At 46.6% G+C, this 57,671-nt stretch carries 44 protein-coding genes (1 of these 44 running past the window's edge); 31 read left to right on the top strand and 13 right to left on the bottom strand.

Annotated features, from left to right (window positions below):
- A protein-coding gene (locus QUB24_RS17180) for a HEAT repeat domain-containing protein (protein WP_333154428.1) crosses the window boundary here: on the bottom strand, positions 1–35 show its start. The gene continues 832 nt to the left of window position 1, outside the view; 35 of the gene's 867 nt are visible here — the first part of the coding sequence; it begins with the start codon at positions 33–35; its stop codon lies beyond the left edge, outside the window.
- A 212-nt stretch (positions 36–247) separates the two neighbouring features.
- Between QUB24_RS17180 and QUB24_RS17175 the strand changes: the two genes are divergently transcribed.
- The 13 genes from QUB24_RS17175 to QUB24_RS17115 all read left to right on the top strand — a co-directional run bounded on the left by QUB24_RS17175 (position 248) and on the right by QUB24_RS17115 (position 18,279).
- On the top strand, positions 248–1,060 hold the full coding sequence (locus QUB24_RS17175) for an ABC transporter ATP-binding protein (protein WP_333154427.1): 813 nt from the start codon (positions 248–250) through the stop codon (positions 1,058–1,060).
- A 264-nt stretch (positions 1,061–1,324) separates the two neighbouring features.
- On the top strand, positions 1,325–2,062 hold the full coding sequence (locus QUB24_RS17170; protein ID WP_333154426.1) for an ABC transporter ATP-binding protein: 738 nt from the start codon (positions 1,325–1,327) through the stop codon (positions 2,060–2,062).
- On the top strand, positions 2,059–2,919 hold the full coding sequence (locus QUB24_RS17165) for an EamA family transporter (RefSeq protein WP_333154425.1): 861 nt from the start codon (positions 2,059–2,061) through the stop codon (positions 2,917–2,919). Before QUB24_RS17170 ends, QUB24_RS17165 begins: the two co-directional genes overlap by 4 nt.
- A 342-nt stretch (positions 2,920–3,261) precedes the next feature.
- The gene (gene cobN, locus QUB24_RS17160) at positions 3,262–7,644 is read left to right on the top strand and encodes a cobaltochelatase subunit CobN (RefSeq protein WP_333154424.1); all 4,383 of its coding nucleotides are present in this window, start codon (positions 3,262–3,264) and stop codon (positions 7,642–7,644) included.
- Positions 7,645–7,728: 84 nt separating this feature from the next.
- The gene (locus QUB24_RS17155; RefSeq protein ID WP_333154423.1) at positions 7,729–9,474 is read left to right on the top strand and encodes a hypothetical protein; all 1,746 of its coding nucleotides are present in this window, start codon (positions 7,729–7,731) and stop codon (positions 9,472–9,474) included.
- A 292-nt stretch (positions 9,475–9,766) separates the two neighbouring features.
- Positions 9,767–10,687 carry an NAD(+) kinase gene (locus QUB24_RS17150; protein ID WP_333154422.1) on the top strand — a complete coding sequence of 307 codons (921 nt, stop codon included), beginning with the start codon at positions 9,767–9,769 and terminating at the stop codon, positions 10,685–10,687.
- Positions 10,688–11,060: 373 nt separating this feature from the next.
- A complete protein-coding gene (locus QUB24_RS17145) occupies positions 11,061–11,546 on the top strand; it encodes a hypothetical protein (protein ID WP_333154421.1) in 486 nt (161 codons plus the stop codon).
- A gap of 169 nt (positions 11,547–11,715) precedes the next feature.
- Positions 11,716–13,692: a carbamoyltransferase gene (locus QUB24_RS17140; RefSeq protein WP_333154420.1), complete on the top strand. Its 1,977-nt coding sequence runs from the start codon at positions 11,716–11,718 to the stop codon at positions 13,690–13,692.
- A gap of 100 nt (positions 13,693–13,792) precedes the next feature.
- Positions 13,793–14,200, top strand: a complete 408-nt coding sequence (locus QUB24_RS17135) for an SxtJ family membrane protein (RefSeq protein WP_333154419.1) — start codon at positions 13,793–13,795, stop codon at positions 14,198–14,200.
- Positions 14,201–14,365, top strand: a complete 165-nt coding sequence (locus QUB24_RS17130; protein ID WP_190657062.1) for a DUF5989 family protein — start codon at positions 14,201–14,203, stop codon at positions 14,363–14,365. It abuts the gene before it with no gap.
- 4 nt (positions 14,366–14,369) lie between these two features.
- Positions 14,370–15,602, top strand: coding sequence for an SGNH/GDSL hydrolase family protein (locus QUB24_RS17125; RefSeq protein WP_333154418.1), 1,233 nt, complete (start codon positions 14,370–14,372; stop codon positions 15,600–15,602).
- Between the two features lie 13 nt (positions 15,603–15,615).
- Positions 15,616–16,941 carry a hypothetical protein gene (locus QUB24_RS17120; RefSeq protein WP_333154417.1) on the top strand — a complete coding sequence of 442 codons (1,326 nt, stop codon included), beginning with the start codon at positions 15,616–15,618 and terminating at the stop codon, positions 16,939–16,941.
- A gap of 6 nt (positions 16,942–16,947) precedes the next feature.
- Positions 16,948–18,279, top strand: coding sequence for a hypothetical protein (locus QUB24_RS17115; RefSeq protein ID WP_333154416.1), 1,332 nt, complete (start codon positions 16,948–16,950; stop codon positions 18,277–18,279).
- Positions 18,280–18,553: 274 nt separating this feature from the next.
- On the opposite strand, the gene QUB24_RS17110 is transcribed toward QUB24_RS17115, so the two are convergent.
- Positions 18,554–19,891, bottom strand: coding sequence for a hemolysin family protein (locus tag QUB24_RS17110; protein WP_333154415.1), 1,338 nt, complete (start codon positions 19,889–19,891; stop codon positions 18,554–18,556).
- A gap of 423 nt (positions 19,892–20,314) precedes the next feature.
- On the opposite strand from QUB24_RS17110, the gene mfd reads away from it, so the two are divergent.
- Both mfd and QUB24_RS17100 read left to right on the top strand, forming a co-directional pair.
- Entirely contained in the window at positions 20,315–23,872 is a 3,558-nt protein-coding gene (gene mfd, locus QUB24_RS17105) for a transcription-repair coupling factor (protein WP_333154414.1), read from the top strand.
- Positions 23,873–23,992: 120 nt separating this feature from the next.
- Positions 23,993–24,658, top strand: a complete 666-nt coding sequence (locus tag QUB24_RS17100; protein ID WP_333154413.1) for an S-layer homology domain-containing protein — start codon at positions 23,993–23,995, stop codon at positions 24,656–24,658.
- Between the two features lie 261 nt (positions 24,659–24,919).
- On the opposite strand, the gene QUB24_RS17095 is transcribed toward QUB24_RS17100, so the two are convergent.
- Entirely contained in the window at positions 24,920–25,636 is a 717-nt protein-coding gene (locus QUB24_RS17095) for a heme oxygenase (biliverdin-producing) (protein ID WP_333154412.1), read from the bottom strand.
- A 730-nt stretch (positions 25,637–26,366) separates the two neighbouring features.
- The gene (gene gyrB / locus QUB24_RS17090; protein WP_333154411.1) at positions 26,367–29,612 is read right to left on the bottom strand and encodes a DNA topoisomerase (ATP-hydrolyzing) subunit B; all 3,246 of its coding nucleotides are present in this window, start codon (positions 29,610–29,612) and stop codon (positions 26,367–26,369) included.
- 258 nt (positions 29,613–29,870) lie between these two features.
- Between gyrB and miaA the strand changes: the two genes are divergently transcribed.
- Positions 29,871–30,776 (top strand): tRNA (adenosine(37)-N6)-dimethylallyltransferase MiaA, encoded by a 906-nt coding sequence (gene miaA / locus QUB24_RS17085; RefSeq protein ID WP_333154410.1) that lies wholly within the window; start codon positions 29,871–29,873, stop codon positions 30,774–30,776.
- Between the two features lie 69 nt (positions 30,777–30,845).
- Here miaA and QUB24_RS17080 read toward each other — a convergent pair whose 3' ends face one another.
- Both QUB24_RS17080 and msrP read right to left on the bottom strand, forming a co-directional pair.
- Complete coding sequence (locus QUB24_RS17080) at positions 30,846–31,499, bottom strand: Uma2 family endonuclease (protein ID WP_333154409.1); 654 nt, start codon at positions 31,497–31,499, stop codon at positions 30,846–30,848.
- Positions 31,500–31,761: 262 nt separating this feature from the next.
- A complete protein-coding gene (gene msrP, locus QUB24_RS17075) occupies positions 31,762–32,745 on the bottom strand; it encodes a protein-methionine-sulfoxide reductase catalytic subunit MsrP (RefSeq protein ID WP_333154408.1) in 984 nt (327 codons plus the stop codon).
- A gap of 502 nt (positions 32,746–33,247) precedes the next feature.
- Here msrP and QUB24_RS17070 point away from each other — a divergent pair.
- From QUB24_RS17070 to QUB24_RS17055, 4 genes are all read left to right on the top strand, one after another.
- Positions 33,248–35,302: a serine/threonine-protein kinase gene (locus QUB24_RS17070; RefSeq protein WP_333154406.1), complete on the top strand. Its 2,055-nt coding sequence runs from the start codon at positions 33,248–33,250 to the stop codon at positions 35,300–35,302.
- Positions 35,303–35,662: 360 nt separating this feature from the next.
- The gene (locus QUB24_RS17065) at positions 35,663–36,232 is read left to right on the top strand and encodes a tetratricopeptide repeat protein (protein WP_333154404.1); all 570 of its coding nucleotides are present in this window, start codon (positions 35,663–35,665) and stop codon (positions 36,230–36,232) included.
- Between the two features lie 55 nt (positions 36,233–36,287).
- Positions 36,288–37,196, top strand: coding sequence for a hypothetical protein (locus QUB24_RS17060; protein WP_333154402.1), 909 nt, complete (start codon positions 36,288–36,290; stop codon positions 37,194–37,196).
- 164 nt (positions 37,197–37,360) lie between these two features.
- Positions 37,361–37,654 (top strand): DUF3288 family protein, encoded by a 294-nt coding sequence (locus tag QUB24_RS17055; protein WP_333154400.1) that lies wholly within the window; start codon positions 37,361–37,363, stop codon positions 37,652–37,654.
- An 86-nt stretch (positions 37,655–37,740) separates the two neighbouring features.
- Here the strand turns inward: QUB24_RS17055 and secA are convergent, their stop codons facing one another.
- Positions 37,741–40,557: a preprotein translocase subunit SecA gene (secA, locus tag QUB24_RS17050; RefSeq protein ID WP_333154399.1), complete on the bottom strand. Its 2,817-nt coding sequence runs from the start codon at positions 40,555–40,557 to the stop codon at positions 37,741–37,743.
- Between the two features lie 428 nt (positions 40,558–40,985).
- Positions 40,986–41,918 carry a ribonuclease Z gene (locus tag QUB24_RS17045; protein ID WP_333154397.1) on the bottom strand — a complete coding sequence of 311 codons (933 nt, stop codon included), beginning with the start codon at positions 41,916–41,918 and terminating at the stop codon, positions 40,986–40,988.
- Between the two features lie 269 nt (positions 41,919–42,187).
- On the opposite strand from QUB24_RS17045, the gene QUB24_RS17040 reads away from it, so the two are divergent.
- Together QUB24_RS17040 and QUB24_RS17035 are read left to right on the top strand one after the other, a co-directional pair.
- Positions 42,188–43,363: a SpoIID/LytB domain-containing protein gene (locus tag QUB24_RS17040; RefSeq protein ID WP_333154395.1), complete on the top strand. Its 1,176-nt coding sequence runs from the start codon at positions 42,188–42,190 to the stop codon at positions 43,361–43,363.
- Between the two features lie 307 nt (positions 43,364–43,670).
- Complete coding sequence (locus QUB24_RS17035) at positions 43,671–43,913, top strand: hypothetical protein (protein WP_333154393.1); 243 nt, start codon at positions 43,671–43,673, stop codon at positions 43,911–43,913.
- Between the two features lie 193 nt (positions 43,914–44,106).
- Here QUB24_RS17035 and QUB24_RS17030 read toward each other — a convergent pair whose 3' ends face one another.
- A complete protein-coding gene (locus QUB24_RS17030) occupies positions 44,107–45,423 on the bottom strand; it encodes a hypothetical protein (RefSeq protein ID WP_333154391.1) in 1,317 nt (438 codons plus the stop codon).
- 184 nt (positions 45,424–45,607) lie between these two features.
- Between QUB24_RS17030 and QUB24_RS17025 the strand changes: the two genes are divergently transcribed.
- The 4 genes from QUB24_RS17025 to QUB24_RS17010 all read left to right on the top strand — a co-directional run bounded on the left by QUB24_RS17025 (position 45,608) and on the right by QUB24_RS17010 (position 47,951).
- On the top strand, positions 45,608–45,850 hold the full coding sequence (locus tag QUB24_RS17025) for a hypothetical protein (RefSeq protein WP_333154389.1): 243 nt from the start codon (positions 45,608–45,610) through the stop codon (positions 45,848–45,850).
- 209 nt (positions 45,851–46,059) lie between these two features.
- Positions 46,060–46,581 (top strand): photosystem I assembly protein Ycf3, encoded by a 522-nt coding sequence (locus QUB24_RS17020; RefSeq protein ID WP_333039118.1) that lies wholly within the window; start codon positions 46,060–46,062, stop codon positions 46,579–46,581.
- A gap of 162 nt (positions 46,582–46,743) precedes the next feature.
- Positions 46,744–47,025 (top strand): Asp-tRNA(Asn)/Glu-tRNA(Gln) amidotransferase subunit GatC, encoded by a 282-nt coding sequence (gatC, locus tag QUB24_RS17015; RefSeq protein ID WP_006635952.1) that lies wholly within the window; start codon positions 46,744–46,746, stop codon positions 47,023–47,025.
- Positions 47,026–47,234: 209 nt separating this feature from the next.
- Positions 47,235–47,951, top strand: a complete 717-nt coding sequence (locus QUB24_RS17010) for a TrkA family potassium uptake protein (protein WP_333154387.1) — start codon at positions 47,235–47,237, stop codon at positions 47,949–47,951.
- Here QUB24_RS17010 and QUB24_RS17005 read toward each other — a convergent pair.
- From QUB24_RS17005 to QUB24_RS16995, 3 genes are all read right to left on the bottom strand, one after another.
- Positions 47,908–49,539: a sodium:proton antiporter gene (locus QUB24_RS17005; RefSeq protein WP_333154385.1), complete on the bottom strand. Its 1,632-nt coding sequence runs from the start codon at positions 49,537–49,539 to the stop codon at positions 47,908–47,910. The genes QUB24_RS17010 and QUB24_RS17005 overlap by 44 nt on opposite strands.
- Before the next feature lie 117 nt (positions 49,540–49,656).
- Complete coding sequence (locus tag QUB24_RS17000; protein WP_333154383.1) at positions 49,657–50,184, bottom strand: hypothetical protein; 528 nt, start codon at positions 50,182–50,184, stop codon at positions 49,657–49,659.
- A gap of 81 nt (positions 50,185–50,265) precedes the next feature.
- On the bottom strand, positions 50,266–52,980 hold the full coding sequence (locus QUB24_RS16995) for a cation-transporting P-type ATPase (RefSeq protein ID WP_333154381.1): 2,715 nt from the start codon (positions 52,978–52,980) through the stop codon (positions 50,266–50,268).
- Positions 52,981–53,388: 408 nt separating this feature from the next.
- Here QUB24_RS16995 and QUB24_RS16990 point away from each other — a divergent pair, with 408 nt between their 5' ends.
- Together QUB24_RS16990 and QUB24_RS16985 are read left to right on the top strand one after the other, a co-directional pair.
- Positions 53,389–53,514, top strand: coding sequence for a hypothetical protein (locus QUB24_RS16990; RefSeq protein ID WP_333154379.1), 126 nt, complete (start codon positions 53,389–53,391; stop codon positions 53,512–53,514).
- Positions 53,507–54,019, top strand: a complete 513-nt coding sequence (locus QUB24_RS16985; protein WP_333154377.1) for a BON domain-containing protein — start codon at positions 53,507–53,509, stop codon at positions 54,017–54,019. Before QUB24_RS16990 ends, QUB24_RS16985 begins: the two co-directional genes overlap by 8 nt.
- 260 nt (positions 54,020–54,279) lie before the next feature.
- On the opposite strand, the gene QUB24_RS16980 is transcribed toward QUB24_RS16985, so the two are convergent.
- Positions 54,280–54,666, bottom strand: coding sequence for a hypothetical protein (locus QUB24_RS16980; RefSeq protein WP_333154375.1), 387 nt, complete (start codon positions 54,664–54,666; stop codon positions 54,280–54,282).
- Between the two features lie 172 nt (positions 54,667–54,838).
- Here QUB24_RS16980 and rppA point away from each other — a divergent pair, with 172 nt between their 5' ends.
- From rppA to QUB24_RS16965, 3 genes are all read left to right on the top strand, one after another.
- Positions 54,839–55,525, top strand: a complete 687-nt coding sequence (rppA, locus tag QUB24_RS16975) for a two-component system response regulator RppA (protein WP_333154374.1) — start codon at positions 54,839–54,841, stop codon at positions 55,523–55,525.
- A gap of 9 nt (positions 55,526–55,534) precedes the next feature.
- Positions 55,535–56,815: a HAMP domain-containing sensor histidine kinase gene (locus tag QUB24_RS16970; RefSeq protein ID WP_333154372.1), complete on the top strand. Its 1,281-nt coding sequence runs from the start codon at positions 55,535–55,537 to the stop codon at positions 56,813–56,815.
- 78 nt (positions 56,816–56,893) lie between these two features.
- Positions 56,894–57,445, top strand: a complete 552-nt coding sequence (locus tag QUB24_RS16965; protein WP_333154371.1) for a DUF3124 domain-containing protein — start codon at positions 56,894–56,896, stop codon at positions 57,443–57,445.
- Positions 57,446–57,671 lie beyond the last annotated feature (226 nt).

Genomic DNA, 57,671 nt, shown 5'->3' with positions numbered 1-57,671 from the left:
ACGGCAGCTAATCTTTGTCGGCAGTGCTTCGTCATGGGCTAGAATCCTTGTGTTTGATGAGCCGTCTCAGCCATTTGAATAATTGTGTATACATTCTCATCAAACTGTTTCAGGACTCCGGGCGATCTAAATTTGTGCTTGTCTGTGGTGAAATCGATCGCCCTAAATACTGCTTAAAAAGCGGATACTTTAAGAACATTCCGCAGTCTAAGGCATAATTAGAGATCTTATATTCTATGATTTGTTTATGATTTCCGAACCCCTTACCCTCTCAACAAGCAATCCTGTTTTAGCAGCCAAAGGATTAACTCGTCGTTTTGGTGGTTTAATTGCTGTAAACAACGTATCTTTTACAGTTGAAAAACACGAAATTTTTGGATTAATCGGCCCTAACGGCGCAGGCAAGACAACTCTATTTAATCTCATGACTGGACTGATACCTGCTTCTAGTGGCAATCTGATTTATCAAAATGAAAATATTTCCCAATTGAAGCCTTATCAAATTGCCAATAAAGGTATAGCCAGAACTTTTCAAAATATCCGGTTATTTGGGGAACTTTCTGCTGTGGAAAATGTGGCGATCGCCCGACACATCCACAGTCGATCGGGCAATCCAGTTTTATCGGTGCTGGCGGGGATTTTCGGCTTGCCAGCATCTAACGCAATGGAACGCAAAACCCAGCGAAAAGCCTTAGAATTGTTGGATTTAGTCGGATTGGGCGATCGCGCGGGCGAACAAGCCAAAAACTTGCCCTACGGCGACCAGAGGCGCTTAGAAATTGCTCGCGCTTTAGCCCTAGAACCGCAAATACTCTTGTTAGATGAACCAGCAGCGGGGATGAATCCCAATGAAAAGCACAAATTAAGCGAATTTATCCGAGAAGTGCGCCAACAATTCAATTTAACTGTAATATTGATCGAGCATCATGTACCGCTAGTTATGGGATTGTGCGATCGCATTGCTGTCTTGCATTTCGGTCAGCTTATTGCTTTGGGAGAACCTGCTGTTGTGAGGAATGACCCGGCGGTAATTGAGGCTTATTTGGGAGATGAAACTTAGAAATTCTAAATGTTCCCCGGCTGGGGCGGGGAAGCGATATCTACAGGGTCGGTCTCGTTTGGCAACAGGAAAAATCGAGGCAGAGCCTCTCGCTATGCGTTCCCAGGCTCTGCCTGGGAGCGATTAACGAGTAAAATTAATAGTTACCCTTAAATGAATCTGCCAGTCCTCTTAAGATGAATTTAACTATGAGTCCGGGGTTTCAACTCCTGGCGGACTGCTATAAAAGAGACAGTTTTGTTATCAACAATCAAGTCACAGAAAATGCACGACAGCCCATCCAAAAACACCCAAAACATCCTCTTAGAACTCAAAAATGTTTCTGTAAATTATGGCGGAATTCAAGCCATCCAAAATATTAATCTCACGATTAATGCAGGCGAGGTTGTCAGTCTCATCGGCGCCAACGGTGCGGGAAAAAGTACCACATTGAGAGCGATTTCTAAAATAGTTAATTTGCGACAAGGACAAATTATTTATAACGGGCGCGACATTAGTCGCCGCCAAGCTCACGAAGTTGTGAAATTGGGAATCGCCCACAGCCCAGAAGGGCGGCGGGTTTTGGCCAAGCAAACGGTGTTGACTAACTTGGAATTGGGTGCCTATATTCGATCGGACTCGGCGGCAGTAAAAGCCGATTTAGAGCGCCAATTTGAGATATTTCCCCGCCTAGCAGAAAGGCGCAGCCAGCTAGCAGGAACCCTCAGCGGCGGGGAACAGCAAATGCTGGCGATCGCCCGCGCGTTGATGTCGCGCCCTAAACTGCTATTATTAGACGAGCCTAGTTTAGGCTTAGCACCCGCGATCGTCAAAGAAATTTTTGCAATCATTCAAAACTTGCGCTCCACGGGGGTTACAATCCTTTTAGTGGAACAAAACGCCAGTTTAGCACTGCAAATTGCCGATCGGGGTTACGTGCTAGAAGCTGGTAATATTACCCTCACAGGTATTGGAACGGATTTGCTAAACGACGAGCGAGTCAGGAGCGCATATTTAGGTTGACTTGGTTAATTTTTGGAATTTTGACCGCTTTCTTTGAAGCCGTCAAAGACGTTTTTGGCAAACACAACCTCAAAAAAAGTGACGAATATGTTGTAGCTTGGTCTCTCTCATTTTTTTCAGTCATCTTTTTGATTCCCTGGGTATTTTATACAGGAATTCCGCCATTAAACTCTCAATTTTGGCTCGCCCTATTAATCGGAGGTAGCATCAACGCTGTCACATCCCTCCTCTACATCAAAGCCATCAAAGTATCAGATTTATCCCTGACACTACCCCTGCTAGCTTTGACACCATTATTTATGTTGGTAACTTCACCATTAATTGTCGGGGAATATCCAAAAATTTTTGATTATATTGGCATTTTACTAATCGTAGCAGGCTCTTATTTATTAAATATAAAAGAGAAATCAAAAGGATATTTAGCCCCATTCAAAGCACTGCTGGATGAACCGGGGCCAAAATTGATGTTAATCGTCGCATTGCTATGGAGTGTTGCCTCAAATTTTGACAAAATAGGAGTGACCAATTCATCTCCTATTTTTTGGTTATTCTCTTTGTTTGGTACAATCAGTGTCTTGCTACTGCCAGTTTTATTGCACAAAACCCCAAATCCAGGGCGAAAAATTCTCAAACAATTGCCAATGCTAGCTGCAATGGGGTCTTTAAATGCTATTGGAGTGCTTTTTCAAATGCAAGCTTTGACATTAACTTTCGTAGTGCAAGTGATCGCGGTTAAGCGTACTAGCGTGTTAATGGGTGTATTGTTCGGTCATTTCATTTTTAAGGAAAAAGATATTCAACAAAGATTATTAGGGGCAGGAATCATGATTTTGGGAGTTTTATTTATCAGTTTATAGTTTGAGATATCCGGGACTTTGACCACGAATTTCAAAGGTGGTACAAGCGCCAGGATTTATCCGTGGAATCAATCCAAAATCGAAAAGCGAAAATCCTCAAGCCCCCGCATTTATCCGTGGGGTAAATCTAAAATCTAAAATCTAAAATCTAAAATCGATTGACGCTCATTCTCCCCCCCGAATGTAGGGGCGGTGCGACCCCTACTCCCCGTGCCCGCCCTCTCTCGGTTGGGCGGGAATGTCCGGGTGGGAAACAAGCCCTAGCCTCTATTTATGTATAAGTCATGTTATAGTAAGGGCGATCGCACTTTCTCTCACTATTTATTAAAATAAAAGAAATTAATGCACAAAATAGCAGCCACACCCGGAGGTTGGAGCCCTCAATCAGAAGGAGTAATTTTTATTCAGCAAACCCCAGCACCAATAGTATTTATTAGTGCTGCTGACACCGACATTCAAACACTCGCAGCTGCCTCATCCAAAATGCCGGCAAAATTTCCCAAAGTGCGCGCAGTAAACCTGCTTCAGTTGCAGCAACAACTAACAATTGACACCTATGCCGAAGAAGTTTTAGAACGCGCAGAGGTAATAATCTTAAGACTGTTAGGAGGGCGTTCTTATTGGTCTTACGGGTTAGAAATTCTGCGGGAAACTGTGCATAAAACTAACGCATCACTGATTGTAATGCCGGGAGAAGACAGTCCAGATCCAGATTTAATCAGCCATTCCAATGTATCGCTATCAGCAGTAAATCAACTTTGGCGCTATTTCACAGAAGGCGGAGTCCAAAACTTTGTTAATGCACTAAAATTTGCCGCCGATACTTGCCTGAAAACTGCTTATAATCCGCCCCTCCCTCAAACAGTTTCCCGCGTCGGAATTTATGATTGGGACGGAGAAGCGGGGGCGTGTTTGGCAACTTTAAAACCAGATTCAGATCCCCCTAAATCCCCCTTAACAAGGGGGACTTTGACAACTTCTTCCTCCCCCCTTAATAATGGGGGCTGGGGGGGAACTCCGGGTTTACCAACCGACACAGATCCCCCTAAATCCCCCTTAAGAAGGGGGACTTTGACAACTTCTTGCCCCCCCCTTATTAAGGGAGGATGGGGGGGATCTCCGGGTTTACGAACCGAAGCTGATCCCCCTAAATCCCCCTTAAGAAGGGGGACTTTGAAAACTTCTTGCTCCCCCCTTACTAAGGGGGGCTGGGGGGAATCTCCGGGTTTACCAACCGACGCTGATCCCCCTAAATCCCCCTTAAGAAGGGGGACTTTGAAAACTTCTTGCCCCCCCCTTATTAAGGGGGGCTGGGGGGGATCTCCGGGTTTGGAAACACGCCCTAAAGGGCACGGGGAGGGCGGGCACGGGGGCACCGCCCCTACTGTCGGAATTTTATTTTATCGCGCTCATTATTTATCGGGAAACTTAGCACCAATTGATGCACTTTGTCAAGCTCTATCTGAGCGAAACTTAGTCCCCGTTCCCGTCTTTGTGTCTTCTCTGCGGGAACCAGATTTGCAAATAGAATTGCTAGAGTATTTTCAACCTAAAGAATCAGAACCAATTCAATTATTGCTCAATACCACAAGTTTTGCCGTCTCAGGTTTCAGCAGTCAAGAACCGGAACAAAACAGCTTAAAATCCTTAGATGTTCCTGTATTGCAAGCAATCTTCAGCGGTGGCGGTTTGGAACAGTGGGAAACGGAACTTCAGGGACTTTCGCCCCGCGATGTGGCGATGAATGTAGCATTGCCAGAAGTAGACGGAAAAATCATTACGAGGGCTGTTTCTTTTAAAGCCGTACAGACTTGGAACAGCGAATTAGAAACAGATGTAGTAGGCTATGTAGCAGCGGGCGATCGCATTTCATTTGTAGCAGATTTAACCGCGAATTGGGTGAAAATGAAACAAACCCCAGCCGCCAACAGACGCATCGCCATAATTCTAGCAAATTACCCCACTCGCAACGCCCGCTTAGCCAACGGCGTCGGCTTAGATACGCCCGCTAGCTGTGTCGAAATCCTCAAAGCTATGCAGCAAGCTGGCTATCAAATTGAAAACATCCCCGCTAGCGGCAACGAGTTAATTGAACTCCTGACTTCGGGCGTGACAAATGACCCGGAAGGACGCGAATTGCGCCCTGTTCATCAATCTTTGGATTTGACAGAATATGAAGAATATTTTGCTACTTTGCCGCAGGAAGTGCAAGATGGGATTTGTAAAAGATGGGGGCTTCCGGGAAGCTATGCACAAGATTTTATAAGTAACAATAGGTCTTTTCCGATTCCGGGAATTCAGTTTGGGAATGTGTTTGTAGGAATTCAACCATCGCGGGGATACGAACTTGACCCCGCGTTAAATTATCACGCCCCAGACTTAGAACCAACTCACAATTATCTAGCTTACTATTATTGGCTGCGAGAAAAGTTGGGAATTGACGCTATAATTCATGCCGGAAAACACGGCAATTTAGAATGGCTGCCCGGTAAAAGTATAGCCTTGTCTAACAAATGTTATCCAGAAGTAGCATTAGGCGCGATGCCGAACTTTTATCCCTTCATTGTCAACGATCCGGGGGAAGGTTCCCAAGCAAAAAGACGATCGCAAGCTGTGATTATCGACCACCTGACACCGCCGATGACTCGCGCCGAGCTCTACGGGCCTTTGCAGCAGTTGGAAACCTTAATTGATGAGTATTGCGAAGCCCAAAGTTTAGATCCATCCCGATTGCCCATGATTCGCGATCGCATTCTCGCCCTCACCAACAAAGAAAACTTAGATAAAGACTTAGGAATACAACTAAATAAATCGGAATTTACAGAATTTATCACCCGCACTGATGGCTATCTTTGCGAACTCAAAGAATCCCAAATCCGCGACGGATTGCACATTTTTGGGCAGTGTCCCGAAGGTAGACAGTTGAGAGATTTGATAATTGCGATCGCCCGCCATCCCACCAACGGGCGATCGGGCATAACCCGCGCCCTAGCAGAAGACTCAGGCTACGATTTCGACCCCTTAACCTGCGATCCAACGTCGATAATTCAGCACCGCACAGCAGGCGATTTAACAGCCGAACTAGAAGAAAAAGCCGCTGAATTAGTAGATAACTTAATCGAAAACATCCGCGTTCATCCGCGTTTATCTGCGGTCAAAAATATCAAAACAGGACAAGCAACTCAACAAGAATTAGATTGGATAAAGAACTATCTTTTACCATCACTCCTCCAAACAAACCAAGAAATTACCAACCTTTTGCGCGGACTAGATGGGCGGCACATACCCAGCGGCGCATCCGGCGCGCCCACTCGCGGCAGACCAGATGTATTGCCCACTGGTCGCAATTTTTACTCAGTAGATATCCGCGCCATTCCCACAGAAACCGCCTGGAGAGTTGGCAGAGTTGCTGCTGAAACTTTAATCGAAAGATACACCCAAGAAAACGGCGAATATCCGAAAACTTTGGGTTTGTCAGTGTGGGGAACATCTACGATGCGGACGGGGGGAGACGACATCGCCGAAGCCTTGGCGCTGATAGGAGTTCAACCAGTTTGGGATGGCCCTTCGCGCCGGGTTGTAGATTTTGAAATCTTGCCAGTTTCTGTTTTGGGGCGGCCGCGCGTTGATGTTACTTTGCGAATTTCTGGCTTTTTCCGCGATGCTTTTTTAAATTTAATTGATTTGTTTGACAGTGCGGTAAAAGCTGTGGCAGATTTAGACGAATCGGCTGAAAATAACCCTTTAGCCGCACAAGTTAAAGCCGAGATTATGTATTGGGAATCTACAGGTTTGAGTCAGGAAGAGGCGCAAGGGCGATCGCAATTTCGAGTGTTTGGCTCAAAACCAGGTGCTTATGGCGCAGGACTTCAAGGCATAATTGAATCTCAAAACTGGACAGACGACAGCGATTTAGCAAAAGCTTACATTAATTGGAGCAGTTACGCCTATACCAGTACCCCCCCAACCCCCCCTTATCAAGGGGGGGCTAAATCTAATTCTTCTCCTTTACAACCAGAGAATACCCCCCCAACCCCCCCTTATCAAGGGGGGGCTCAATCTAATTCCTCTCCTTTACAAGGAGGGGCTAATTCCAACTCTTGTCCCCCCCCTTTACAAGGGGGGGCTAGGGGGGGTGAATGGGGATGTTCTGCACCCGAAGCATTTGAACAACGCCTCGGCCAAATGCAAATAGTTCTGCAAAACCAAGACAACCGCGAACACGACATCTTAGACTCGGATGATTATTATCAATTTCAAGGGGGAATGACGGCCGCAATCCGCAATTTGCAAGGCAAAAATCCTGAAACTTATTTTGGAGATAATTCGATTCCCGAAAATCCAAAAGTGCGACAACTGCGGGAAGAAATTGCGCGGGTTTATCGCAGTAGGGCTGTGAATCCCAAATGGATAGAAGGTGCAATGCGACACGGTTATAAAGGTGCGTTTGAAATTGCAGCAACTGTTGATTTTTTGTTTGCTTACGATGCTACGGCAAATTGTGTAGAGGATTTTATGTATGAAGGAATCGCAGAGGCTTACATTTTTGATGAGAAAGTGCAGGCATTTATTCAAGAAAACAATCCTTGGGCACTGCGAGATATGGCGGAAAGATTGCTAGAAGCTCGTCAGCGGGGGTTGTGGCAGAGTGCGAACCAGGATACATTGGATAAATTGAGGTTGATCGCCCTGCAAGCCGAAGCAGTCATCGAATCCCATACATAAATACTCAAAAGTCACGATCGCGGCTGCCGAGGAATGGCCGCTTGCGGTAATATCTAGTAATGTTTCGCGATCGCTGAAAGCTTTATGATTCGCCGCTACATTGCTAGCATCAGCACCAGCATCCTCAAACGTACCTGCGCCGCAGCCGCTGTATTAGCCGTAACTTTGGGATGTTCGTCAACGAAGCCGCCCAACACCGCAGCGCCATCGGGTTCGATCGAATCCGCCGTCCTAGCGCAGTCCCCAACGTCTCTGTTAGCTCAAAACCGCAACAAAACCAGAAAATCCCTCAGCGTTCCCTCTTGCCCCCAAAACGATGCCTTTACGGAGTCAGTTAACTTTGCCACCCAAGCTTCTAATTTGGCTCAATCAGCCAATTCAAAACAAGACTGGGACGAAGTAGCCGCCCTGTGGGTGCAGGCCGTCGCTTGGATGCAAGCCGTTCCCCCCGGCAGTCCCAGACGGGCGTTTGCTGAGAAAAAAGTAATCGAGTACATGAGAAACCTGGTTTATTCCCAGCAGCAAGCGGGCGCAACCCGATCGCAAGCCAGTACAGTCAGCTTCAGCAGCGATTTACTCAACGAACAACTCGAACTTTACCTATCCTACGTTGCCACAGTCGGCCCACCAGATGTTTTGATTGTCGGCAGTTCCCGCGCATTGCAGGGCGTCGATCCCAAACAGCTAAAACAATCTTTGACCCAAAGGGGCCGTCCGGGCTTAAAAGTATTTAACTTTTCAGTCAACGGCGCAACTGCACAAGTAGTAGACTTTCAACTGCGGCAGCTTTTGAAGCCCGGTCATTTGCCTCAAATGATTATCTGGGCAGACGGCGTGCGGGCATTTAACAGCGGCCGGGACGATCGCACTTTTAATTCGATCGTCGATTCTGAAGGCAGCCAACTTTTAGCCGCAGGCATTCTGCCCCAACTGGAGTTGGATGAACCGAATGTGATTCCGGTGTGTTACAGATTCCCGCAGCCCTGCGCTAACAACACTTTCCGCAAAGCGTTGGCATCTGTCGATCGACCTTTCACGGGCGGGCAAGACGCGCACCCCACAATCAACTTCCTGTCTCGTGGAACGGGCATCTTGCCCGTTGCTGAGAATGCTGCAGGCGGGCAAGATGCCCAACCCCTACTCCCCAAAATCAAATTCCTGTCAAGTGGAACGGGCATCTTGCCCGTTGCTGACACCCAACCCCTACTCCCCCCAATCAAATCCCTCTCTAGTGGAACGGGCATCTTGCCCGTTGCTGAGAATGCTGCAAGATATGAGTTAAAACCGATCGCAGCGAATGCAGCCACCCAAAAAGCACAATTGATTCCAGTCTCGCGACGGACAACAGTAGCCATCAGACAACTCAACCAATTGGCAGATTCGATCGACTCCAACGGATTCATGGCTATGTCGGGCAAGTACAATCCCAACACTTATTATAGAGAACGCGCTTACGTTTCAGGCCAGTACGATCGCGACTACGAAAACTTCAACCTCGGAGGCAAACAAGCAGCAGCCTTTAATTCCGTTGTAGCATTTACCAAAGCTCGCAAAATTCCCCTGATTTTCGTCAATTTGCCCCTCACCGACGACTACTTAGACGGAACTCGCCTGCGGGCAGAACAGCAGTTTCGGCAGCGAATGCAGCAACTCTCGCGGCAAAAAGGCTTCGCTTTCCGCGACTTGTCCCAGCGGTGGCCTGGCCGCAATGACTATTTTGTTGACCCCAGCCACCTCAACCGCTTTGGGGCCAGCGCAGTTTCTAGCCTACTCGCGGCCGATTCCAGCATTATCTGGCCACGGCCCAAATCCAGCCGCAGCGACGGGTAATACGATTTTAGATTTTAGATTTTAGATTTTAGATTCAAGAATTGGGAATGACAAATTTTGATTTTCGATTAAAGTATTGGAAATGACAGATGAGATAAGGGTTTGGAGCTTTAAAAAAATTGGATTACTTTTTGAAATTGCTATAAACCAGAGGGAGAGTCTCCGACGGGAGATGCCCTGTGCCATCGGAATAATATTTTTCCGACTACAGTGCGATCGTCCCGGTCGCGGCAATTCAGTCTAAAATCTAATAATCTAAAATCTCAAATCTCAAATCTAAAATCGATAGGTTGTGCAACTAAAACAAGTAATTATCGCCCACAAAGCCAGAGATACCCTCAGCCAGCGGTGGGCAGAACAGTGTGCCCGCCAATTAGAAAGTCGCGGGTGTCAGGTTTTAATGGGGCCGAGTGGCCCCAAAGATAACCCGTATCCGGTGTTTTTAGCTTCTAGTAACAGCCCAATTGATTTAGCGGTAGTTCTGGGGGGCGACGGTACTGCCCTAGCAGCGGCGCGGAATTTGGCGGCTGACGGCATCCCGATTTTGGCAGCGAATGTGGGGGGACATCTGGGTTTTTTAACCGAGTCTTTTGATGATTTCCAAAATACTGAGGAGATTTGGGACAGACTTTCGGAAGACAGGTATGCTGTGCAGACGCGGATGATGTTGCAGGCAACAGTTTTTGAGGGAAACAGAAGCAATCTCGAACCCCAAAGCGATCGATTTTTGGCACTCAATGAAATGTGTGTCAAACCTGCTTCAGCCGATCGAATGCCGAGCTGTATTCTAGAAATGGAAGTTGACGGCGAAGTAGTCGATCAATATCAAGGCGACGGTTTAATTGTGGCAACTCCCACCGGTTCGACTTGCTACACCGCATCTGCCAACGGGCCGATTATGCACTCGGGAATGGAGGCGATCGCCGTTACTCCGATTTGCCCTTTGAGTTTATCAAGTCGGGCGATCGTCCTGCCGCCCGGTTCAGTCGTCAGCATTTGGCCTTTAGCAGATTACGAACTCAGTACCAAACTCTGGACAGACGGCATTTTGGGTACTGCAATTTGGCCAGGACACCGCGTAGACGTGCGGAGGGCGGACTGCGAAGCCAAGTTTATCATTTTGCGGGAAAACTATTCTTATTTCAACACTTTGAGGGAAAAACTTCACTGGGCAGGAGCCAGAATTCGGTACAGCAACAATCACCGCAATTAATCCGAATCATTCAATAGACATCGCAAGAATTGCCAGTCTTGAACAGGCAGGATGCCTGTTCCACAATAATAATTATTGAAGAGGTATAATATCAACCCGCATTAACCTGTAGGGGCGAGTAGGCGTGAAAAAACCTGTTAAATCACCAACAATAGAACTCTTGCAAAAATACAATGCACCCCACCCCAACCCTCCCCTTAGTAAGGGGAGGGGGCAAGATTATTCTTGTTTCCCCCCTTAATAAGGGGGGACTAAGGGGGGTGAATTTGACGAGAGCAAGATATCTAATCTAGATACAAAAACCGCCATCAGCCAACCCATAATCTCTGTACTTTGTTAAGATCGCTCAATATCTTGACAAACAGCCTGATCTATGCAGATTTTCAAAAAATCAACCCGACCTTTCAACCCTCAAGATACATATCCCTGTCCCGTGTGCCGCACCGGTCAAATTTCCACCATGCCGATGATGGACGCCCTAGCTTGCAACTTCTGCCAGCACATTTATACCGCAAGCGTTGAAAGACAATCGCTCCAAATGGCCGATCGCCAACCACCCGTAACTTGGCACTGGAACGGCAAACAGTGGATAGGAGCCCACCTCGAAGGCGTAGAATTCGGATGGCCCTACTTTGCAGCGGCTATTGGTCTAATTTTCCTTCCCACTACCTTGCTGGGACTTTCAGCTTACTATTTTCCCCCGGTTCCCGGCAGCCGGTTGTCGTGGCTGCCCCTAGCTTGGACAGGCTTAGCTTTTTTGTCCCATTTAGGAATCGTGCTGTGGTTGATAGGTGAATTTTATCAATTCCCGGTAGTAACTTACTTCAGAGCTTGGGGGCGCAGGATAAGCCGGCGCTAACTTAAATGCTGTCTAACAGCCGATCGTCCTCGGACGTTGCACCGACATCGATCCAGGTAAAATTAGAGGCGATCGCAAAATTAAATTCCCAATCAGCACTTAAGCAGCTATAATCGTTAGCTATTCTAAATAGTCAAAAGCAAACGCATTGCGATTTGTGAGGAGAGCGATGAACATACTTGGAATCTCGGCGTATTATCACGACAGCGCCGCAGCCTTAATTCGCGACGGAGAAATTATAGCAGCAGCGCAGGAAGAAAGATTTTCCCGCAAAAAGCATGACGCCAGATTCCCTAAGAATGCGATCGCTTATTGCTTGAAAGAAGCGCAAATAGATTTGCGGGAACTCGATCAAATAGTCTTTTACGACAAACCTTTAGTCAAATTCGAGCGCCTTCTCGAAACCTATTTAGCCTACGCACCCCAAGGTTTTCGCTCTTTCCTAGCCGCCATGCCGATATGGCTCAAAGAAAAGCTTTACCTCAAAACCATGCTCAAAAAAGATCTGGCAGCAATAGCAAACTGCAAAACAAATAAACTGCCATCTCTGCTATTTACCGAACACCACCAATCCCACGCAGCATCGGCATTTTTCCCCAGCCCCTTTGAAAAAGCAGCCGTTTTGTGCCTCGACGGCGTAGGCGAGTGGGCCACAACCTCGGTTTGGTTGGGAGACGGCAACCAACTGACACCTCAGTGGGAAATCGATTTTCCCCACTCCTTGGGTTTGCTTTATTCAGCTTTCACCTATTACACCGGCTTCAAAGTCAACTCTGGTGAATACAAACTCATGGGTTTAGCACCTTATGGCGAACCCAAGTATGTAGACAAGATTCTCAACTATTTAATCGACCTCAAAGATGACGGAACTTTCCGTTTGAACATGGATTATTTCAACTATACTGTTGGCTTAACCATGACAAACAAGAAGTTTGACGAACTGTTTGAAGGGCCGCCACGTCAAGCTGAAGGAAAATTGACTCAGCGAGAAATGGACATTGCCGCTTCCATTCAAGTTGTTACCGAAGAAGTTGTTTTGCGGCTTTGCAGAACAGTTAAAAAAGAATTGGATGTCGATTATCTTTGTCTTGCCGGCGGCGTTGCTCTCAACTGTGTTGCTAACGGCAGACTCTTGCGGGAAGGTATTTTCAAAGATATTTGGATTCAGCCGGCAGCGGGAGATGCTGGCGGTGCTTTGGGCGCGGCTTTGGCGATTTGGTATCAGTATTGCGAACAAACTCGCACTGTGAGCGCGAACTCGACAGCAAATAGTATAGAAGCCCTCAAGACTGAACTTATCACTACAAACTCAGCGGTTGAGGAGAGGACTGAAGTTCTCACAGCCAACCAAGCGGTGGCAACTGTGGCGAAGTCTGTTGCTCATTTAACTTGTCACGATCAAATGCGCGGCTCATATTTGGGCCCAAGGTTTACTGACGCAGAAATTCTCGAATATTTGGATGCTGTCAAAGCTAGCTATCATCGATTGGACGATGCCGAATTAATGCCGCAGTTGGCGGAAATTTTGGAACAGGGAAATGTGGTGGGATGGTTCCAGGGGCGGATGGAATTTGGGCCGCGGGCTCTGGGTGGTCGATCGATCATTGGCGATCCCCGCAGTGCTAAAATGCAGTCCGTGATGAACCTGAAAATTAAATATCGGGAATCTTTTCGACCTTTTGCTCCGTCAATCTTAGCCGAGCGAGTTGCGGATTATTTCGAGATTGACCATTCTAGCCCTTATATGCTATTAGTAGCACCTGTCAAATCCAGTCTCCGCATTCCGATGACTCCCGAACAAGAGCAGTTGTTTGGCATTGAAAAGCTCAACATTCCGCGATCGGAGATTCCGGCTGTAACCCACGTCGATTACTCGGCTCGCATTCAAACGGTTCACAAAGAAACCAATCCTCGCTACTATGACTTAATCAGCCATTTTGAAAAGCGATCGGGCTGTTCTATTGTGGTAAATACTTCTTTCAACGTCCGAGGCGAACCCATTGTTTGCACTCCAGAGGATGCTTACCGCTGTTTCATGCGAACCGAAATGGACTATCTGGTTTTGGAAAATTACTTGCTTCCCAAGTCCGAACAAATTCCTTGGAAACAAGATGATGCTTGGAAAAATGAATTTGAACTAGATTAGTCATGAGTCCTTAGTTATTAGTCATTAGTTATTAGTTATTAGTTGGTACGAATAACTAATAACTAATTACCAATTCCCAATTACCAATTCCCCATTTCTAATGAGCGACGAAATTAAAAAACTCGACAAAAAAGGCTTGCGCGATTTCGGGCTGCTAATTGGCGGCTTGATTGCAGTGCTGTTCGGTTTAGCAGTACCTTTACTGCGGCGGCATTCTCTACCTTGGTGGCCTTGGGCAATCTGCGGAGTGATGGTGCTGCTAGCATTGGTGGCGCCGAAATCGCTTAATCCCGTTTATCACGCGTGGATGCGCTTTGGAATTATTCTTAACAAAATCGAAACGCCGATCGTCCTAGGGATAGTTTTTTACCTGATAGTTTGGCCGATGGGAGTGATCAAAAACATTTTCGGCGAAGATGCCATGCGGCGCAAACTAAATCCGAAAATGGATACTTACCGCGTCCCCAGTAAAGCAAGAACAAAAGTTAGTATGGAGCGTCCTTTTTAAGTGTTTGAAGCAACTTTAGATTTTCTCAAAGATTTGTGGGCGTTTATGAAAGAACGCCAAAAGTATTGGCTGTTGCCGCTCATTGTGACTTTAGTCTTTTTGGGAGCTTTGATTGTATTGAGTCAGGGTTCTGTGATTGCTCCATTTATTTACACGCTGTTTTGAAATAATGAGCAAGTTGAAAAATTTGGGTGTCAATTTGGGTTTGACACTCGGCGGTTTATTGATGGGGGTGGTAATTGGTGAAATTGGATTGCGAGTTGCTAGGATTGAAGGCTATCCAAAAATAGGAGATTTCGTAGACTCGGCGCCAACTCGTTTCCACACTTCCGATCCGAATTTGGGCTGGAAGCTGAAACCGGGTGCGTCGGGGGAGTGGAATGGGGAAGGTGCGAGTTTTGTGCAGGTGAATAGCGAGGGTTTGCGCGATCGTGAACATACCAAAGCAAAACCTCCAAATACTTTGCGCGTTGCGGTTTTGGGCGATTCTTTCACCGAAGCAATTCAGGTACCTATCGAACAAACTTTCTGGTCAAAATTGGAACGAAAGTTAGGCAACTGCGAAGCTGTTAAGGGACGCAAAAATGTTGAGGTAATTAATTTCGGGGTGCAGGGCTACGGTACTGCTCAAGAATTAATTATGCTGCGAAAAAAAGTGTGGGATTACAATCCTGATATTGTAATTCTTGCTTTTTTTATTGGCAATGATGTGATAAATAATTCTCCGAAACTGGAATACGATCGCTACCGACCATTTTTTGCTTATGATGCTAGCGGCAAGTTAGTACCGGATATGTCTTTTCGCAACCTGCCGCCGATCGATCGCAACGAAAGAGCAGTTTCCTTTGTAGACAGGATGCCAAGTTGGCTAGTCAACAATTCGCGCATTTTGCAGGTTATTAAAAAAGTAGACTTAGAAAGGAAAAAGCGCGAGTTATCTGAGGATTTTACCACTTTAAGTACCCAAAACCTCAAGGAACCTCAGAATGCAGCTTGGCAAGAGGCTTGGAGGGTGACAGAGGGTTTGATTGTGATGATGCGGAATGAAGTCGTGCAGAAAAATGCTGATTTCTTGGTTGTGACGATCGGCGATCCGATGCAAGTTACACCGGAAGCCCAGAGGCGAAAAGATTTTATGACAGAGAACAACATTCAGGATTTGTTTTATCCCGAGAGGCGGCTGGAAAAATTGGGCGCGCGCGAGGGTTTTCGGGTACTGAATTTATCCGAACAGATCCAAGGTTACACTGAAAAATATCAAGTCTGCGCCCACGGTTTTGAGAATTCTGTACCCTGTGGAGGTCACTGGAATGAACTCGGACATCGGCTGGCTAGTATCCTGATTAACCGAAATTTGTGCCAACAACTGAAGCAGTCTCAACTCCCCAAAAAACAACCGTAATCAGTCAAATTTCATGAAAGATTCAACTGCGCTGAAAAAAGGCAAAAATATATTAATTATAATCGCGGTTAATTTGGCGATCGCCTTTATTTGTCTGGAAGCTTTGTCGCTAGCTTTTTATTTTATTAACCAAAAGCAGTTTTTTTATACCCGAACTAAAGCCAAAGAAAAAGTAGTAGAAGATATTGAAAGGATCGGCATTAGACTTGATGAATCAATCGTAGAAAGACTGCACCCACTTTTTGGGTATGTACTCAAACAAGGTGCTTTCACCAATGAAAAATTAAAGTTAAAAGTCAACAAACACGGCTTTTTTTCACTATACGAATATCCGTTTATTAAAAGTAATAAAAATCAAGTTATTATCGGAGTTTTTGGCGGTTCAGTTGCGAATAATTTTGCAGTTGATGAATACGTAAATCGCAGATTGTCTAACAAATTGAAGACTTATCCAGAATTTGCAAACAAGGAAATTATTGTTTTAAATTTTGGGAATGGTGGCTACAAACAGCCCCAACAATTATTAGTTTTAAATTACTTTTTGGCGTTGGGTCAAGAGTTAGATTTAGTCATCAATATTGACGGTTTTAATGAAGTAGCACTGTCAAATTTAAACAACAAAGCCCAAGTAGAAATAGGAATGCCCAGCGTTCAGCACATACAGCCTCTGACGGGTTTAGCAAACAATAACTTGTCACCGGAAGTGATGAGCTCGATCGTGCAAATTAACGAAAACAAAAAACAATTGAAAGCAGGTATTGACAAATTGCAAACTTGTCAGATTGCTTTGTGTCACGCTGTCACCTCGCTACAGGTGAAACAATTAGTCAACAATTACCAGCAAGCAGTTGTCAAGTACGATTCGCAAGTAAAACAATCCAACTCCGACACGGCAAATAGCGGTATAGTCTACATTCCCAAAGCTGACTTTGTTTTACAGGATGCCGCTGCTTTTGACAAAATGGCATCGATGTGGTACCAATCGTCGATCGGGATGAATCAAATTTTATCAAGTAGAAAGATTAAGTATTTTCACTTTATCCAGCCCAACCAGTATTATCCCACTCAGCGAGCGTTTACCGCCAAAGAAAACGAAATCGCGATTAACAAAGAGAGTCCCTACATTGAAGGAGTGAAAAAAGGTTATCCGGTGTTGTTGTCCAAAGTCGATGATTTGCAAAAAGCTGGGGTTAATATTTTTAGTGCAGTGAATATTTTAGACAATACCAAAGAAACGGTTTACAAAGATGCCTGCTGCCACTATAATTCAGTCGGAGACGAACTATTGGCAAACTATGTTTCTAGTTCTATTATTAAAGTAGTAAGAGAATCGAAATAGAGGTTTATGAAAGATTTAAAATTTCTCAAAAGAGGGCAAGAATTCCTCAAGATAACTTTGATTAACTTAGCGCTTTTACTGGTTTTCCTCGAAGTCGGTTCCTTGGGATGGTATTTTCTCAAGCACAAGCAATTTTTCTATGCTAGAGAAAAGGTGCAAAACAAGTCGGATTTAGGAATTAATTTAGAAGGAGTGCGGCTGAATCAGTCTATTGTTGAAAGGTTTCATCCTTTTTTTGGATTTATTCAACAACCAGGCCCCGATTTTCGCCCTGGTTTTAAGGTTAACAACTACGGATTTATCTCTCCTTATGATTACCCTTTGAAAAAAACCAAGAAAAATCAATTTATTATCGGAGTTTTTGGCGGTTCTGTGGCTTCTAATTATGCAGTGTTTGAAGTTCAAAACAAAATTTTGCCTCAATACCTCAAGCAGCTTCCGGGTTTTAAAGATAAAGAATTTGTAATTTTGTCTTTTGCTACCGGAGGCTACAAACAACCCCAGCAATTATTAATTCTAAACTATTTTTTGGCTTTAGGGCAAGAACTGGATCTGGTAGTCAATATAGATGGTTTTAATGAAGTAGCACTTTCTAACTTAAACAATAAAAATCAAGTCGATTTGACAATGCCAAGTATTCAGCACATTTTGCCGCTGACTAGCTTGGCGAATAATAGCCTTTCTACAAAAGCGATGAAAGCAACTATCAGAATCCAAGAAAATAAAGCTAGGATTAGTCAGGGTTTGGAACGTTTGCAAAACTGCTCTTTAGCTGCGTGCGATGCTTTGACTTCTGTTTACGTTCAAAATTTAGTTAATAACTATAAAACCGATGTCATTAAGTTTGAACAAGAACGGACTAAACAAAAAAAAGATGACGGCGGCAGCGTTATTTATATCAATACTAATAAGTCAGTTTTACCGGATTCAGCCGCTTTTGAACAAATGGCCCAGAATTGGGTAAAAAGTTCAATTTTTATGCACAAAGTTCTGTCTGCTAGTAATGTGCCTTATTTTCATGTTCTTCAGCCTAATCAATATTATCAGACGAAAAGGGTGTTTGGTGAAGCCGAAAAGCAGATTGCTTTTAATAAGGATACTCCTTATGCTAAAGCTGTGCAAATTGGATATCCGGCTCTTTTCAAGAAGTTTCCTAATTTGGAAAAAAATAATATCAATCTAGTGAATGCTGTCAATGTTTTTGACAAGACTAAAGAGGCAGTTTATGTAGATAGCTGCTGCCACTACAATCAAGCTGGAGAGGTAGTTTTTAGCAATTATGTGGGCAGTTCTATTCTGGAATCTTTGCGGAAAGATGAAAGAAAAAACAAGAAGTGATATTATGTCTGGTTGATTCGTTATTGTACAATTGGCGAACTCGTAGGGGCGGGTTCACCAACAATATATAATGATAACCAACAATATATAAAAACCCGCCCCACTCACTCACCAATAATTCACATCAACCTGATATTTATATTTAATTCCTAAATGTAGGTGATGATTTATCGTTGGGTGGGGGCGGGTTTTTGAGATTGTTTGTTTCCGGCGATGATGGTTGGTGAACCCGCCCCTACGGGTATTATGTCGATGGATTAAAATTACATGGTTTTTAGTTTTGGGTTTTTGGCTGGCTGGGGGAGCGATCGCCCGCTGAGTCGATCGGCATTACCAAGACTTTATCAACTCGGTTCCCGTCCATATCGACTACTTCCACACGCAAACCGTTCCACTCAAAATGCTCGGCTGCTGTGGGAATCTTGCCCAAATTAGTAATCACAAAACCGCCCATTGTGTGGTAACTTCCTTTGTGTTCTGCTGACAATTCTTCGATTCCAAATATCTCAAAAAAATCTTCGACTGCTAGCATTCCGTCTAACAGCCAAGAACCGTCTTCGCGCTGCACGGCTTCCGGTTCGTCAGCATCTTCAATCGAGGGAAAGTCGCCAACGAGTTCGACTAAAATGTCGTTGACTGTAACCAATCCTTGAATGACGCCGTATTCGTCTACTACCAAGGCAATTTGATTGCTAGATTGTTTGAAAAGTTCTAATACTTTTAAACCCCGCGTGCTTTCCGGTACAAATAACGGTCGTCGTAAAGAAGCGCTTAAATCTAGGGGTTGACCAGTTAAAGTCCGAGACAGCATATCAGTAACGTGTACTAAACCGACAACGTTGTCGAGCCCTCCCTGACAAACGGGAAACCGAGAATGACCACTGCCGAGCATTTTTTGGCGGTTTTCTTCCACTGAGTCGTCGAGGTCGAGCCAGGTAAGATCGGGACGCGGGGTCATTAAGGCGCTGACTCGCCGATCGCCCAAACGAAACACTCTTTCCACCATATCTTGTTCGGCTTCTTCAAAGGTTCCGGCTTCGGTGCCTTGCTCGATTAAAACTTTAATTTCCTCTTCTGTAACTTGCGGTTCTGTCGAGGGCGATATCCTCATCAGTCGCATCACTAAGTCAGTGGAATAACTTAACAGATAAACCGCAGGAGCGCCAATTTTTGAGAGCATTCGCATGGGAATTGCTACGCTTGAGGCGATCGGCTCCGGGTTGTTGAGTGCCAGCCGCTTTGGCACGAGTTCACCGATAATTAAGGTCAGATAAGTGATCGTTAAAATTGCTACTACTGAGGCGATCGTCTGAGAATAAGGCGCGAGGGCAGGAATCATGCGTAACAAAGGCTCTACCCTTTTAGCAATTGTCGTTTCTCCGAAAGCGCCCGACAGAATGGCCAGCATCGTAATCCCGATTTGAACTGTCGGTAAGAACTGATTGGGGGCATTAGCCAGATCCAAGGCTACGCGGGCATTGGCTGAACCTTGGTTGGCCATCTGTTGCAGTCTCACCTTCCGTACAGAGATGATGGCCATCTCTGACATCACAAACAAGCCATTGAGGAAAATTAGCAGGAGAACAATCAGAATATCGGTACTTGGGGACATTTCTAAAATTTTCGGTAGTAACGGCAAAGCGCTGTGCCCGGTTAGTCGATTTTAGATTTTAGATTTTAGATTTTAGATTGACGACGCCGCCAGTATCTGGGGGATTTCCCTAATGTCTAAAATTCTTCGATCTTCACAACTTGAGTAGGGGGCTTGTATCCGTCTTTGGGTGCAGTCACAGGAGAGGTCTGGAAGCTGCGAATCTCGATCGCAAAATCGAAATTTTTTCTAAACCTGTCACTAGATTAACGGAACTGGCTCGATCCCGATCGCTGGATCGACACATTAAAGCAGAAATCTATCTCCAGTTAAGTTCCCAGCCGTCAACAGCAGAGCGGCACAATCATGGATGTTTGTCGTACAATCTCCTTAACAGGCAAAGGGAAAGAGCCTTCGCCGATCAGGGATTAAAATTAAAAGCGCATGACTTTCTCTTCAATAATTCGTACCCTGGGGCGATCGCCCCTAGCAACAGAACTTCTCAACAAGCTCAAACGCCATCGCTGCTTGCAACTGTCCGGCATCGCCCGTTTGCCCAAAGGTTTAGTAGCTTCCGCCCTCGCACAACAAGAAGGGCGGAGTTTACTGGTAGTGACAGCAACTCTAGAAGAAGCCGGCCGTTGGGTGGCAGGGCTGGAGGCTATGGGCTGGCAGACTGTGCATTTTTACCCCACTTCGGAGGCTTCGCCCTACGAGCTATCTTACTCCGACGAGAACGAAATGACTTGGGGACAAATGCAGGTGCTGGCGGATTTGGTCGAGAAACGAGAAACAAACGCTAATTCTAAGCCGATCGCGATTGTAGCTACCGAAAGAGCTCTCCAGTCTCACTTGCCGCCGCCTGCTGCTTTTGAACCCTACTGTCTGACGCTGAAGCGAGGTGCGGTTCAAGACTCGAAGATACTTGACCGCCAACTGGTGTCGATGGGGTACGATCGGGTGAATCTGGTAGAAATGGAGGGCCAGTGGAGTCGCCGGGGTGATATTGTCGATGTCTTTCCGGTAGCGGCGGAGTTGCCGGTGCGCCTGGAATGGTTCGGAGATGATTTGGAGCAAATTCGGGAGTTTGACCCGTCTTCCCAGCGATCGCTCGATAAGGTCGATCGGTTGGTGTTAACCCCTACTAATTTTAACACAATTATTAAAGCAGTTTTATCTGAAAAAAAGGTTGACGAAATCAACCACATAGGCTCGGTTGACACAGAAAATGAAGCAGAAAAATTTGTCCGCAGGCTGTTGGGTTTAGCGTTCGAGCAACCTGCATCTTTGTTGGATTATTTGACTGAAAATACTTTAGTTGTTATTGACGAACCACAAGGGTGCGAAGGTCACAGCGACCGCTGGTATGAGAATGCACAGGAACAGTGGAATAATTGCAATCGGGAATCGGCAGTTGCTGGTGAGGAAACAGAAAAATTGCCAATTGCTAATTTGAAAGTTCCGAAAATTCACCGTACTTTTGCTGAATCTATGGCAGATCTCGCAGCTTTCGAGCGGCTAGAACTTTCAGAATTGGCAGAAGATTCTACGGCTAAAAAACTTCAAAGCTCTGCGGAGAGTGACCAGCTACCGTCTGCGATTAATTTGGCTTCTAGGCCTGTGCCGGTGATGCCTCACCAATTTGCGAAGCTGTCTCAAATGCTCAGGGAAGAGCGCGATCGGGGTTTTACCATTTTTCTAGTTTCTGCTCAACCGAGTCGATCGGTTTCTCTGCTGTCGGAACACGACTGTCCGGCTCAGTTTGTGGTGAATCCGCGCGATTTTTTGGCGATCGACAAGTTGCAACTGCAGCACGTTCCGGTTGCTTTGAAGTACAGCGGGCTGGCAGAATTGGAAGGTTTTATTCTGCCGACTTTTCGGATTGTGTTAATTACCGATCGGGAATTTTACGGTCAGCATTCTCTGGCTACTTTTAGCTACGTCCGCAAGCGCCGTCGCGCTGCTTCTAAGCAAGTAGATCCGAATAAATTAAGCCCTGGTGATTATGTGGTTCACCGCCAGCACGGAGTGGGCAAATTTCTCAAGTTGGAACGTTTGACGATCGATCGCGAAACTCGCGAATATTTGGTGCTTCAATACGCTGACGGTACTCTGAGAGTGGCGGCAGATCAATTAGGCGCTTTGTCCAGGTTTCGGACTGTAGGCGATAAAGTACCGGATCTCAACAAGCTGACAGGTCAAACTTGGGAAAAAACTAAAACTAAGGTTCGCAAAGCTGTTAAGAAATTGGCAGTGGATTTGCTGAATCTTTATGCTAAAAGAGCTAAACAAACGGGTTACGCTTTTCCTCCTGATATGCCTTGGCAACAAGAATTAGAGGATTCTTTTCCTTACCAGCCAACGCCGGATCAGTTGAAGGCAACTCAGGATGTCAAACGCGACATGGAGGGCGATCGACCGATGGATCGCTTGGTCTGCGGGGATGTCGGTTTTGGTAAGACAGAAGTGGCTCTGAGAGCGATTTTTAAGGCGGTTACGGCGGGCAAGCAGGTGGCGTTGCTCGCGCCGACGACGATTTTGACCCAACAGCACTATCACACGCTCTCGGAGCGTTTTTCCCCTTATCCGATCGAAGTTGGTTTGCTCAATCGCTTTCGCACTGAAACCGAGCGCCGGGAGATTCACAAGCGTTTGGCGACTGGGGAATTAGATGTGATTGTCGGTACTCAAGCTGTTTTGAGCAAAGCGATTAAATTTCGGGATTTGGGCTTGTTGGTGGTGGATGAAGAACAGCGGTTTGGAGTTAAGCAAAAGGAAGCGATTAAATCTCTCAAAACAGAGGTAGATGTTCTGACTTTGACAGCAACGCCGATTCCCCGGACTTTGTATATGTCGCTGTCGGGGATTCGCGAGATGAGTTTGATTTCGACTCCGCCTCCTTCCAGACGCCCGATTCAGACGCATTTGGCTCCCTATAACCCGGAAGTTGTGCGATCGGCAATTCGTCAAGAATTGGACAGGGGCGGTCAGGTTTTTTACGTGGTGCCACGGATTGAGGGGATTGATGAGTTGGCCGTTCAGTTGCAGGAGATGGTTCCGTCTGCCAGAATTGCGATCGCCCACGGTCAAATGGAGGCTTCGGAACTAGAATCAATCATGCTGACTTTCAGCGCGGCGGAGTTTGATATTTTGGTGTGCACGACGATTATTGAGTCGGGTTTGGATATTCCGCGAGTCAATACTATTTTAATTGAAGACGCGCAGAAGTTTGGTTTGGGTCAGCTTTACCAGTTGCGGGGACGGGTGGGACGCGCGGGGATTCAAGCTCACGCTTGGCTGTTTTATCCGAAGCAGAACCAACTTTCTGATGCTGCAAGGCAGCGGCTGCGGGCAATTCAAGAGTTTGCCCAGTTGGGATCGGGCTATCAGTTGGCTGTCCGAGATATGGAAATTCGCGGTTCGGGTGATGTTTTGGGTACTGAACAATCTGGTCAAATGGAGGCGATCGGTTTTGATTTGTATGCTGAAATGTTAGAGGAGGCTATTCGGGAAATTAAGGGTCAGGAAATTCCGAAAGTGGAGGACGCGCAAATCGACCTCACTTTGACGGCGTTTATTCCAGCCGATTACATCGCAGATTTGGATCAAAAGATGAGCGCTTACCGGTCTGTGGCTTCTGCTAATACCCCTGAAGAATTACAGCAGATTCAGGCTGATTGGTGCGATCGTTATGGGCCAATTCCTCTGCCAGCCCAGCAACTTATCCGTGTGGTCGAACTCAAACAAATTGCTAAAAAAATCGGTTTTTCTCGGATCAAACCGGAGAATAAGCAGAACATAGTTTTGGAAACTGCGATGGAAGAGCCTGCTTGGAATTTGCTCAAGGCTAATTTGCCGGAACATTTGCGCTCTCGTTTTGTCTACAGCAAGGGGAAGGTTACTATTCGAGGTATGGCGGTTTTGACGGCCCAAAAGCAATTGGATAATTTGATTGATTGGCTGGGTAAAATGCAGGGCGCTTTGCCGGAAGCAAATGTTTGATTTTAATATATAATCCCCAAATCTCGCGCACCGCCGAAACCACAGAATAATACCGATGGAACCATAAAAAATATTACTGCTGTTTTCATGATGGTTTTAGCGACAGAAAGGATTAAAATCGTGAAAAAGTTAGTGAGTATTTTTTTGGCGATCGCGCTAATGCAAGGAGTCCCAATGGCGGTTCAATCTCAACAAATAATTGACCCGATCGATCGGGTTGTGAGTGCTGGATTGATGAATAAAGATGCCAGTGGCAATTTTAATGCTGATGGCCTTGTCAGTCGCGCCGATTTGGCGGTGATTTTAGTGAAAACTTTTGGTTTGGAACGCCGGAAAACAGCTCAGAAACCGGATAGGGAAGTGCCGGACGTACCGAAGAGTTACTGGGCTTACAGTGCGATTCAAACTGCTTTGAAAACGGGAACGATGAGTGGATATCGCGACGGAATGTTTTTCCCAAATCAAAGGGTGACTCGCGCTGAAGCTTTGGCGATTTTTGCTCAAGCTTACGGGGTTTTTCAGTTTCCAGATCCCAGCATTTCCGAGATTTTAGCTAAGTATCCCGATGCAGGCGAAATTCCTAATTGGGCTAGAAAATCTATAGCTACTGCACTTTATGAAGGGTTCGTTAATGTTGATGTCGCAACTAATAAAATTAATCCTTTGAAACCGATGACTCGTGGAGATATCGCTTACGCTTTGAGCAAGTATTTGGAGCGACAAGTAAGGCCCACTTCTTTGCCTGTCCCCGACGAGGAGCCTCCCGATCGCGGCATGGGAAGGTGATAGTGTTTAGTTGTGATATCAAATCCCGTAGCATCCGAATTATTCCTCTCTGTATTCTCTCCCTCTGCGTTCTCTGCGCCCTCTGCGGTTAAATAATCCCGATACAACCGGAAACGATATGAGTTAAAAAGTCGATCGCCCGCAATTCAAACACCATGCAAAATCCCGGAGATTTGGTGACTGTAAAAGCAGCCATCAAACCCCCAGGATTTAAGTTTTTCCTCTTAAACGAGGCTCAAATTATCCCCAGTGAGCTTTAACTCAATCAGCAGTAGCCAATTCGGTACTGGCACCACCGCGCTTCCGTGTCAGGGTATTGAAAAGCATCTGACCGACTGCTTTAATCAAATTGCCCTCTAACTCCATGAACATCTTCATGTTCATGCCAAAAGCTGCATTAGCTTCGTCAACAATTCGCTCTGCTGTTGCTTCGTCAATCGGCAGTTCATTCATTGCCTGACGGTAGTTAGCCTTGAATTCTTTTTCATCAGGAATATCCTGGAATTCATAGAAAGCAGTGCCTTCTCCGTCGGAAAGATTCATCCCGCGCTGGGCAATTCCCTTGAGGATTTGTCCGCCGGATAAATCGCCAAGGTAGCGAGTGTAAGAGTGAGCTACTAACAGTTCTGGTGCGGTCGCCGAAATCTCTCGAATGCGCTGCACATAAGCTTTAGCTGCGGCTGAGGGGGCTACTTGTTCGCGCCAATTCGCACCGTAGTAGTAAAATAAATCTTGCTCTAAGCTGTGTTTGCGATTCAACTCAGAAAAGTAAATTTTTGAAACAACCGGATGCTGTTTTTGGCGTTCCATTTCCTCTTCCATTGCCGAGTAGACAAAGTAGAGGTTTCCTACTAACTTCCGGTAAGAAGTTTTTTCTACAACGCCTTTTAAAAAACACTTGACAAAACCGACGTTTTCTGCCATTGTGTGGGACTTTTTGGTTCCCTCACGCAATTTGGTCGCTAAATTGATGCTCATAAAAAAATTCGGTAAGTGGGAAACTCAGCGTCTTTAGACCTGAGAGGGAAACGGCTCGGCGGTCGAAACCGCCGTCAATCTTTGCATTACACGAGGATTGCTAGATGGGAGTGTAATGAATGTAATGTAATTTCGATGGGACACTTCAGCTAGGGGAGCGTGCATCGAAATTACCCTCTCAAATTTGGCAACCCGCGATCGCATAATGTTTGCTCTTTCGAGCCTCCCTTTCGGGGTGATGTTAGCTTCGACAAAGTTAACGGCCGGTACTATATCTAGGACACTGATTTAACCCAATAAGTCTGTTTAATCCTAAATTTCTAGAGCAAGGAACTAGCTTCGCATTCCCTGGTAGGTCTTTAACTCTTACCGTTAACGTAGTACCAAGGTACTGAGTCTGGTCAACTGCGGTTTAAGTCTTAGGCTAGAAGCCCAATCTCTTTAGACCTGGGTCGTTGACGCTATACTGTCCAACCTTCTATTTTTGTGAGGGTCGATCAAGTCGCCAAAAATCTAAAATTTACCTAAGTGTTTACCTTAGATCGATTTGATGAGAGATTGTATTAATTTTTATAACAAAAGTTGGCAGTAGTCAGTCGTCAGTAGTCAGTTGGCAATTGGCAGTTGGCAGTAGTCAGTAGTCATCAGTCATCAGCCACTAACTAATGACTAATGACTAATGACTCATCCTCGCCAGCAAACAACTGTCAACTGTCAACTGTCAACTAACTTAGATGTCCAAGTCGAGGAGGTTGAGTTTGGGGCCGTAGGTTTCGATGAATTCGCGGCGGGGGGCGACACGATCGCCCATTAAGATCGTAAAGATGCGATCGGCCTCAGCAGCGTCTTCAATTTCCACCCGTTTCAGCGTCCGAGTTTCTGGGTTCATCGTTGTATCCCACAACTGTGTCGGCATCATTTCACCCAAACCTTTGAACCGCTGAATGGTGTAGTTAGCATTCGCCGGAAATTCATTGCGGATGAGATTGTTCATTTCGCGATCGCTGTAACAGTAGTAATGATTGCGTCCCCGTTCCACTTTATAGAGAGGAGGACAAGCAATGTAGATGTAACCTTGTTCTACAAGTGCGCGCTGATAGCGGTAGAAGAAAGTCAGCAACAGCGTGCGGATGTGGGCACCATCCACGTCAGCGTCAGTCATAATTACGATGTGGTGATACCGCAATTGACCCGAATCGAATTCTTCGCCTTTGATGCCCAAACCCAGGGCTGTAATTAACGATTGAATTTCGTTATTTTTGTAGATTTTGGCGTCGTCGGTTTTCTCAATGTTGAGAATTTTACCGCGCAAAGGCAGGATTGCTTGGAATTGGCGATCGCGCCCTTGTTTGGCACTGTTATGGACAAAAATTCCCGCCCCTAATGCAAAGTTGTGACTGTTGGGCACTTCGATGTCGTAGACATCGTACCGCTCCTCCAAATGTTCGATCGACACAACGCGGTGGTTGTAATTCCGAACCGCTTGGCGAGCATATACTTCATCACCATTAAAGTAGCGATCGCAAAACGTCTCAAACTTCAACAAAGTCTTATCACCCTTCATGCGGCGATAAAGATTGTAAGCATCTACATTCATCCAACCTTCTTTCAGGTGGACTGTCTTCAAAGCTTCCAGCGTCTGGCGGTAATAAGTTTCCTTCAAAGTCGCTTTACGTTTCTGGCGAAACTCCGGCGTCCACTGTTCCTTAGTTTTTTCGCGCCGCCACTCCAACAAATTCTCATCTTGCCACTGTTCTTTAGCAAGTTGAGAATGAGTCTCCCGTGCTTCAGGATTGTTAGCAAAATGATTACTCACCCGTTCCGACTGAGCCAAACGGTTTTCTTCACTACTCCAATACTCTTGCTGCGCTTGGTTCAGCAGTTCATTATTTTGCTGGCGATAAGTTTCATCACTATCGTAAAACTCCCGCCACTTGCTCATCATGTAAGCTTTATACTCTTCATCTTCCCACTGAGCTTTCGCCTGTTCCGAAAGAATTTGTCGCGTTTCAGGCTGCCGCATCCGCTCTTTCATCATCGCCCGAAATTCATCAGTCATGTGAGCTTGACGGCTCTTTTCAATGACATCGGGCCTGTGCAAGGTTTTCTCAAGGTTCGCGCGGTGAAGAGCCAAGTGCTCCTCAGCAGGCAATCGCTGAATATTTGTCGGATTGTTGTTGAGTTTGTTAAAGTCAACGTGATGGCGGTGATTGCCGTCAGATGCGAGATAAACGCCATGTTTCAGGTTGTAGAAATCCGCTAAAAGATGGGTGTAAATCCACTTATCACTGTTGGGATTCCAAACCATTTCGTAACCGTTAAGTCCCTGACCCTGTTTGTTTTTTTCCGACAACTTGCTGTGGAACGGCATTAATGAATCTTCCGGTGTCAGCATGGCGGCTGCTTTGTAAGTGCCATCCCGCAACATGAATGGATGGTCGGGAGTGCAAGTTATTGTCTCCCCATTGTCTAATGTCAGTTTGACAACTTCAGCATTTGCTTTAGTCATCCGAGCATTAGTTATTCGCTCAAACCCGATGTTTCCACTCTCGCGAATGGTGTAGCAAAAGTGTTCTTTACCTTCTGCTTGTTCGTCAACTATCTGTTTGATAGTTTTTGTGGTGCCGTCAGCTAATTTTATTTCCTGAAATGAAAAAAAACAGCCCCCCGCGGAATCCCCCTCGACCAGGTATATCTCAGACAGGGCGGGGTCTCTGGAGCTACAGTCCGCTAATTTTCCAGGCAAAGGAGACGATTCTAAGACTGATTTTCGGCGCACTAAATCGCGGGCACGGCGGGCGGCTTCAGCGGCCTTAAATGCCTGAATTGCTTTTTCCAAAATAGCGTCGGCTACTTGGGGGCGAAACTCTAAATATTCTGTCAATACTTCGCCTACCAAGGAATCGACAATTCCCCGAACTTCTGTATTTCCTAGCTTGGTTTTAGTTTGACCTTCAAATTCCGGATCTGGGACTTTGACCGAAATCACTGCTGTCAAACCTTCGCGCACGTTTTCGCCGGCGAGGTTGGGCTCGTTTTCTTTGATTTTGTTGCGCTTGCGGGCGATCGAATTCATCGTCCGCGTCAAAACCGCCTTCAGACCTTCTAAGTGTGTGCCACCGTCTATAGTCCGAATGTTGTTAGCAAAACCTAGAACGTTGTCGCTAAAAGCATCGACGCACCACTGCAAAGCCACTTCTATTTGCACGTTATTGCGTTCGCCTTGCACATAAATCACTTCTTCGTGCAGAGGCTGCTTTTCGCGGTTCATGTAGGCGATGTATTCCTTGATTCCGCCCTCATAACAGTAAGTTTCGATGCGAGGTTCGCCACTTTTGAGCAGTTCCAAACGGTGGTCGCTAAACGTAATTCTCACGCCCGCATTCAAGTAACCCAATTCTCGCAAGCGTCCTGCGAGTGTAGTGTAATCAAATTCAATACCAGTGCTAAATATTTGAGTATCTGGCAAGAAAGAAACTGAAGTGCCGGTGCGATTGCCTTTGTTGGGCTTGGCATTAAGTTCAGTAACGGGATTACCTCTTTCGTAGCGCTGTAAATGTTCTTTTTGGTCGCGCCAAACTGTCACTTCTACCCACTCGGACAGCGCGTTAACAACAGAAATACCTACACCGTGCAATCCTCCAGAAACCTTGTAGCCACCACCGCCAAATTTACCGCCGGCGTGAAGTACAGTCATTACTGTTTCTATTCCCGATTTGCCAGTCTTGGCAACGATGCCAGTCGGAATACCCCGGCCGTCGTCTGTCACGGTAACGGAACCGTCGGCGTTGATGTCAATCTCGATGTGAGTGCAGTGGCCAGCCAGCGCCTCATCTATGGAATTGTCCACAACCTCGTAAACTAGGTGGTGGAGTCCTCGCGGCCCGGTGGTACCGATGTACATCCCCGGTCGTTTACGGACTGCTTCGAGACCTTCGAGAACTTGAATCTGGTCGGCGCTGTAGCTGCTGGTCATACAAAAATAGCTCCAATAATGAGGCCTAAAGCCCCGAAAGCTTCTAAAATGGGAAAACTCCTAAAATTATAGCACAAAACCGTTAAAGGCGATGCTAGGGCTTTCTGAATGGAAATTTATCGGGGGGACGGAGGGGAATTGTTTTGAGATTGCTTCGCGACTCCCCAGGCGTAGCGCGGTGAATCAGTGGAGAGAGAGAGGGGAAAGCATTGATAGGAGAGGATTTGAGAGTTTCTATAGGGGAATGTGCGACAGCTTATGCCTAGATTAATTACGATTTGTGGGGCGACGGCGACGGGGAAGTCGGGAGTGGCTTTGGCTTTGGCGGGGCGACTGCAATCCTCGATTCTAAGTGCGGACTCCCGTCAAGTGTACCGCGAATTTGACATCGGAACCGCAAAACCGACGGCGGTCGATCGCACTTGTGTACCGCATCACTTAATTGACATCTGCGATCCGACAGAAACTCTGACACTAGCAGATTACCAGCAACAAGCTCAAGATTTAATTGCTGCTGTCGATTTTCCTCTTTGTCCCCCCCTGTTGTTGGTGGGAGGGACGGGCTTATATATTAAATCGATCGTGCGCGGTTTAAAAATTCCGAGGGTAGGGCCGATGCCCGAATTGCGATCGCAACTTGCGGAACTCGGACAATCTCAATGTTACGCGATGTTGCAGCAGGTCGATCGCTCTGCAGCTGAGAAAATTCACCTCAATGACCCAGTAAGAACTTTAAGAGCACTGGAAGTATTTTATGTCACCGGTCGCCCTATTTCCGAACAGCAGGGCGAAAATCCTCCCAATTATCCTATTTTACAAATTGGGTTGGATTGCGCGATCGATGTTTTGGTCGATCGTATCAAACAGCGCACCGAACAAATGCTAGAACGCGGTTGGATCGCTGAAGTAGAATATTTGTGTAAAAAATACGGCTGCGACTTGCCACTGTTGAACACGCTGGGTTATCAGGAAATCAAACAATATTTGGCGGGCAAGATTAAGCTTGAAGAAGCCAAAGAATTAACAATTTTGCACACGCGGCAATTTGCGAAGAGACAGCGAACTTGGTTTCGAGCTTATCCTGAAATTGAATGGTTTGATGTTAGCGCACCGGATTTGTGCGATCGAGTTTGGCGGAGGGTTGCAGAGTTTTGCGAACAATAAAGAGTTTTTTTACCGCAGAGGGCGCAGAGGGCACAGAGAAAGAGTTAAGGAGAGATGTAAGTGTTATTTTTAATTTGGCAAAATTTCTCTAATTCTTTGCCGAAACAAACGCACAGCAGCACGCTGTCCGATTGTTCGGCTTTGTTCTATGAAACCGGGAATTTCAGCAACTGGTAAAAAGGGAAATGCTAAACTGCGATCGCACATTTCATATTTTCCGTCTACAAGGTGATAAACTTGCAGAGATTCCCGGCGATACCTCCACAGTTCGGGAACACCAAGAGCAGCATATATGGAATCTTTATTAACAGAAGAATTCGTGTAATCCGACTCTATTGCTAAATCGGGCGGCGGGTCATTTGGCAAATTGATATTTCTGCCTCTAACTAAAGATTCATTTTGAATGTAGAAACAGGAATCAGGTTCGACAGCACGAGTTAAATCTTCTCGTTCAAGAGTCAGCGAACCAAGACTTCTAAGTTCAATTTCCAGCTCATCTACAATAGCTTCCACAAAGCTTTCTATCAGTCGTTTGGGTTCTTCGTGTTCTTCCAGTGGCATCCTGATTTCTAATACTCCTTCATCGTAAGCAATTCTCCAAGCTCTCTCGTCCCCAACATCTGCCACCAATGCTTTAAAAGTTGACCAACTGACACCTTTTAAAATAACTCGGTTTTCTGGGGTAGTTTGCTGCTCGATGGGAGTTGATGTTGTTGTTACCATTTAACAATTCCTTGGTAGCTTCATCAATTTTTATTGTAGTCGATCGACTTCAAATTTAAGGTAAAATTTACAAACAAAGTGAAGGTATAGGGTAGGGATAGGGCAATGCCGTGTCCTGTATTTCATTTTGCTGAACCGAAAAAAAATATTTTTTTTTATTAACCGCAGAGAACGCAGAGGGCGCAGAGAAAGAGAAAAGAGATAAATTAATAATTTGAGAAGCAGAAAAGCCTGTTTCTCAAATTACATCTCGCGTAGTTAATTAACTGTACAAACTAGCTACATATTCGCCGTAACCGTTATAGGGCAAAGTTGGGCGAGTTTCCCACGACCAACTGTTACCGGGGCCGACTATCCGTTCGCTGGCTTGCGACCATCTGGGGTGCGGTTTGTCTGGTTCGACATTTGCTTCAAAGGCGTATTCGTTGGGGCCGATTGTATTCCAAAAAGTGGCGGGCTGTTGTTCGACAAATTCAATTTTTACAATAGACTTTGCGCCCTTGAAACCGTACTTCCAAGGAATCACTTGCCGCAGCGGCGCACCATTTTGTTTTGGTAGCCTTCGGCCATACAAGCCTGTGGCGAAAAATGCTAAATCGTTCGCCATTTCTTCAATTCGCAGGCCTTCGGTATAAGGCCAAGGATAAAATTGCGACATCAAACCGGGGCCGGGAGTAATTTTGGGGTCGTAAAATGAGGTGAAGCGAACGAATTTAGCTTTCGATTGCGGTTCGACATCGGCCATCAGTAATTTCATGGGAAAGCCGACCCAAGGAACTACCATCGCCCAGGCTTCTACACAGCGAAATCGATAAACTCGTTCTTCGATAGGAAATTTTTTGTAGAGGTCGTCAATATCATAAGTGCGGGGATTTTTTACTAAACCGCCTACTTCTACTTTCCAGTTTTCTGTTGGCAAAGCTTGAGCGGCTTGCCAAATAGATTTTGTGCCGCCGTATTCATAAAAATTGTTGTATTTTGTAGCTAAGGCTTCGTCGGTAATCGCTCGATCGACTTTTGCAAAGGCGGGATTCCGGCTCAATTCCGAATATGCTTGGGTTGAGCTTTGATCGAGAGCAGTTTTTGAGCTAGCATTGCTTTGGCAGCCGGTCAGCGGCAGCAGCGAAGCAGTCACGCCGGCGCCAATTAAATTTGTCATGAAGCGGCGGCGGTTGAGAAAGGCTGTTTCTGGGGTAATTTGGGGTTCGAGAATTTCCCAAGACTTGGGTACGCGAATTAACGGCATAAGTAATAGTTAAAAGTTAGTAGTTAGTTTGGCAAAAATTGCCTAAGTTTTAATCTGTTAGTGGATTTGAGATTTGAGGTTGGAGATTGACTCCATAGAACAAAGAATCGCGGATATTTGGCAAGCTCTCGCGATTGATTTGGTGCGATCGCACTGCAAGTATTCGCAATGACAGTATAGCGTAATTCCGTAACAACTGAGATATTGCATCATTCTAAAGAACAGGCTTTCCGGCCTGTTCTTTAGAATGATTTTCTTGTGGGGAGTAGGGGTTGGGCATCCTGCCCGCCCATACGATCGACCTATTAAACCTCGCTCGCAGGAAAGTCAGCAATAATTTACGCGCGATCGACCGCAGCAATTGTGGCGAAAATCTGGGAAACAATTATGATCAAGCAAAGATTCCAATTATTTAATTTGTCCACAGGAAGCGGCACGCACCGCCCCGCTTTCCTCCCCCACCAGCAATAATGTCGGACGGGGGTCTCCAGCGGAAAGACAAATGAGTTACTGCACAAATCCCCATTGCCAGAATCCCCAAAATCTCGATCGCGCGACAGTATGCAAAAGTTGCGAGTCGAACTTGCTGCTAAAAGGCCGCTACCGAGTCTTTCACACCCTCGGTCAAAGTCTCACTTGCCGCACCTTCTTAGCCGTCGATGAAGACCAACCTTCGCAGCCCCGTTGCGTCATTCAACAGTTCTGCGCGCCCGCAGGCACAGCGGACGGTCAAAACCCCCTAAACCGGACATTTCGCGCCTCGGCCTCAGTTCTCGACGAGTTGGGGAAACATCCGCAAATACCGAAACTGCTGGCATCTTTTGAACTCGAAGGCTGCCAGTATTTAGTGCAAGAATACATCGAAGGCCACAATTTAGCCGATCGGCTTTCAGAAAAAGGCGTTGTTAAAGAAATTCAAATTTGGTATCTGCTGAGCGAATTGTTGCCAGTCCTGCAATTTGTTCACGAACATCAACTGATTCACGGAGATATCAAACCGTCGAATATTATTCACCGCAAAACTCCCCAAGCACCCCCAGCTTTTGCCGGGAAAGAGGATTTACATTCCGTGTCCCAGGAAAGTTCCTCTGGGCTAGTTTTAGTCGATTTCGGCGCCGCAATTCCGGCTAATAGCGGGCCGCTCAAAACTGAAACGGTGACAGGTTCTGCGGAATACGCCGCCCCGGAACAAATTAAAGGCAAAGCGATTAAGAGCAGCGATATCTACAGTTTGGGGGTCACTTGCATTCACTTGTTAACGGGAATGTCGCCCTTTGATTTGTTTGACATCAAATCCGAAAGTTGGACCTGGAGACATTATTTGAAAGTACCAGTTTCGGCGCGACTCGGCCGCATTCTGGATAAAATGGTGCAGCGAGAACCATCAAAACGCTATCGCTCGACCGAGGCAATTCTCACAGACATGAAATACGGCCCGGCACCGGTAGACGTGATTCTCAGCAAACCCAAGTGGACTTTGGCCATGTGGGGAGCAACTACGGTTGCCCTGCTGTCCGTAGTGCTGGGTGTTCGCTTGCCATCTCCTGCACCGCAGGCTTTCACTTCTGGTGAGCCTGCTTCTAGCATTCCCGAAATTCGGTTCAATCCGCCCCCCATGCAGAATTTCCGGGGTGAGGCATCGCCGTCAGGGCCTGCTGTACGGACTCTGGCGGATCAACACAAAAACCCGGTTTGGGCGGTAGCAGTCGCTCCCCAGGGCCGCGTGATCGTCAGCGGGAATAACGACGGCACAATTCACCTGCTGCACAAGCGTCACGGCAAGCTGCTCAAGGTTTTAGCAGGACATTTGGGGCCTGTGTGGTCGGTGGCCGTCAGTCCCGACGGCCGGATGATCGCCAGCGGTGGCGTTGACGGTACGATTAAATTGTGGAAGTTCTATTCTGGCAGGTTAATTCAGACTTTGGACGGACACCAAGACGGCGTGTTCTCTGTGGTTTTCAGTCCCGACGGCCAGACCCTGGCCAGTGTCGGTAAGGACAAAACTTTGAAGCTGTGGGAAGTCCAAGGCGGGGCAGAGTTGGAAACTCTCAACCGGGTTGTTGACGAGGTGCAGTCGGTGGCTTTCAGTCCCGATCGAGAAACTTTGGCGATCGGCAGCAGCGACGGTAAGATCAACCTGTGGAACTGGCAGACTGGGGAATTGAAAGAAACTCTATGGGGTCATTCCGAGGCGGTTTGGTCTCTGGCCATCAGCCCAGACGGTCAAACTCTCGCCAGCGGCAGTTGGGACAAGACGGTGAAGTTGTGGGATATCAGCGCCAATAATCACTCCGGGCTGCCCAACGGTTTTTTGCTGCGGACTTTGATCGGCCATTCCGACAAGGTTAAGTCCTTGGCTTTCAGTCCCGACGGAGACAAGCTGGCCAGCGCCGATTTGAGCGGGACTATCAAGCTGTGGCGGATGAGTTCCGGCGAAATCGCGGGCACGCTGAAGGGTCATTCTACTTGGGTGGATTTGGCTTTTAATCCTCAAGACAAAACTCTGATCAGTGGCAGTTTTGACGACACGATTAAGGTGTGGCGACTGTCTCCTTAATTTTTTCGATCGCCCGTTCAATCAATTTTTGAACAGCTAGGGCGATCGAACATTTAGCTAATTGATCTATCAACACTTCCGACAGTTTCAAGGCCCACGCATGGGTGTTAGAAACCCGGTTCCTAAGCTGTTGGTAATCAAAAACTGTCCGAACTGTTGCAGGACTTACGCACAGCCTCAATATATAGTGTTTTGTAAGGGCAAACCCCCCGTGGCTGCCCCCATACCTGGAATGATTGCGTAAGTCCTATGTTGGTACAAAAACAAATTTAAAATCTCAAATAGTCAGAATATCCCTAGAAATTGCGGTTGCTAACTAACACTTGTGGTAAAGTAGTTTCGGCTGTTAAAGTAAAATCTATGACCGCAAATTCCGAGTTAGCACAGCAGTATTTGTCAGCGGGCGATAGCCTTCAGAAATCAGGAAAGCTTGAGGAGGCGATCGCTCAATATCAAAAAATATTAGCCCTTCAAGCGGATAGTGCGCTCGCACTCAACAAGATAGCAGAAATTTATTATACGCAACAGAAATATGTAGAGGCGATCGCCTCCTGTTACCAAGCACTTCGCCAGCAACCCAATTTCGCCGCCGCCTACAAAAATCTAGGCAATATCCTGCAAGCCCAAGGCAAAATAGAGGCGGCGATTCGCGCCTACTCCAAGGCGATCGAATTTGATCCTACTTTTGTCGAAGCCTATGTTAATTTGGGCAGTATGTTTTACAAACAAGGTCAGCTCGATGACGCCATAACTTACTATCAAAAATCTATCGCTATTCAACCAGATTTAGCCGTCGCTTATTGGAATTTAGGCAAAAGTTTGGAAGAGCAAGGGCGAATCAATGAAGGTTTATTTTATCAAAAAAAAGCTTTAAATTTACAGCCGGAGTTAGAAGCGAGAAGCAATTCAGTAGAAAATAACACTTACTGAAGAGTAATGTTATAGTCAGAATAATTCAATCATTAACGATGCAAGCTGGATCAACATGGAAATTAACCAGAATCCGCTCGAATTGCTAACGGCTAAAGTACGAGAAACTGTTGCCGATACCCAAAACTTAGCCAACGAAATCGCTGCTAAAGTTGAGGAAAGTGCAACTGGATTAACGGCGTGGGTACAATCAGCGCCAAGTTCAATGGTTAGTGCCGGGGCGATCGCCACTCAAGAAGCTTTCAAAATAGCACATAACATCCGTTTTGAGAACCTGCCCAGAAATCTGCAATCCAAATTTGCTAGGGCTGGGGTGCGTGACGGAATGCGAGATATTCAAGAAGCAGCAAAAGTATTTGAATCCATACCCGCCCAAATTCGTGCCCAAGGCCCAGAAGCAATTCGCAACTTCTGTCAAGATAAAGATTGGAGTCACATCCAAGCGCACGTCAATGGAGGTGGAAGCGAAGCTGCTAACGGGATTTTTGAATATTTTTGGGTGAATCGTGCTCGCGGTGGTACAGACATGACTGTCGCAGAATTAGCAGTCGCTAAGCAAGTTTTAGCTGATGCAGCGTTTAAAGCAGCAGTTGCGGAAATCGTTGGGGCTGCAATGAAAGGGGCGATCGCCGCAGCAGTAATTGAGTTAATATTTTCTATCTTAGAAAATTCACTATTGTGCGTGGAAGGCAAAATTACCCAGTCAGAGTTAGTCGAACAAGTCGCCACCGCCACCGCCAAAGCTGGTATTGCTGGTGGTGTTATTACTGGCATTCTGTTAACACTGTGCATAATATTTCCCCCCATTGCTGCGCTTTTAGGTGCCGCAGCGATGCCCTTGGCGGTTGCAGGTATTGGTTTTATGGGAATTCGGGCCTGGGAAATCTTTTGTCACGGCGATCGACTATTTGGTATTACTGAACAAACACAAAAATTTCTGGGGCTGACTGAAGCGACAATTTAAACAGTTGACAGTTGACAGTTGACAGTTGACAGTTATGATACCCGAATCAAACCGTGTATGAAGCGCGGATTTAAGACTCTATTCATGATAGTTATTTATGTCCGCGCTTTTGGGTGGCGGTTGCTTGTAGCAACATTTTCAGATGATTGGGCAATATAAATAGTATGGATTCAGTAGAAAAAACTCAAGATCAGCAGCATCCGCAATACAAGCGCGATCGAGCCAGTGTCAATACTTTATTAGCAGGAGAAGCAACCGAATACAATTTATCTGAATTAGCAAGATTAATAATTCGCTACCGAGGCTTTCCCGGCGCTAGAGATATCCAATCAGACTTAAAAAAAGTCCTGCAAAAATGGAATCATACCGAAGAAAGTCTTTACGAAAAAACCCGTAAAATTCACGCTACAGGTGAGGTTTACAGGCGACAAAAAAGCGATCAAGAAGATTGGGTTTAATCTCAAATCTGCAACTTCCCGGAAGAGCCTGGAAGTTGCAGTCAACAGTCAACAGTCAACAGTCAACAGTCAACTGTTAACTATTTTCAAACCATCTCTGGCGAAACTTGCATTGCCGGCTGCGGCTGGAACTGGAACAGCGAATAAACCACATTGCGGCGGATATCCGTCATCATGTCCAAAAACAGCTCGTAACCTTCAGTTTTGTACTCGATTAACGGGTCTTTCTGGCCGTAACCACGCAGCCCTACAGACTCGCGCAAAGCATCCATTTGTTGCAAGTGTTCCCGCCACAAAGTATCAATTTGCTGCAAAATAAAGAACCGTTCCGCATCTCGCATCAATTCAGCTCGGATTGCATTAACTTCCGATTCTTTCATGTCGTAAGCATTGCGGACTTGTTCGTGCAGGAATGTTTTAATTTCCTCAACCGACAAATCTTCTAGCTGATCCGGTGTCATGTCAGCCAGCAGATAAACAAATTCTTTCACCTTGCTCACAAGTTTGTCGAGTTCCCATTCTTCCGAAGGTAAATCGGGATTGATGTATGCTCCCACGATGTCGTCCATCGTCTGTTCGGCATACTTAATTACCTGTTCTTTGGAGTCCAAACCTTCCAATACTCGGCGACGTTCCGCATAGATTGCTCGACGCTGATTGTTCATCACTTCGTCGTATTCAAATACCTGCTTGCGGATATCGTAATAGTATGTTTCGACTTTTTTCTGAGCGCCTTCGAGGGAACGAGTCAGCATTCCAGATTCGATCGGCATATCTTCCTCAACACCAAAAGCCTTCATCAAACCGGCCACCCGTTCGCCGCCGAAAATCCTGAGCAAATTGTCTTCCAAACTCAAGAAAAACCGCGTAGAACCCGGGTCTCCTTGGCGTCCCGCCCGGCCGCGCAACTGATTGTCGATCCGGCGCGATTCGTGGCGTTCAGTACCGATGACGTGCAAGCCTCCCAACTGCACGACTTCATCGTGTTCGGTGCTGGTAAAAGCATCGTACTCCTTGCGAGTTAAATTGTAAGCTTCCCGCAATTTTTGAATTACCGGGTCTTTTGTCGGCGCTTTTTCCGAAGCTATAGCCACGATATCATCGGCTTGCAATTCCGAGAGCGATCGCTCGCCGTACTCTTTCACCGCCAATTCCACCGCCGCTTTGAGCATTTGCTCGGCATCTTTCGATAGCTGCGTCGGGAAAATCTGCGCCGAAGCTTTCCAAGACTTAACCTTTTTGGCAGTTTGACCAAAACCTTGAGCTGCGGGGCGGCCGCCAATACCGGGCACTTGCACCAGCGAAAACCCGTCCTCATCTTCGGGTTGCACGATCCGGGGCATAAGATACTCGCGCAACTTCAGGCGGCCCATGTACTCAGAATTACCGCCCAAAATAATATCAGTACCGCGTCCCGCCATGTTGGTCGCGATCGTCACAGCACCCTTGCGTCCGGCTTGAGCAATAATTTCTGATTCCCGCTCCACATTTTCCGGTTTAGCATTAAGCAAATTGTGAGGGATTTTCCGTTCCTGCAGCAGTCGCGACAGCAACTCCGACTTTTCCACACTCGTAGTACCCACCAGCACCGGCCGACCGATATCGTGCATTTCCGCGCATTCTTGGGCGATCGCATTCCACTTCCCAGCCTCCGCCTTGTAAACCATATCCGAAAGGTCAGTACGGCTGGTAATCCGGTTAGTGGGAATCAGCGTCACTTCCAGTTTGTAAATCTTCTCAAACTCGGTCTCCTCAGTCTTCGCCGTCCCAGTCATCCCCGACAGCTTCGGATAAAGCAAAAAGAAATTCTGATAAGTAATCGTCGCCAGCGTCTGAGTTTCCGGCTGAATTTCCGCCCGTTCCTTGGCTTCGATCGCCTGGTGCAAACCGTCACTCCAGCGCCGTCCCGGCATCACCCGCCCCGTAAACTCATCCACAATCACGACTTCGCGATCGGGAGTGACGATGTAGTTAATATCCTTAATAAACAATTCCTTGGCCTTAATCGCATTAAAAATGTAATGCGCCCAAGGGTCAGCCGGGTCGTACAAATCCGTAACACCCAACAACCGCTCAGCTTCACCAAAGCCTTCATCGGTCAATAGCACATTCCGCGCCTTTTCGTCAACCTCGTAATGTTCTTCATTTTCCTTTCTCAGAGCAGCAGCCACCTCAGCCGCCCGGATATACTTCTCACTGGGGCGTTCCACCTGGCCGGAAATAATTAAAGGCGTCCGTGCTTCATCAATCAGCACCGAGTCAACCTCGTCAATCACGCAGAAATTAAAAGGACGCTGCACTACATCTTCCATGACAGTAGCCATGTTGTCGCGCAAATAATCAAACCCGACTTCGCTGTTAGTGGCGTAGGTAATATCGCAGCTATAATTTTTCTTGCGTTCCACCTGATCCATGCCCTGCTGAATCAGTCCCACAGTCAATCCCAGGAAGCGGTGTACCTGTCCCATCCATTCCGCGTCCCGTCTTGCCAGATAATCGTTGACGGTGATGATGTGTACGCCTTTACCGTTGAGGGCGTTGAGGTAAGCCGGCAGCGTCGCCACCAAAGTTTTGCCTTCACCGGTTTTCATTTCGGCAATTTGACCTTTGTGCAGGATAATGCCTCCGAGGAGTTGGACATCAAAGTGGCGCATTCCTAAAACCCGTTGTCCCGCTTCCCGCACCACTGCAAAAGCCTCTGGCAAGATTTCGTCTAGGATCTCTTTCTCTTCGTTGAGAGATTTAGCTTTTGCCAGACGTTCTTGAAACTCCGCCGTTTTGCCTCTGAGGCCGTCGTCTGAGAGTGCGCGGATGTCTTCTTCCAAAATATTGATATCAGCTACCCAAGGCTGAAATTTTCTAAGTTTGCGCGCGTTGGGATCGCCTAGCAGATTTTTAAACATGGCAGGAGAGGCAGATTTTTAATAATTTAGCTATTAGCTTTCAGGGTTAGGGGCTGTAGTGTTAGCCACAACATATACCCTCCCCGATTGTAGCAACCATTGGCTCTCCTGGGCCGTCGAAGGCGTCTTTGGGGGCGATCGACCGATTTTGGATTTTAGATTTTAGATTTTAGATTGAAGTTGGTGAAGGTTGGTAGCGAGCGCAGCTCAGGTATATGTGCTTATTGACAATTGCAGGGCGTAACAGGCTTTCCGGCCTGTTCCACAAGAGATTAATGTTTTTGTTGGATTAATTTCAGCAATAGGCTTTCCGGCCTGTTCCACAATAGATTAATGTTTTTGTGGGGAGTAGGGGTTGGGCCGAAGAGCCCGCCCCGATCGCCATTATTGAAAAGGCACTCACATCTCACGCCACATTAACCCTAGTTTTAAACAGGTCTGGGCACTTCGTAAGTCAAAAAGTCATAGGCCATTTTCGTATTCGGAAAAATTGCCTGCGCTTCCTTCAGCAAATCATCCAGGACGATCGCATTCCCCGGAGCATAACGCGGGCTAAAATGCGTCATAATCAACTGTTTAGCCCCAGCGATCAAAGCAACTTGAGCCGCCATTGTGGAAGTTGAATGCAGGCGATCGAAGGCCATTTGAGCATCTTGATGAGCAAAAGTCGCTTCATGAACCAACAAATCAGCATCCTTCGCCAATTCCACCGCCCCCTCACAAAAAACCGTGTCGGTACAGTAAACAAACTTCCGCCCGACTTGATCCGGGCCACAAAAATCAGTACCTTTAAACTGTCGCCCGTCCTCTAACTTTACCGTCTTTCCTTGTTTTAACTCGCCGTAAATTGGCCCGGAAGGAATGCCCGCAGCCTTCGCTTTTTCTACATCAAAATGTCCCGCACGATCTTTCTCAGTTACTCGATAACCAAAAGCAGTAACTCGGTGCTTCAAAGGGCCACAACTAACAATATATTCGTCATCTTCATAGATAACTCCCTCGTGAATTTTGTGTACCTTAACCGGGTAAGAAAAATGAGTTTGAGAATAACGAACGCCAGCTTGCAAATATTCTTCAAGTCCCGGAGGCCCGTAAAGATCGATGCGCTTGACATTCCCCGCCAAACCGCAGCTAGCCAGCAAACCCATTAAGCCGAAAATATGGTCGCCGTGCAGGTGAGTGATGAAAATGCGGCTTAGTTGGCTGACTTTGAGATCGCTGCGGAGAAACTGGTGCTGAGTTCCTTCGCCGCAGTCAAACAGCCAGAGTTCCGCTCGCTGGGGCAAGCGGAGGGCGATGCTGGAAACGTTGCGCGATCGCGTGGGTACGCCGGAGCTAGTTCCGAGAAATGTAATCTGCAAGAGTCAAATCACCTCAATTAAGTCTTAAAAAATATGTTACATATATCCAGAGTGCGGCTGATCCGACATACAGGAAATAGTCGCAGGCAGGAACCGGGATAAATCGCTGTTCCTGGGAACATCTACTTGCTAAAATCATTTTCGACAAGCGCACAGAGTGCCAAACCCAATTCTAACGTTTTCTTTCTTCCGTTCCCCTTCCTTTTTCCCTTGCCTTCCCTTCCCTTAAAAATTCTTAAACTCATACAGCACAGGAGGAAAATTTTCAAATGCAGTCAGGAGTATTTTTTGGTTCCGTTTTTTCGACATTAAAAAAACGCTACTTTTGGATTTCGCTGTTGTTTTGGCTGGCAATGGTAGCCCCAGCACAGGCCGCGCTGATCTTGCGAGTTGCGGTACAAGACGGGGCAAGTCAGGTAAAAGTCGGCAGTTCTACTAAGGCTGCAATCCGCGACGGTAGCGGGCGCAATTTGGGCGAACTGTCGGCAAACAGTTCTCAGTCAGCTCAATTTCGATCGGGAACAGTGGCAATTGGTCGCTGGGCCGCCAACCAAGTTTGGATCGAGCCGACGGGGAACGGTTATGTTTGGATTGGCGATCGTTGGTATCGGGGACGCACGCTTCTAGTTCCCCAAAAAGGAGGCTTGACTGCCATCAACTACGTCAATATCGAACAATATCTCTACAGCGTTCTCGGCGCCGAGATGAGTGGCAATTGGCCTCAAGAGGCTTTGAAAGCCCAAGCAGTCGCCGCCCGTTCCTACGCTATCCACCAGCGCCTGAAAAGCGAAACCGACCTTTACGACGTGGACAGCACTCAGTATTCGCAGGTTTACAAAGGATTGCAAACAGAATCTTCTGGCACTTATTCGGCAGTCGATGCAACCGCCGGTCAAGTTCTGGCCTACAACGGTCAAATTATTTTAGCCGCTTTCCACTCTGCCTCTGGGGGCCATACTGAAAATGTCGAAGATGTTTGGACGGAACCCCTGCCTTACCTGCGTGCTGTTCCTGACTTCGACCAAGGGGCGCCGGTTTATCAATGGAAAGAAAATTTTTCTCGCGCTCAAATCAGCAGTAAGATTTCTGGCGTGGGCAATGTGATCTCGATGAAGCCAGAACGCACTACCGCTCACGGCAGCGTTTTGAAGATGAAAGTAATCGGAGATGGCGGTTCTAGGGTCATGACTGGCGCAGATTTACGCCGGGTTTTAAATTTGAGGAGTACCCGGTTTACCGTGATTCCTCAATATGGGGGCGGTGGGAACCCAAGGAACAGCGGCCAAGCTCCTACTGGTTTTCAAGTTGCTGGCAAAGGTTTCGGCCATGCTGTAGGAATGAGTCAGTGGGGGGCATACAATTTGGCCAGGCAAGGATACGGCTACCAGCAGATTTTGTTGCACTATTACCGAGGTGCTACTTTGGCTAGAATTGCAGTCCAGTAACTGCTGGGAATGGGGAAGAAGGAAGAAGTTCGGCAACGGATTATGTAACGGATGTAACGGATATAACGGATGTCAGTCCGAGGGAAGAAGGAAGAAGGAAGAAGGAAGAACGGAAAAACAACTATTCCTGTATCTCTGACTTCCGTGTCCTGAATACAAGGAATTGGGAACTTGTACGGCCCTTCGACTACGCTCAGGAACCGCGTAGTGGCAGGCCAGAAACCGCGTAGCCGAAGTATTGGAAATTGGGAATTGGGAATGACTAATGACTAATGACTAATGACTAATGACTAATGACTAATGACTAATGACATTAAGGATTGCTATGCAAAAGTGGGAGTATTTATTTGTGGATGCGAATATGTATCCTTTTGGAAACAAGCTGATTAGTTTATATGTAAACGGTGAAGAACAGCGAGATTGGAAACAAGGCTCGCTGCATCAATTTGTAAACCATTTGGGGGAGGAGGGATGGGAACTTGTGGCTCTGGATCACGACTCGAAGTATGACCAAAATTGTTTGATTTTTAAACGCCCTAAGCTTATTTAATAAAACTCGGATTAGAAAAACTTTTGACATCCATAAAGATGGATATTTTCCCAAATTATTAGCAACGAGCTAAAAGCCCGTTCCCCAACAAAGATATTTTATTGTGGAACAGGCATCCTGCCTATTCTTGAAAAGAGTTCAAGATTTGAGTGCAACCTAACTTAACAACAAAGAACTGTTTTTTTCATTAGTATTACAAGTTGTTCGAGCGATCGATCCGGCGCTGCCATTCGGCATCTATTTTGGCTGACTGTTCTAGTTCTTGTTGGGTTAATTCTGTTTCTGTGGTATAAGCTAAGTCTTCTCCAGTGAGAACGTTTTCTGCTGCAAATTCCTGGGCGTAGGCTAGTTTTTTGAGCAAGTTGGCATCGGGTTCGTTTAATAACATTGCTCGCTGCTGACGCTCTTGATTGCGAGCCTCTATCCGGCTATTTTTCCACTGAACCCAGAAGTAGCGAATTAAAGGAATTGCGAGAAATCCGACGCCATAAATCAGGATCATGGGATAAACAGCGCTGACAAAACCGATAAATCCACCTGCAATTAAATTATTAGTTAATAAATTCCCCAAAACTAACGCACCGACAAGATTGACTGCTCCTAACCCTGCTGCGAGCATGATTTTGCCGGAACTGGCGTTGCTGAAACGCCACAGCATTTCTCGCAAATAAGCTGCTACTGGTTCAGAATTTCTCTCGGTGGCTGTGGTTTGCAATTGCGGAAAATGGTAGACTATTTGCCCTTCGGGACTGACTTCGGGGCGGCCGTCAAAACGGGCGAGAGCCGGTAACATATATTCTTCGTATTCTCGGGCGTATCCTTGTCCGAGATTGTCTAGATATGGGGCAATTTGTTCGGCGACGACGGCGCCTCGGCTGTTGCGAATTGCAGTGGCAATATCGCTCCACTTACGCTCTTCTAGATTGTAATTGGGATTGCCGTCTCCAAATAGAAAGGAGAAAACTGCTTCTAGAAAACTCATCTGGGGTTTTTGGTCAGTTAAGCGCGATCGCTGCTGGTAGTATGGTTGGTCATGGTTCCAGTAAAATATCCATATTAAGTCGTTCCAGAAGTAGGGAAAAAAGGAAAAGCCGCCGCCTCTGCCGCCCCCGCCGCCACTATCTCCTCCTCCGCCGCCGCTGTTATTGCTATCGCCGCTGGAGAGTAAAATCGTGATAGCAACAAAAATTAAGAGGATGGAAGCTACCAGCACTATGCCGAAAGATATCCGAATCAGATAAAATAAAATGCGCCAGATTTTTTGCCACCATTCCTGCAACTGCAAGCGCAAGAATTTGTTTCGCAAAATATCTCGAAAGTTCTTGGGAAATAGGTAGGCAATGTCGCCGGATTCTGCTACTTGCAGGTTGCCGCCTGCTTCGGAGGCGAGGCTTAACAGTTCTCGCTGGGCAAAATTGACATCTAATCCAGCTTTTGCCGCCACGTCTCCAACCGTAACGCGGTAGCCAAGTTGTTCGACGGCTTGCATAATGGTGGGATTCGGAGCCATAGGTTTCTCTCTGTGAAAATTACCCGGTTATTTTTATTATATATTGCGGGAATTCGAGCGGGTTTTGCCGATCGGGTTTCTGATTTTTTTTGATGCTGCCCTTGACTTTGGGGCAAAATATTGCTAGTGTTTTGCCGAATAACTTTTAAGTATGGGCTGAAGTCGAATAGCTTAATAAAACTTTGTGATTGAATTTCTCCTCGGCATTGGCTTTTGCTTGTTTGCTCTGAGGGTCAAGGAGGGGGGATTATGGGTACAGTTAGTAGGGTACGGTGTGCGATCGCCCGTTGGCGTTAGCAAAGCAATCAGAAGGAAAGCCATCGAAGAGGAGATGATTGCCCCTGCACCCTCCTGCAGAAGTTTTCCCTTCGGCGCGGGTTTTTGTAAGTTTTGTGTAGAGTGCCAGAGATATGTTAAAGAAATCTAGTTTTTTTGCCAGTCTTGCAAGACTTATATAAAATAGATAGAGCTTGCGCGGGTGTTAAACCCAAGGGCGTGTTTTAAGGTTCGCAGGTGCGATCGACTAAACTTTTTAGCGCCCTCAACACAACGGCCCACTACAACAGTGGCGCAATTATTAATAGGAAAACTTTACAGGCTAATTTTTCTGATTAGCCACTAACCAAAGAATCGCATATGCCAAGAACTCAACGCAACGATAACTTTATTGACAAAAGTTTCACGGTAATGGCTGATATCATCCTAAAGATTATGCCAGCCAAAAAGCAGGCGAAGGAAGCTTTTGCTTATTACCGGGATGGTATGTCAGCTCAAGCAGATGGCGAATACGCTGAAGCGCTGGACAATTATCATGAAGCGCTGAAGCTGGAGGAAGATCCTTACGATCGCAGTTATGTCTTGTACAATATGGGGCTGATCCATACTAGCAACGGCGAACACGATAAAGCTTTGGAATATTACAGCGAGGCTTTGGATCTCAATCCGAGAATGCCACAAGCACTAAATAATATTGCTGTAATTTACCACTATCAAGGGGAAAAGGAAAAGGAAGCTGGCAATATTGAAGGCGCGGAAGGGCTGTTTGATAAAGCTGCGGATTATTGGAAGGAGGCTATTCGCTTGGCCCCAAACAATTACATTGAGGTACAAAATTGGCTGAAGACGACAGGCCGATCGCAAATTGATGTGTATTTTTAACTAGGATGGGCATGGGGCACGGGGCATGGGGCATAGTTAGTAGTTAATAGTTGGTAGTTAGTCGTTTCTCTAATAACAAATAACCAATTCCCTATGTCCAATGCCCAATGCCCAATGCCCAATGCCCAATTCCCCATTCCCCATTCCCCATTCCCGATTTTTATGATTGACAGAGAAGAAGTTCGGAAAGTAGCGAATTTAGCGAGATTGGAATTAACGCCGGAAGAAGAAGAGCAGTTTACTGGTCAACTTAACGGTATTTTGGATTATTTCGAGCAGTTGAGCGAACTGGATACGAGTAAGGTACAGCCGACAACGCGGGCGATCGATGTTAGTAATGTAATGCGATCGGACGATTTGCAACCTTTTGCTAAGGGAGAAAGTATTTTGGAGGGAGCTCCCGATCGCGATGGGGAGTTTTTTAAAGTTCCTAAGATTATGTAGGGTTCCCGCTACCCACCTAACTTAGCAAAATCTCTTGAAGGGCGGGCTAGCAATGCCTACCCCAAAAGCCGATTAAATTAACTGTCGAACAGGTAATAAGTAAGCCCGGTAGAAGCCACCCCACAAGCCGATTAAACTGATAGAATCCTAAAACAATCTCACTCATAGGGATAAATTTGTAAAGTTAATTCTTGGGGTGACAAATAGTCATGTACGTATTAATTGGTGGAGCAGGAATGATGGGGCTGGGTTTAGCCCAGCAGCTATTAACACTCGGTCATACGGTTGCAATCCTCGATGCCGACCCGCTTGCTTGTCGCTTTGCTCGTGAAAAAATCGGAGTGATGGCATTTGAAGGCAGTGCGGTGAGTACAACGGTTCTTCTGGAAGCAGGAATTAAACAAGCAAACGCAGTCGTTGCAGCACTCAGCGATGATGCACTGAATTTAGCGCTGATCACCCTATCTAGGAGCTATGGCATTTCCCATATTGTGGTGCGAATGCGCGATCGCGAATTCCTGGAAGCCTATCGACTTGCCGGAGCCAGTCACATCATCAGCACTATTGATTTGGCAGTTGCATCAATGGCGAATGCGATTGAATACCCCCAAATCGAGTCGATGATGCACTTTGAACACGGGCAAGTCGAGGTACTAAAGCTGCCAGTTCCAGGCGATTGCAAGGTGGCAGGTCACACCGTTGCTCAAATTGCTCAAGACCCTCGTTTTCCAAAAGGTTCGCTGATTATTGGTTATCAATGCCATGCCTGCGCCAATCTGGAGATTCCGAACGGTAATACTGTTCTTGAAGCAGGCTCTACCATCTTGGTCGTCACCCGTCCAGAGCTAGTTCACCAGATGATTGATTACCTCGGCATTCGCGCTAGTCATCGGCCAACGTTAGAAGTTTCTCATCCAAATCTTTGATGTAAGGATGAACCAGATCCTCTGGGACAATTCGCTTGCGGAGGGCATCGCTAACTGCTCCTTTTTCTGCTAGAAGCAATCGCCGTCGAATCGTATCTAGCCCGCTGCGATCGCCCTGTACTTGCCCGGCCCGATGTTTATTGTAGAGATCGCGCAGCACTCGCTCAGAGTGTGCTACTCGTGCTTGATACGATGCCCATAACTCTTCGTGAACTGCCTTCGGCAACACACCAGATTTCAGCAAACTATCTAGCTCATCTTGAGCCGCTTTGGAAGCAATCAACTGAATCTGTAACTGCCCCGCTTCCTGCATTACATCAGAAACACGGCTGATTTGTAACCGTTTTACTAGCCAGGGTAAACTTAATCCCTGTCCTACCAGGGAGAATAAAACTGCACCGAAAACCAGCGCAATGATGTTATCTCGTCCTGTCAATGCCAGAGGAATACTAAGCGCCAGTGCCATTGAGAGTGAGCCTTTGATGTTTCCCAGAAACAGAACGTGCTGCCAGCGCAGGGGAATCGGACGATCGAACCACCGCAGCGCCGCTAACAACAGATATACCGAGAGAATCCGTCCCAGTTGATACGCCAAAATAACGAACAGAATGGATGGCAAAATTCTCCACAGCGTCAGCGGGTTAATCTCAATGCCGATCAGCAGAAAAATAAATGTATTGACCCCAAAACCAGCGTACTCCCAGAAGCTGAGTAGCGTAATTCGATCCGAGGCTGACGTACTGCGAGAAAGCCCCAGATTGCCAAAAATAAGTCCGGCGATAACCACCGCCACCGCACCGGATACCCCCAAAAATTGCCCGATTTGGAATGTTCCTAACGCCAGCGCAACAGTCAGCAAGAGACTACTCAACGGGTCATTTAATCGAACAAATATTGGCAGACTCAAGTAACCTAAGATGACACCCACGAGTCCCCCACCCAAGGCAACCACGAGCAGTTCCTTAAGTCCTCCTACGAGGGTAAGAGAACCTGTAGCATAAACGACTAAAATCAAATTGAATGAAACCAGGGCAGCCGCATCATTGAACAGGGTTTCTCCTTCCACGATGGTGGATAGTCGGGAAGGCACACGGATCTCTTTAAAAACCGCAATCATCGAGACTGTATCAGTGTTTGCCAGAATGACTCCGATCAGCAACGCCGGAATCCAGTCTAGTCCTAGCCCAAATTTAACCAGAATAGCGATAATTGCTGAGGAAAAGATCGAGCCTGGGCCCGCCAGCAGGGCGATCGGCTTAAAGGTGCTGCGGAGACGGCTGATATCAGTATTGATAGCTGCTTCAAAAATCAGAATTGGTAGAAAAAGATTTAATACTAAAGAGGGGTCTAAACCAATTCGACGCGACAATACCTCCGTAATGGGCAAGCCTGCTAACACTAAGCCCGTCACATAGGGAATTCGCAACCGTTGGGTTACGAGTGCCACAACAGTTGCTATCAGCAGCAGAATGATCAAGATGATGACTAATTCAGAAATAACTCCTGCAGTTTGGCTATTTGTAGCAGGATCGCTGCCCAACGGAGGTGCTTGCGCTACAATCGACTCGATCACCGATACTCCTGTCATAAATTCGTTTTCCTCACAGAAATTGACAGATTAACTACGGTTTTAGCTGGCAGGAGACGGTTCACTTTGCAGCAGGCGGAACCGCAAGGTAATTGTCTTTCTTATATTACCTTAAATTTAGGTAGCATCACAGACACGCCAAGTCAGAATCTCCCAACGTTTAAGGACAGGTTCAGCAATCACGATCTCATTTTCTCTTGCCTCCATGACGATCAAATAATCTCCCTGGTTAAATCTGCCGTTGTAAATTCTTGCTTGTTCTTCTGGCACAAACCATCCTTGAAGTGCGCCATATAGACCGCCAGCAGTTGCAGCAATCCCACTTCCAACGAAAGTTGCTAAAAGGCTTTCCAGCGCTAATGCCTGACCAATACCGGGAATTAGCAGGCTGCTGAGTCCAACAATTAACGCTAATGAACCTAGTCCTATGCTGCCTAAGATCGCGCCTACTTGTGCGCCTGTTGCTCTTGTGATTAAAATTTGCTGCACTCCCAGAGAGTCCAAATCATCATGGTCAGAAGGTTTAGCAATCACTGAAATCTTGTGCATGGGGAAGCCCCTGCTTTTTAGCTCAACTAGCGCCTGCTCTGCGTTTCGATGATTAGTAAATAGGCCGCTAGCACGTTTTAGATTTTGGTAATTCATGAGAAATATTCAATATTAAACGCTACAAAATTGGTAAATAGTGTGTAAAGTCGCTGGCAATGGCCCCATCACAAAAACCACTTAGTTCAGAGGTGCAAAACGCTTTAGCAAAGCTGACAAAGGAATCATGGGCAGTCCGAATCCGATACAAATTAAGCCTTGGATTGGGTTCAAAGCTTCAGTGTTGAATAACTGATTCATAATGCCCAATTGGCTAAACAGGAATTGGAGAATGAAAATAGCCCCAATGCCGATCGCCACAGCATAGCCAACTGATTCATCTTTACCGCGTAGTTTGGAGACGATCGCCGGAACGAAGCGACTGATGCTTAACAGGTAAAAAGCTTCGGCCGCAACCAATGCTTGAATTGCCATCGTCCGGCCTAGAGCTTCATTGCCTGTGGTTTGGACGATCCATTCAAACATCCCAAAGATCGCAATCCAGTTAAATACCGAAACTGTCAGAATCCGAGCCGTCAGCCTGTGAGACAGCAGCGGTTCATTGGCAGGTCGAGGTGGATGTTGCATGACATCGGGAGAGGGCGGCTCAAATGCCAACGGTAAGCTCAACGCAACTGAACTGACCATATTCAGCCAGAGAATTTGTACTGGCAAAATGGGTAGTGGAGTTGCCAAAAGTACGGCAATCAAGATGGTCATGGACTCTCCACCATTCACGGGCAGGATGAAGGCGATCGCCCGCAGCAGATTCTTATAAACCGTGCGCCCTTCCTCAACTGCTTTCTCGATCGAAGCAAAGTTGTCATCCGTCAGAATCATATCTGCGGCTTCTTTTGTGACTTCAGTGCCCGTGATGCCCATCGCTACCCCAATATCAGCTTGCTTCAGGGCGGGAGCATCATTAACCCCATCTCCAGTCATCGCCACAATCTCGCCCTTAGACTGAAGTGCTTCGACAATGCGGAGCTTTTGTTCTGGTGCGACACGAGCAAATACACAGCTTTTTTCAACAGTATTGGCTAATTGCTGCTGATTCATTTGAGCGAGTTCTTGACCGGTAAAAACGGGAGCCTCTTGGGTTTGATTTAGTCCCATTTGGTGCGCGATCGCTGCTGCTGTTTTGGCATGGTCGCCGGTAATCATCTTGACCTGAATTCCCGCAGACCGACAGGCTTGAATCGCTTGAATCGCTTCGGGGCGAGGCGGGTCGATCATGCCTTGCAGACCCAGAAAAGTTAACCCTTGCTCAAGATCGGAATGATCGATTGAAGATTGAGAAGCGGGTACAACTTTCTTGGCAAGTGCCAGAACTCGCAACCCTTTTTTCGCCATTCTCTCCACGGTTTGCTTGATCGGCGCGGGGTCGAGGGATCTCGCCTCTCCCTCTTCATCGAGCATTTGGCGGCACCGCTTCAGAATTGCCTCAATTGAACCCTTGACATAAATCAACCGTTCTGGGCGATCGTCATGTAAGGTTGCCATGTATTGAAACTGAGATTCAAACGGCAGTGTATCGAGCCGGGAAAGCGATTCCTCCAGTTTCTCAGTAATTAACCCCGCTTTTTGGGCTACCGCAACCAGCGCCCCTTCCGTTGGACTACCAACTACAGTCCAGTTTCCATCTTGCACTTCTAGATGGGAATCGTTGCACAACAGTCCTGCTTGCAGGCATTCATATAAGGCAGGTGCGTTAGTTAAATCAACGGAATTTCCATTTACAGAAATTTCCCCCTCTGGTGCATATCCTCCACCGCTAACCCGATATCGCTTTCCACCGGCATCAATTTCTTGAACAGTCATTTGATTCTCTGTCAAGGTTCCGGTTTTGTCGGAACAAATCACGGTGGTGCTGCCCAGCGTCTCAATTGCTGGAAGTTTGCGAATAATGGCGTGCTGCTTTGCCATTTGGGAAACCCCGATCGCCAGTGTCACCGTTAAAATCGCGGGTAAGCCTTCCGGAATTGCGCTGACGGCAAGCGCCACAGATGCCTTGAACACCTCAACCCAAGAAAATCTCTGGGCAATGCCTGCTGCAAAGGTGAAGGCAGCCAAACCTAAAATGACATAGAGCAAGGTTTTGCTAAATTTGTCAATTTTGCGACTCAGCGGGGTTTCCAGTGTGGTACTTTGCTGCATGAGTTGGGAGATGTGTCCCGTCTCGGTCATGTCACCAATGCTGACGACGAGTCCGCGTCCCTGTCCAAACGTTACCAGGCTTCCGGTATAGGCCATGTTCGTGCGATCGGCCAGTGCAGCGTCTGCTTCTAGCGCCTGGGATTGCTTCTGAACCGGGACAGATTCTCCCGTTAACGCTGACTCATCGACTTGTAAGTCACGGACTTCGATCAGCCGCAGATCCGCAGACACTTTATCCCCAGAAGACAGCAAGACGAGATCGCCGGGAACCAGTTCGCTGGATGAAACCACTTGCTTTTGACCGTTGCGGAGAATGGTTGCCTCAGTTGCAACAGATTTTGCTAAAGCGGCGATCGCATTCTCTGCCTTTGACTCTTGAACGAAACCAATGGTGGCATTCGTCAAAGCAACCCCAAAAATTACCCCTGAATCAATCCACTCTTTCAGAAATGCTGTCACTATGCCAGAGGCTAACAAAATGTAGATTAGCGGCTGATTCAGTTGCTTAAAAAATCGCAACCAGGCACTTTGCGGCTTCTGAGGCGTTAGTTGATTGGGGCCGAGGATCTCGCGCCGTTGGGCTGACACGTCGGAAGATAGACCTATTTCCAGGTCAGTCTCTAAAATCCGAGCCACTTTCTCGACAGAAATGTGATGCCAAGAGTGTTCTACTAATTTTTCTACATTGGTTGCAGTCATAACGTTTCTTGTCAAGCCAACTGCTTCTCTGTTATTTCGTCTTGTTTCTAGCGTCATTGATGAATGTGAGGAAAAAGTGATAGACTGATTTCTGTTACTCACATTTGGATCACATTTGCTTCCTATACTTAGCAAGAGAACCGACTGAGATAGCTTATAGACTTGCAAACCTTAGTTCACTGGATTTGATTTATGGTTGACTGTTGACTGTTGACTGTTGACTGTTGACCGAAAGCATCCAGGATACAAGCCCCCGGATTCATCGGTGGAGAAATAAAAAACCTATATCCGAGAAACTTGCCCCCCGAATTTATCCGTGGGGTCAATGCTTCAATTCTTTAATCTAAAATCTAAAATCTAAAATCTAAAATCGATTGACTGTTGACTGTAGAAGGAGGGGTCAAAAAAATGAAAATTGCGCGCATTATTTGTTGGCAGCTTGATTCGACTTTCCGCCAGACTTGCGAAGCGCGGATTTTATATCATTCCGGCGCAGCCCGAATTGATATAAAAAGCATTTCTTTTGATGGATGAACTATGGTACATTTACTTGTTGAGTTCAAATGCTCAAAGACTTCATGCTGAGGTTTATCGGCAAAATGGCGTTTCCCAACAAACAAAACAAACAAAGAATATGCAATTATTAAAGCTATTTGTGCAAGGAATCTGCGTCAGCACTGTTGCAATTTTGGGTTTAGGTGCTTGCACCCCCCCTAATACTTCGCAGACAACTGTTCCATCTACTTCTGCTCCCACAACTGCCACGGGAAATACGACTGTTCCAACCACTTCAGCGCCTGCAACCACGACCGCACAGACGCCTCAGAATCAAGACATTGACGATATTGCCGATCGCGTAGAAGATGCCTTAGACTCCGATAGTACCCTCAAGTCATTCGATTTGGACGCAGACGATCGGGATAATTCGATTGTGTTAACAGGGCGCGTTCAAACGGCAGAACAAAAAGCATTGGCAGAACAAATTGCTCGGCAAACAGCAGCGAATGTTTCAATCAATAACGAAATCGTCACTCAGTAGTTATTAATCCTCAAGCGGCAAGAGTATTGGACGCTTCTTGCCGCTTGAGGAATTGCTCGATCCCAGCCAGGAAACCTATGGATTTGGCAACCTTATTTGACTGGATGCGATCGCAAAAATAAATAGGACGGGCTATCCGGCCCGTCCCACAAAAAAAAATAACTCTTGTGGGATGGGCAGGATAGCCCGTCCCATCAATTGATGAAAAGGATTTTTGCAAGAGGTCTACTGGATACGATCGCCATATTGAAACAATAAACTTATTCAACAATTTCGTAACGGACTAACTGGCGAACATTTTGACGTGATAACTGGAGTTCTTGGGCGATCGCTGCCTCTATCTGGGTTGGGTCAGTCATTAGCAATTCTAATTCCAATCGCTTCAAAATGGGTTCTGCTGTTTCTACCGCAACCTGGGTTGTTCCTTGTTTTCGGTTAATCACCGCGTTGATCAGCAATATATTGACAGACACCGTTGCTTTAAGCTGGGTATCTGCCTGAAGTTTATTATTTGCGATCAAGGGTTTTTGTAATTCTTGAGCCATTAGGAAACTCGAACCAACCCAAAACGCGATCGCCACCAACGGCAATGGCAACCAAAACTCTGCGCCTGATGCTTTTAGCCAACGTTTAGTAACTTGCCACATAAATTTTTTACCCCACCCCAACCCTCCCCTTACTAACGGGAGGGAGTAAGAAATTCACCAATGATTTAGGATTGCTATATTTGCACTTTAGTGGAGTTAGCGGTCTGCTGAAATCCTACTCAAGGACGATGCGTCAAATGTTTCAGTTCGATATGCCCAATTAAAGAAAAATATGAGAATCTTACTTGTGGAGGACGACCCAAAGCAACTGATGCCGCTTCAAACAGTGCTGTCTCAAGCAGGACATAGCGTGGATGGGGTAAAAGATGGAAAGACGGCACAGTGGCTGTTGTCAGAAAAAGAATATGATTTGTTGATTTTGGACTGGATGTTGCCACATATCAGTGGGGTAAATCTCTGTCGTCAATATCGATCGGCAGGGAAAACAGCGCCGATTTTGATGATCACGGCAAGAGACACCACGCCGGAAAAAGTGACCGGGTTAGACGCAGGTGCAGATGATTACCTGGTGAAACCGATCGACTTGGTTGAATTCATGGCACGAGTCCGGGCATTAAGACGGCGATCGCCCCTTTGGCAAGGAGATACCCTCAGCCTTGAGGATCTGCACCTCCACCTCGATACTCTGACTGTTGAGCGACAAGGTGCAACCGTTTCCCTCTCCAGTCGAGAGTTTCAGTTGTTGGAGTATTTTATGCGTCATCCTCGACAGGTTTTGACTCGGAATCAGATTGAACAAGGCGTGTGGGAATGGGGGACTGAACCAGAGAGCAATGCGATTACGGTTCTAATTCGCAAACTCCGCCAACGCTTGCAGGCTGTAGGATCTGCAGACTGGATTGAGAGCATTTACGGCATGGGTTATCGCCTCACTTCCCCCGAAAAGCCACGATCGTAAAGGCAAGCCGTGTTCAATCAAAGTCGTCGCAATCTGGCTCGTTGGTTCACCCTCTCAATGGGAAGCATTCTCGTGTTGTTTGCAGGGGTGATTTACCAGATTGAGGTAAAAGATAAATTGGAGGCACTCGATCGACTGCTGTATGACAAAACTAGAGTCATGGCTGCCAGCGTACATTATGAAGTTCGCCAAAACCAGAACCAGGTCGATCTGAGTCATGTTTCCTTGTTAGGCAGTGGTTCCCATCCCCTTGCTGAAGATCTGATTTACGTGCGCTGGTATAACGCACAAGGGCGGTTAGTTCGTTTTTTTGGGAATTCTCCTCCCCAGCAGTTAAATACGCCTTTTGGTTATCTCACAGTTCGATCGACCGATCCACTTTTGGGAAAAGGAATCTGGCTGCGTCAGGTGACATTACCCGTTGAAGGTAGAACAGGGGTACTCGGTTATCTTCAGGTTGCAACTCCCCTGACAGAAACTCAAAACAGGCTCACTGAGCTTCAGATTGTGCTAACTCTCGCTGTCCCGCTGACACTGGGCTTAATTGCCCTCACAGGTTGGTTTCTCAGTGGGCTGGCCATGCAACCGATTCGGCAAGCCTATCAGCAGCTTCAGCGCTTTACAGCCGATGCCTCTCACGAGTTGCGATCGCCCCTGTCTGCCATCCTCACTAATGCCCAGCTTGGGTTGCTGATCGCGGCTGATGATACACGTTACCATCCTCCCTTAGAAAACATTGTAGATAGCGCAAAATCAATGGGAGCGCTGGTGAATAATTTACTGCTGTTGGCTCGTCATCAAGGGCGACTTGCGCCCGAATCGCTCAAGTTAATCAATCTCAACGAGTTGCTGAGCAATTTAGCAACCCAGTTTCTCACACTTGCAGAAGCCCAAAATATCAAACTCACCTGCGAATCACCGGAACAACGGATTGAATTATTGGCTGATCCTGATTTGCTACGGCAAGTAGTCGAAAACTTGCTTTACAATGCCTGTAAATATACTCCCATTGGCGGAACTGTAAAGATACGCCTAGTTATTCATTCCAATTTGGCAGTCATTCAGATCATCGATACCGGAATCGGTATTCCAGAAGCGGACTTACCCTATATTTTCGATCGCTTCTATCGAGTAGACACCGAGCGATCGCAGGAGAGTGGAGGCTTTGGGCTGGGGTTAGCGATCGTCCAACAGATTGTCCAGGCCCATGATGGAAAAATTCATGTGACGAGTGAAGTGGGTAAAGGCTCAACGTTTCAGATTGAACTGCCGCTCAAACCTTATCACTAAGCCGCCTCAAACGAGAGAGAAGGTGCACTCTGCTTTAGACATAACTGCAATGTATGTGGTGTATTTGGATGAATGCCGATGAAGCTGAAACACTATTTCTGGGTTGGTTGGGCGCTAGGGGCGATCGTCCTGAGCTCTTGTGGGGACCAAACTACCTCACAAAGACAACAACCCGATATAAAACGTGAAATTTCACTGAGAGCAGTCTCGTTAGATAAAACAAAAGTTGTGATGGGACAAACCGTATATGTCCCTATTTACTCACATATTTATCACTACAATAGCCAGGATCATGTGATGAATTTGTCAGCCACGCTCAGTATCCGCAATACGGATCTGACAAATTCGATTATTATTACTTCGGTGCGTTACTACGATAGTGATGGGAAATTGATTAGGCAGGACATTAAGAGTCCAGTAGAACTCAAGCCGCTTGCTTCCACAGACTTTTTCATTGCAGCAGATGATACAAGTGGAGGATCAGGTGCAAACTTTATTGTGGAGTGGGTTGCAGAAAAAACGGTTTATGAGCCTGTCATTGAAGCTGTCATGATTAGTACCTCTTCTTCTCAGGGCATTTCATTTATCAGTCCCGCTAAAGTTCTCAAGCAACACAAGATGCAGAAGTGATTTTAGAGGATTAAATTATTGCTTTACAAGGTAGGTTTAGACTCTTATAATGGGAGCATCTCATATTTGTAAAAACACTTATTCTGGCTTCTTCCTTCTTGCTTCTGACTTGTTTCCTACTGGCTCCTGACTCCTAACTCCAATTTCTAGCTTAGGAATGAGAATTAAATAACTTCCACAAGTTTGTGGGATGGGCGTCCCGCCCGTCCAAAAAGGACGGGCGGGA

This window comes from Microcoleus sp. B9-D4 (assembly GCF_036705105.1).
Classification (GTDB): Bacteria; Cyanobacteriota; Cyanobacteriia; order Cyanobacteriales; family Microcoleaceae; genus Microcoleus.
This window is presented reverse-complemented; position numbering and strand designations above follow the sequence as displayed.

Bases quoted from the DNA above. Each gene is read 5' to 3' on its own strand.
- QUB24_RS17175 (WP_333154427.1), top strand. From the start codon at position 248: ATGATTTCCGAACCCCTTACCCTCTCAACAAGCAATCCTGTTTTAGCA.
- QUB24_RS17170 (WP_333154426.1), top strand. From the start codon at position 1,325: ATGCACGACAGCCCATCCAAAAACACCCAAAACATCCTCTTAGAACTC.
- cobN (WP_333154424.1), top strand. From the start codon at position 3,262: ATGCACAAAATAGCAGCCACACCCGGAGGTTGGAGCCCTCAATCAGAA.
- QUB24_RS17155 (WP_333154423.1), top strand. From the start codon at position 7,729: ATGATTCGCCGCTACATTGCTAGCATCAGCACCAGCATCCTCAAACGT.
- QUB24_RS17145 (WP_333154421.1), top strand. From the start codon at position 11,061: ATGCAGATTTTCAAAAAATCAACCCGACCTTTCAACCCTCAAGATACA.
- QUB24_RS17140 (WP_333154420.1), top strand. From the start codon at position 11,716: ATGAACATACTTGGAATCTCGGCGTATTATCACGACAGCGCCGCAGCC.
- QUB24_RS17135 (WP_333154419.1), top strand. From the start codon at position 13,793: ATGAGCGACGAAATTAAAAAACTCGACAAAAAAGGCTTGCGCGATTTC.
- QUB24_RS17125 (WP_333154418.1), top strand. From the start codon at position 14,370: ATGAGCAAGTTGAAAAATTTGGGTGTCAATTTGGGTTTGACACTCGGC.
- QUB24_RS17120 (WP_333154417.1), top strand. From the start codon at position 15,616: ATGAAAGATTCAACTGCGCTGAAAAAAGGCAAAAATATATTAATTATA.
- QUB24_RS17115 (WP_333154416.1), top strand. From the start codon at position 16,948: ATGAAAGATTTAAAATTTCTCAAAAGAGGGCAAGAATTCCTCAAGATA.
- QUB24_RS17110 (WP_333154415.1), bottom strand. From the start codon at position 19,891: ATGTCCCCAAGTACCGATATTCTGATTGTTCTCCTGCTAATTTTCCTC.
- mfd (WP_333154414.1), top strand. From the start codon at position 20,315: ATGACTTTCTCTTCAATAATTCGTACCCTGGGGCGATCGCCCCTAGCA.
- QUB24_RS17095 (WP_333154412.1), bottom strand. From the start codon at position 25,636: ATGAGCATCAATTTAGCGACCAAATTGCGTGAGGGAACCAAAAAGTCC.
- gyrB (WP_333154411.1), bottom strand. From the start codon at position 29,612: ATGACCAGCAGCTACAGCGCCGACCAGATTCAAGTTCTCGAAGGTCTC.
- miaA (WP_333154410.1), top strand. From the start codon at position 29,871: ATGCCTAGATTAATTACGATTTGTGGGGCGACGGCGACGGGGAAGTCG.
- QUB24_RS17080 (WP_333154409.1), bottom strand. From the start codon at position 31,499: ATGGTAACAACAACATCAACTCCCATCGAGCAGCAAACTACCCCAGAA.
- msrP (WP_333154408.1), bottom strand. From the start codon at position 32,745: ATGCCGTTAATTCGCGTACCCAAGTCTTGGGAAATTCTCGAACCCCAA.
- QUB24_RS17070 (WP_333154406.1), top strand. From the start codon at position 33,248: ATGAGTTACTGCACAAATCCCCATTGCCAGAATCCCCAAAATCTCGAT.
- QUB24_RS17065 (WP_333154404.1), top strand. From the start codon at position 35,663: ATGACCGCAAATTCCGAGTTAGCACAGCAGTATTTGTCAGCGGGCGAT.
- QUB24_RS17060 (WP_333154402.1), top strand. From the start codon at position 36,288: ATGGAAATTAACCAGAATCCGCTCGAATTGCTAACGGCTAAAGTACGA.
- QUB24_RS17055 (WP_333154400.1), top strand. From the start codon at position 37,361: ATGGATTCAGTAGAAAAAACTCAAGATCAGCAGCATCCGCAATACAAG.
- secA (WP_333154399.1), bottom strand. From the start codon at position 40,557: ATGTTTAAAAATCTGCTAGGCGATCCCAACGCGCGCAAACTTAGAAAA.
- QUB24_RS17040 (WP_333154395.1), top strand. From the start codon at position 42,188: ATGCAGTCAGGAGTATTTTTTGGTTCCGTTTTTTCGACATTAAAAAAA.
- QUB24_RS17035 (WP_333154393.1), top strand. From the start codon at position 43,671: ATGACATTAAGGATTGCTATGCAAAAGTGGGAGTATTTATTTGTGGAT.
- QUB24_RS17030 (WP_333154391.1), bottom strand. From the start codon at position 45,423: ATGGCTCCGAATCCCACCATTATGCAAGCCGTCGAACAACTTGGCTAC.
- QUB24_RS17020 (WP_333039118.1), top strand. From the start codon at position 46,060: ATGCCAAGAACTCAACGCAACGATAACTTTATTGACAAAAGTTTCACG.
- gatC (WP_006635952.1), top strand. From the start codon at position 46,744: ATGATTGACAGAGAAGAAGTTCGGAAAGTAGCGAATTTAGCGAGATTG.
- QUB24_RS17010 (WP_333154387.1), top strand. From the start codon at position 47,235: ATGTACGTATTAATTGGTGGAGCAGGAATGATGGGGCTGGGTTTAGCC.
- QUB24_RS17005 (WP_333154385.1), bottom strand. From the start codon at position 49,539: ATGACAGGAGTATCGGTGATCGAGTCGATTGTAGCGCAAGCACCTCCG.
- QUB24_RS17000 (WP_333154383.1), bottom strand. From the start codon at position 50,184: ATGAATTACCAAAATCTAAAACGTGCTAGCGGCCTATTTACTAATCAT.
- QUB24_RS16995 (WP_333154381.1), bottom strand. From the start codon at position 52,980: ATGACTGCAACCAATGTAGAAAAATTAGTAGAACACTCTTGGCATCAC.
- QUB24_RS16990 (WP_333154379.1), top strand. From the start codon at position 53,389: ATGAAAATTGCGCGCATTATTTGTTGGCAGCTTGATTCGACTTTCCGC.
- QUB24_RS16985 (WP_333154377.1), top strand. From the start codon at position 53,507: ATGGATGAACTATGGTACATTTACTTGTTGAGTTCAAATGCTCAAAGA.
- QUB24_RS16980 (WP_333154375.1), bottom strand. From the start codon at position 54,666: ATGTGGCAAGTTACTAAACGTTGGCTAAAAGCATCAGGCGCAGAGTTT.
- rppA (WP_333154374.1), top strand. From the start codon at position 54,839: ATGAGAATCTTACTTGTGGAGGACGACCCAAAGCAACTGATGCCGCTT.
- QUB24_RS16965 (WP_333154371.1), top strand. From the start codon at position 56,894: ATGAAGCTGAAACACTATTTCTGGGTTGGTTGGGCGCTAGGGGCGATC.